The sequence below is a fragment of the Azospirillum brasilense genome (assembly GCF_003349955.1).
Taxonomy (GTDB): Bacteria; Pseudomonadota; Alphaproteobacteria; order Azospirillales; family Azospirillaceae; genus Azospirillum; species Azospirillum brasilense_B.
Window position 1 is genome coordinate 55,403 of the sequence record NZ_QLKQ01000017.1, and the last position, 41,504, is coordinate 96,906.

Annotated in this window: 38 protein-coding genes (1 of these 38 cut by a window edge); 13 read left to right on the forward strand and 25 right to left on the reverse strand. The window is 69.5% G+C overall.

The features are described from left to right. The 8 genes from ugpB to DXK32_RS10180 form a co-directional block, all read left to right on the forward strand. Positions 1–993 carry the 3' portion of a sn-glycerol-3-phosphate ABC transporter substrate-binding protein UgpB gene (ugpB, locus tag DXK32_RS10145; protein WP_114858394.1) on the forward strand. It extends 345 nt beyond the left edge of the window, so the window shows 993 of its 1,338 coding nt (coding positions 346–1,338); the start codon falls outside the window, past its left edge; the stop codon is at positions 991–993. Between the two features lie 200 nt (positions 994–1,193). Next, entirely contained in the window at positions 1,194–2,078 is an 885-nt protein-coding gene (ugpA, locus tag DXK32_RS10150; protein WP_114858395.1) for a sn-glycerol-3-phosphate ABC transporter permease UgpA, read from the forward strand. After that, the gene (ugpE, locus tag DXK32_RS10155) at positions 2,075–2,947 is read left to right on the forward strand and encodes a sn-glycerol-3-phosphate ABC transporter permease UgpE (RefSeq protein ID WP_114858396.1); all 873 of its coding nucleotides are present in this window, start codon (positions 2,075–2,077) and stop codon (positions 2,945–2,947) included. The genes ugpA and ugpE overlap by 4 nt, the downstream gene beginning before the upstream one ends. Before the next feature lie 16 nt (positions 2,948–2,963). Then, positions 2,964–4,037, forward strand: coding sequence for a sn-glycerol-3-phosphate import ATP-binding protein UgpC (locus DXK32_RS10160; protein ID WP_114858397.1), 1,074 nt, complete (start codon positions 2,964–2,966; stop codon positions 4,035–4,037). 80 nt (positions 4,038–4,117) lie between these two features. Continuing rightward, positions 4,118–4,723, forward strand: coding sequence for a glutathione transferase GstA (gstA, locus tag DXK32_RS10165; RefSeq protein WP_114858398.1), 606 nt, complete (start codon positions 4,118–4,120; stop codon positions 4,721–4,723). A gap of 91 nt (positions 4,724–4,814) precedes the next feature. Continuing rightward, positions 4,815–5,249, forward strand: coding sequence for a VOC family protein (locus DXK32_RS10170; protein WP_114858399.1), 435 nt, complete (start codon positions 4,815–4,817; stop codon positions 5,247–5,249). A 347-nt stretch (positions 5,250–5,596) separates the two neighbouring features. Then, positions 5,597–6,322, forward strand: coding sequence for a calcium-binding protein (locus DXK32_RS10175; RefSeq protein WP_162801133.1), 726 nt, complete (start codon positions 5,597–5,599; stop codon positions 6,320–6,322). Between the two features lie 267 nt (positions 6,323–6,589). Further along, positions 6,590–7,099 carry a hypothetical protein gene (locus tag DXK32_RS10180; protein WP_114858401.1) on the forward strand — a complete coding sequence of 170 codons (510 nt, stop codon included), beginning with the start codon at positions 6,590–6,592 and terminating at the stop codon, positions 7,097–7,099. A 40-nt stretch (positions 7,100–7,139) separates the two neighbouring features. Here the strand turns inward: DXK32_RS10180 and DXK32_RS10185 are convergent, their stop codons facing one another. Beyond that, entirely contained in the window at positions 7,140–8,576 is a 1,437-nt protein-coding gene (locus DXK32_RS10185; RefSeq protein WP_114858402.1) for a DEAD/DEAH box helicase, read from the reverse strand. Positions 8,577–9,041: 465 nt separating this feature from the next. Between DXK32_RS10185 and DXK32_RS10190 the strand changes: the two genes are divergently transcribed. Beyond that, complete coding sequence (locus DXK32_RS10190) at positions 9,042–9,512, forward strand: Fur family transcriptional regulator (protein ID WP_237904835.1); 471 nt, start codon at positions 9,042–9,044, stop codon at positions 9,510–9,512. Further along, positions 9,509–9,733, forward strand: coding sequence for a hypothetical protein (locus tag DXK32_RS10195; RefSeq protein ID WP_014241688.1), 225 nt, complete (start codon positions 9,509–9,511; stop codon positions 9,731–9,733). Before DXK32_RS10190 ends, DXK32_RS10195 begins: the two co-directional genes overlap by 4 nt. A 31-nt stretch (positions 9,734–9,764) precedes the next feature. Here DXK32_RS10195 and DXK32_RS10200 read toward each other — a convergent pair whose 3' ends face one another. The 3 genes from DXK32_RS10200 to DXK32_RS10210 form a co-directional block, all read right to left on the reverse strand. Further along, on the reverse strand, positions 9,765–11,105 hold the full coding sequence (locus DXK32_RS10200) for a DUF1329 domain-containing protein (RefSeq protein WP_114858403.1): 1,341 nt from the start codon (positions 11,103–11,105) through the stop codon (positions 9,765–9,767). 85 nt (positions 11,106–11,190) lie between these two features. Then, complete coding sequence (locus DXK32_RS10205) at positions 11,191–14,208, reverse strand: hybrid sensor histidine kinase/response regulator (protein ID WP_114858431.1); 3,018 nt, start codon at positions 14,206–14,208, stop codon at positions 11,191–11,193. A 10-nt stretch (positions 14,209–14,218) separates the two neighbouring features. Further along, entirely contained in the window at positions 14,219–16,552 is a 2,334-nt protein-coding gene (locus tag DXK32_RS10210) for a PAS-domain containing protein (protein WP_114858404.1), read from the reverse strand. Between the two features lie 235 nt (positions 16,553–16,787). Between DXK32_RS10210 and DXK32_RS10215 the strand changes: the two genes are divergently transcribed. From DXK32_RS10215 to DXK32_RS10225, 3 genes are read left to right on the forward strand one after another with little or no spacing between them, the layout of a single operon-like run. After that, the gene (locus DXK32_RS10215; RefSeq protein ID WP_114858405.1) at positions 16,788–17,093 is read left to right on the forward strand and encodes an STAS domain-containing protein; all 306 of its coding nucleotides are present in this window, start codon (positions 16,788–16,790) and stop codon (positions 17,091–17,093) included. 7 nt (positions 17,094–17,100) lie between these two features. Beyond that, complete coding sequence (locus DXK32_RS10220) at positions 17,101–17,883, forward strand: ATP-binding protein (protein ID WP_114858406.1); 783 nt, start codon at positions 17,101–17,103, stop codon at positions 17,881–17,883. Between the two features lie 19 nt (positions 17,884–17,902). Beyond that, positions 17,903–19,060, forward strand: coding sequence for a PP2C family protein-serine/threonine phosphatase (locus DXK32_RS10225; RefSeq protein ID WP_114858407.1), 1,158 nt, complete (start codon positions 17,903–17,905; stop codon positions 19,058–19,060). 92 nt (positions 19,061–19,152) lie between these two features. Here DXK32_RS10225 and DXK32_RS10230 read toward each other — a convergent pair whose 3' ends face one another. From DXK32_RS10230 to DXK32_RS10330, 21 genes are all read right to left on the reverse strand, one after another. Next, positions 19,153–19,728, reverse strand: a complete 576-nt coding sequence (locus tag DXK32_RS10230; protein WP_137104285.1) for a DedA family protein — start codon at positions 19,726–19,728, stop codon at positions 19,153–19,155. 255 nt (positions 19,729–19,983) lie between these two features. Beyond that, positions 19,984–20,415, reverse strand: coding sequence for a hypothetical protein (locus DXK32_RS10235; protein ID WP_114858409.1), 432 nt, complete (start codon positions 20,413–20,415; stop codon positions 19,984–19,986). Positions 20,416–20,547: 132 nt separating this feature from the next. Then, positions 20,548–21,003: a putative toxin-antitoxin system toxin component, PIN family gene (locus DXK32_RS10240; protein WP_114858410.1), complete on the reverse strand. Its 456-nt coding sequence runs from the start codon at positions 21,001–21,003 to the stop codon at positions 20,548–20,550. A gap of 24 nt (positions 21,004–21,027) precedes the next feature. Next, positions 21,028–22,224 carry a PP2C family protein-serine/threonine phosphatase gene (locus DXK32_RS10245; protein ID WP_114858411.1) on the reverse strand — a complete coding sequence of 399 codons (1,197 nt, stop codon included), beginning with the start codon at positions 22,222–22,224 and terminating at the stop codon, positions 21,028–21,030. Further along, positions 22,221–23,387, reverse strand: coding sequence for a response regulator (locus tag DXK32_RS10250; protein ID WP_114858412.1), 1,167 nt, complete (start codon positions 23,385–23,387; stop codon positions 22,221–22,223). Before DXK32_RS10250 ends, DXK32_RS10245 begins: the two co-directional genes overlap by 4 nt. Further along, positions 23,387–24,115 (reverse strand): ATP-binding protein, encoded by a 729-nt coding sequence (locus tag DXK32_RS10255; RefSeq protein WP_114858413.1) that lies wholly within the window; start codon positions 24,113–24,115, stop codon positions 23,387–23,389. The genes DXK32_RS10250 and DXK32_RS10255 overlap by 1 nt, the downstream gene beginning before the upstream one ends. Before the next feature lies 1 nt (position 24,116). Beyond that, a complete protein-coding gene (locus DXK32_RS10260) occupies positions 24,117–24,422 on the reverse strand; it encodes an STAS domain-containing protein (protein ID WP_114858414.1) in 306 nt (101 codons plus the stop codon). Between the two features lie 112 nt (positions 24,423–24,534). Continuing rightward, entirely contained in the window at positions 24,535–25,701 is a 1,167-nt protein-coding gene (locus DXK32_RS10265) for a methyl-accepting chemotaxis protein (protein WP_114858415.1), read from the reverse strand. 11 nt (positions 25,702–25,712) lie between these two features. Continuing rightward, a complete protein-coding gene (locus tag DXK32_RS10270; protein ID WP_114858416.1) occupies positions 25,713–26,777 on the reverse strand; it encodes a protein-glutamate methylesterase/protein-glutamine glutaminase in 1,065 nt (354 codons plus the stop codon). A 3-nt stretch (positions 26,778–26,780) separates the two neighbouring features. Then, positions 26,781–27,407 carry a chemotaxis protein gene (locus DXK32_RS10275; RefSeq protein WP_014241672.1) on the reverse strand — a complete coding sequence of 209 codons (627 nt, stop codon included), beginning with the start codon at positions 27,405–27,407 and terminating at the stop codon, positions 26,781–26,783. 3 nt (positions 27,408–27,410) lie between these two features. Next, complete coding sequence (locus DXK32_RS10280) at positions 27,411–28,331, reverse strand: CheR family methyltransferase (RefSeq protein WP_114858417.1); 921 nt, start codon at positions 28,329–28,331, stop codon at positions 27,411–27,413. Further along, positions 28,328–31,255 carry a methyl-accepting chemotaxis protein gene (locus DXK32_RS33440; protein WP_114858418.1) on the reverse strand — a complete coding sequence of 976 codons (2,928 nt, stop codon included), beginning with the start codon at positions 31,253–31,255 and terminating at the stop codon, positions 28,328–28,330. The genes DXK32_RS10280 and DXK32_RS33440 overlap by 4 nt, the downstream gene beginning before the upstream one ends. Before the next feature lie 293 nt (positions 31,256–31,548). Beyond that, positions 31,549–32,106, reverse strand: a complete 558-nt coding sequence (locus DXK32_RS10290; RefSeq protein ID WP_109072098.1) for a chemotaxis protein CheW — start codon at positions 32,104–32,106, stop codon at positions 31,549–31,551. A 10-nt stretch (positions 32,107–32,116) separates the two neighbouring features. Beyond that, positions 32,117–34,348, reverse strand: coding sequence for a chemotaxis protein CheA (locus tag DXK32_RS10295; protein WP_114858419.1), 2,232 nt, complete (start codon positions 34,346–34,348; stop codon positions 32,117–32,119). Positions 34,349–34,378: 30 nt separating this feature from the next. After that, positions 34,379–34,756, reverse strand: coding sequence for a response regulator (locus tag DXK32_RS10300; protein ID WP_014241666.1), 378 nt, complete (start codon positions 34,754–34,756; stop codon positions 34,379–34,381). After that, the gene (locus DXK32_RS10305; protein WP_114858420.1) at positions 34,741–35,052 is read right to left on the reverse strand and encodes an STAS domain-containing protein; all 312 of its coding nucleotides are present in this window, start codon (positions 35,050–35,052) and stop codon (positions 34,741–34,743) included. The genes DXK32_RS10300 and DXK32_RS10305 overlap by 16 nt, the downstream gene beginning before the upstream one ends. Positions 35,053–35,177: 125 nt before the next feature. Further along, on the reverse strand, positions 35,178–37,976 hold the full coding sequence (locus tag DXK32_RS10310) for a sensor histidine kinase (RefSeq protein ID WP_114858421.1): 2,799 nt from the start codon (positions 37,974–37,976) through the stop codon (positions 35,178–35,180). A gap of 1 nt (position 37,977) precedes the next feature. Then, positions 37,978–38,211, reverse strand: a complete 234-nt coding sequence (locus tag DXK32_RS10315; protein ID WP_114858422.1) for a hypothetical protein — start codon at positions 38,209–38,211, stop codon at positions 37,978–37,980. Next, entirely contained in the window at positions 38,208–40,415 is a 2,208-nt protein-coding gene (locus tag DXK32_RS10320) for a 3'-5' exonuclease (RefSeq protein ID WP_114858423.1), read from the reverse strand. The genes DXK32_RS10315 and DXK32_RS10320 overlap by 4 nt, the downstream gene beginning before the upstream one ends. After that, on the reverse strand, positions 40,412–40,816 hold the full coding sequence (locus tag DXK32_RS10325; RefSeq protein ID WP_114858424.1) for a response regulator transcription factor: 405 nt from the start codon (positions 40,814–40,816) through the stop codon (positions 40,412–40,414). The genes DXK32_RS10320 and DXK32_RS10325 overlap by 4 nt, the downstream gene beginning before the upstream one ends. Before the next feature lie 219 nt (positions 40,817–41,035). Further along, on the reverse strand, positions 41,036–41,504 hold a 469-nt coding region (locus DXK32_RS10330; protein WP_205215689.1), incomplete at its 5' end, for an SPOR domain-containing protein.

Sequence of the window (41,504 nt, forward strand, 5' to 3'; positions counted from 1 at the left end):
GAGACGGGGTCGGGCTTCGACGCCGCGGCCTACATCCCGGCGGTCCGGGGCTATTACAGCTCCAGGGACGGCAAGATGATGGCCCTGCCGTTCAACAGCTCCACCACCATCACCTTCTACAACAAGGACGCCTTCCAGAAGGCCGGGCTCGACCCCAACAAGCCGCCGGCGACCTGGCCTGAGGTGGTCGACGCGGCGCGCAAGCTGAAGGCGGCGGGCGTGACCTGCCCGATGACCTTCTCCTGGCCGACCTGGACGCAGTTCGAGCAGGTCGGCGCGCTGCACGACAAGCCCTTCGCGTCGGAGGCCAACGGCTTCGGCGGGCTGAACGCCACGCTGAAGATCAACGACCCGTTCTTCGTGAAGCATCTCCAGACGCTGATCGACCTGCAGAAGGAAGGCGCGCTGCGCTACGGCGGCCGCGACAACGCCGCCGACTCGCTGTTCCCGTCGGGCGAATGCGCGATGATCCAGGCCTCGTCCGGCCTGCGCGGGCGCATCGTCAAGGAGGCCAAGTTCAACTGGGGCGCCGCGCCGCTGCCCTACTGGCCGGACGCCATCTCCTCGCCGAAGAACTCGATCATCGGCGGCGCCGCCTTCTGGGTGATGACCTCGCCCAAGCGCACCGCCGACGAGTACAAGGCCGTCGCCGCCTTCTTCAGCCACCTCGCCCGTCCGGAGGTGGACGCCAAGTGGCACATGGACACCGGCTACGTCCCGGTGACGCTCCAGGGCTTCGAGCTGGCGAAGAAGGAAGGCTTCTACGACAAGAACCCCGGCGCCGAGGTGCCGGCGGAGCAGCTGACCCGCACCGCCACCACGGAGAACACCATGGGGCTGCGGCTGGGCAACCTGCCGGAAATCCGCAACATCATCCAGGAGGAGATGGAGAAGGCGTTCCAGGGCCAGCAGACCGCCCAGCAGGCGCTGGACAACGCGGTGAAGCGCGGCGACACGGTCCTGCGCAACTTCGAGCGCGCCAACAAGAACTGAGCGTAACTCCCTCTCCCCTCTGGGGAGAGGGTAGGGGTGAGGGGGTTGCGCGTCTGCCGGGCGTTCCGCGACGCGCAACCCCCTCACCGGCCCATCGGGCCACCCTCTCCCCGCTTTCGGCGGACCGAAGGTCCGCCTGTCGCGTCAGCGCAAACGTCGTTTGCGCGTGAGTGGAGGGGTAGAGGGTTGAAAGGGGTTCCATGCAACGTCGCGTGATTTTCGACAACAAGGCGCTGCCCTACCTGCTGCTGGCGCCGCAGGTGGCGGTGACGCTGATCTTCTTCATCTGGCCGGCGGCGCAGGCGCTGTGGCAGTCGGTGCATCTCCAGGACGCCTTCGGGCTGCGCAGCCAGTTCGTCGGGCTGGAGAATTTCGAGGCGGTGCTGAGCGACCCGAACTATCTGGAGACGGTGAAGACCACCATCGTCTTCAGCGTGTCGGTGACCGTCCTGTCCCTGGGCTCCGCGCTGGGGCTGGCGGTGCTGGCCGATTCGAAGATCCGGGCGGCCGCGGCCTACAAGACGCTGCTGATCTGGCCCTACGCGCTGGCCCCCGCGGTGGCGGCGGTGCTGTGGATGTTCATCTTCAACCCGGACATCGGCATCCTCGGCCGCGCGCTGAACAGCCTCGGCTACGCCTGGGACTACCGGCTGAACGACGGGCAGGCGATGACCATGGTCATCCTGGCGGCGAGCTGGAAGCAGGTCTCCTACAACTTCATCTTCTTCCTGGCCGGTCTCCAGGCCATCCCGCGCTCCGTCCTTGAGGCGGCGAGCATCGACGGGGCCGGGGCGGTGCGCCGCTTCTGGACGATCACCTTCCCGCTGCTGTCGCCGACGACCTTCTTCCTGCTGGTGGTCGACGTCGTCTACGCCTTCTTCGAGACCTTCGGCACCATCCACGCCCTGACCCACGGCGGGCCGGGCAAGGCCACGGAGACGCTGATCTTCCGCGTCTACCAGGACGGCGTGGTCAACCACGACCTCGGCGGCTCCTCGGCGCAGTCGGTGATCCTGATGGTCATCGTCATCGCGCTGACCGCCATCCAGTTCCGCTTCGTCGAGCGCAAGGTGCATTACTCATGACCCGCGACCGCGACACCCCGCGCTCCGGCGGGCGCCTGATGGACATGGTCCCGCACCTGATCCTGATGCTGGGCGTCCTGATCTTCGCCTTCCCGATCTACGTGACGATCATCGGCTCGACCTGGGACGCCGCCACCATCGGGCGCGGCAACCTGCCGCTGACGCCCGGCGGGGAGATGCTGAACAACTACGCCTCGGCCTGGAGCGAATCGCAGGGCGAGCGCGTCATGCACACGCCCGTGCGCATCATGATGTGGAACAGCCTGATCATGGCGCTGGTCATCGCGCTGGGCAAGATCGCCATCTCGATCATCTCGGCCTACGCGGTGGCCTTCTTCCGCTTCCCGCTGCGCATGGCCTTCTTCTGGATGATCTTCATCACGCTGATGCTGCCGGTCGAGGTGCGAATCATCCCGACCTACGAGGTGGTGGCCAACCTCGGGCTGATCGACAGCTACGCCGGGCTGACCATCCCGCTGATCGCCTCGGCCACGGCGACGCTGCTGTTCCGGCAGTTCTTCCTGACCATCCCCGACGAGCTGGTGGAGGCCGCGAAGATCGACGGGGCGGGGGCGCTGCGCTTCTTCCTGGACGTGGTGCTGCCCCTGTCGCGCACCAACATCGCGGCGCTGTTCGTCATCCTCTTCATCTACGGCTGGAACCAGTATCTGTGGCCGCTGCTGATCACCAACAGCGCGGAGATGGAGACGGTGGTCATCGGCATCACCAAGATGATCGGCAACGGCGAGGCCGCGACCGACTGGAACCTCATCATGGCGACGACGGTGCTGGCCATGCTGCCGCCGGTGGCGGTGGTGGTGCTGATGCAGCGCTGGTTCGTCAAAGGCCTTGTGGACAGCGAGAAATAAGAAAGAACCAATCGAGATGGCAACGGTCGATCTGAATCGGGTCCGCAAGTCCTACGGCGCCGTCGAGGCCATCAAGGGCATCGACATCAGCGTCGCGGACGGGGAGTTCCTCGTGCTGCTCGGCCCCTCGGGCTGCGGCAAGTCCACGCTGCTGCGCATGGTCGCCGGGCTGGAGAGCATCACCGGCGGCGAGATCGCCATCGGCGGGCGGGTGGTCAACGGGCTGGAGCCCAAGGACCGCGACATCGCCATGGTGTTCCAGAACTACGCGCTCTACCCGCACATGAGCGTGTTCGACAACATGGCCTACGGGCTGAAGATCCGCGGCCTGCCCAAGGCGGAGATCCAGGCGCGCGTGGCCAAGGCCGCGGAGATCCTGGAGCTTGGCCGCTTCCTCGACCGCCGGCCCAGCCAGCTGTCGGGCGGGCAGCGCCAGCGCGTCGCCATGGGCCGCGCCATCGTGCGCGAGCCCGCCGCCTTCCTGTTCGACGAGCCGCTGTCCAACCTGGACGCCAAGCTGCGCACCCAGATGCGCGTCGAGATCAAGCGGCTCCAGGACCGGCTGGGCATCACCAGCCTCTACGTGACGCACGACCAGGTGGAGGCGATGACGCTGGCCGACCGCATCCTGGTGATGAACCACGGGGTGGCCGAGCAGGTCGGCACGCCGCTGGAGGTCTACCAGCGCCCGGCCAGCCTGTTCGTGGCCGGCTTCATCGGGTCGCCGCCGATGAACATCCTGGACGCGCGCTTCGACGGTGCCGGTCAGGCGGTGGCGCTGCCCGGCGGCACTGCCTTCATCCTGCCGCGCCCGCGGCCCGACATGGCCGGGCGGCCGGTCAAGCTGGGGGTGCGGCCGGAACATCTCGCCGTCACTCCAGGAGACGGGCCGCTGATCGTCACGGTCGAGCTGGTGGAGGCGCTGGGCGCCGACACGGTGGTCTACGGCCGCCTGCCGGACGGCGAGGCGCTGGTGGTCCGGGTCGCCGGCCTGCCGTCCTGCCGAGAGGGCGAGACCCTGCGCGTCGGCGCGCCGCCCGACGCCCTGCACCTGTTCGACGCGGAGAGCGGGCGGCGCCTGCCGGATTGAACGGGCCGGTTGCATTCCCGACTGCCCATGCCCCACTCTCGATCCGTCATGTCCCGCCGGAAACAAGGATAAGAAACGCCATGAAGCTCTACCTGAAGCCGGGCGCCTGCTCGCTGTCGCCGCACATCGTCCTGCGCGAAAGCGGCTTGCCCTTCGACGTCGCGGCCGTCGACCTCGTCGCCAAGAAATTGGAGGACGGCGGCGACTTCCTGGCCGTCAACCCGAAGGGCCAAGTGCCGACTCTGGCGCTCGACGACGGCGCCATCCTGACCGAGGGCGCGGCGATCGTGCAGTATGTCGCCGACCGCGTGCCGGAGAGCGGTCTGCTGCCCGCCGTCGGGACGATGGAGCGCTACCGCGTGCTGGAGTGGCTGAACTTCATCGGCACGGAGCTGCACAAGACCTTCAGCCCGCTGTTCCGCCCGACCACGCCGGACGCCTTCAAGGAGATCGCCAAACAGACGCTGGCGGCCAAGTTCGCGGTCGTCGAGGCCGGGCTGGCCGGTAAGGACTACCTGACGGGCGACCGCTTCACGGTGGCCGACGCCTATGGCTTCACGGTGCTGCGCTGGGCGCCGCGGGTCGGGCTGCCGCTGGACGGCTGCCCGAACATCACCGCCTACATGGCCCGCGTCGCCGCGCGCCCGGCGGTGGCCGCGGCGCTGGCGGCCGAAGGGATCGCCTGACTCACCTGTTCGATCCCGGGACAGCCGGTGATTGCCCGAGTAGACTGGTCGGGCAATCACCGGCAGGGAGGGGGCGAAGGCCCCGACGAGCATGAGCGCAACCGACCGCAAACCCGTTCCGCCCTTTCACCTCGCCTTTCCCGTCCGCGACAAGGAGGAGGCGCGCGCCTTCTACGCCGGCCTGCTGGGTTGCGGGGTGGGGCGTGAGTCCGACCGCTGGATCGACTTCGACCTCTACGGCCATCAGGTGGTGGCGCATGTGACGGAGGATGCCGGGACCCGCGCCACCAACCCGGTCGATGGCGAGGACGTACCGGCCAGCCATTTCGGCGTGATCCTGGAGTGGGACGACTGGCACGCGCTGGCCGACCGGCTGAAGGCCGAAGGCGTGCGATTCCTCATCGAGCCGCAGATCCGCTTCAAGGGGCAGGCGGGCGAGCAGGCCACCATGTTCTTCCTCGACCCGAGCGGGAACGCCCTGGAATTCAAGAGCTTCCAGGACATGGGACAGATTTTCGCGCGGTGAAGGGCGCGTGAGGCTGATTTGTCTTTCAATGGAACGTTGGCCCTCCTCCCCACCGGGTGGAGGGCATTTTTCTGCCGACCCGCGGTCTCATCCTCATTCTGTTCGTGTAGCAATGGAAAAGCAGATAAAGGCCGCTGGTCAGAATGTATCCTTTGTCACCATCACTTTTATTTATTTGATTAGTTAGTTAAGTAATGAAAATAGTGCTTTTGTGTGTATTTTATTGTTGTTGACTGTTTGTTTTTCCCATGACAAATCTCGTTTTGAGAGCATTCCTGATGCTGTGTTCAACCACATGCTGTTGTGTGCATGAGCGAGCGCAGGTGAGGAGCCTCTGTTCGGAAAACATGATCGACCGGTCCGGTGAAAGCCGCACGGTTGGTCGAATAAGAAGACTTTCCGAACATTCACTCGACGATGCACAAAATGAGTGGGGATTCGACATGAGCGTCATCAATGGAACGCCTGCGTCCGAAGTGATCGATCTGCGGGGATTGGTCCCCGGGCCGTACGAGACCGGCAACGGCTCCGCGGCGGGCGCCGGCAACGACACCGTGTATGGCAGCAGCTATCCCGACGTGATCCAGGGCGGGAGCGGAAACGATCTTCTTTACGGCTTCAACGGAAACGACATTCTGGTCGGCGACGAAGGCAACGACACGCTGTACGGCGGCAACGGAAATGACAGCCTCTTGGCCAGCGCCGGGAACGATCACCTGCTGGGCGAAGCCGGTGACGACACGCTGTATGGCGGGGCGGGCAACGACGTCTATTATCACTCGGCGAACGGCGGCGTCGACCTCATCAACGACGACAAGTCGGAAGCCGGAATGCCGGGCTATGGCGGCGGCACGTCCGACGTCGTTTACTTCACCGATGTGACGATGGCCAATCTCGCCTTCTACCGCCCGACGGGAAGCAACGACCTGTGGATTTCCAGCATGGCCGACTTCAGCGACGGTTATCTGAACGACGGCGTGATCATCCAGGACTTCTACCTGGGTGGCAACAACACCGTCGAGTACCTGTACAGCTCCGACTCCTACGCGTTCAATCTGACGACGCTGCTCTGATCGGCCCATCGTCGCGACAAAGCAGAACCGCCGCGGCACCCGCGGCGGTTTTTCTTTAATGGGTGTTTTTCTTTGATGGGAAGAAAATGGTTCGACGCCATCGGCATTTCTTTCACCCCCGCTGGGAAAATCCGGCCCTCTCATCCGGTTCCCTTTTTCCCCTCCGCTTCGGCGAAGGCCTGCGGTCGGGCGCCGGCGGGAATGGCATGGAAACTGCTAAGGAGAAAGTTGCCGAAAGGATGTTGACGATCAACCAGGAGATGTTTCATGAGCAGCCTGTCCGTCTCCGCGCCGGGATATGGTCCGTCGGGCGCGTACACACTGAACGGCGGCACGGTCACCCGCTTTTCGGCGGCGACCAAGGCCACGCCGGAGATGATGGCGCGGGTCGGGGTCGGCGATTCCACCTTTCAGGAGCAGATGAGGATCGCCGGCGACCCGAACGCCGTGGACCCGGCCGTCGCGGCGCGCAGCCGCGCCGTGCAGGCCCACACCGTGTTCCGGCAGGGTGGTCAGGTCGTCGCCGCCGTTTGGCGGGATGGCCAGACGCAGATGAGCAATGGGCTTGCGTCGCGGCTCGACTGGACCGCGCTGGAGCGGCAGACGGCGGCCATGTCCGAAGCGCAGCGGCGGGACGTGATCGCCGCGGCCATCGCCAAACAGCTCGGGGGAAGCGTCCAGGTCCAGCGCTACGGCGACAGCGGCGCGGCGCCGACGCGTGGCTCGGTGATCGACGAGCAGGCCGCGGCGAACCGGGCGGTGCGCGGCGGGCGGTGATCCCGCCGCGCGGCCGGCAGCTTTCAGGCCACCCGGACTCTCAGGCCGCGGACCGCTTGTTGCCGCCCGGCTGGCTGCCGTGCGGGGCGGGGCGGCGGTTGTGGCGGTTCTGCTGGTTGGCCGACACCTTGGCCTTCAGCGGCTGGTCGCCGGTGGCGCCGGCGACCCGCGCGCCCTGCGGCGCCGGCGGCTTCGCACCCTGGGCCTTCGGCGCCTGAGGCTTCTGGCCCTGCGGCTTGTTGCCGCCGGCCTGCTGCTGCGGCTGACCGCGTCCCGGACGGGGCTGCTTGGGCGCCGGCTTCGGCGGCTTGGCGGAGGAGGCGTGGATCGCCGCCACCACCGACGCGTGGTAGGGGTGGTCGTGGTCCGCCGGGACCGGCTGGCGGATGGTCTTCTCGATGGCCTTCAGATAGGCCACCTCCTCGGCGTCGCAGAAGGACACCGCGCTGCCGTCGGTGCCGGCGCGGGCGGTGCGGCCGATGCGGTGGACGTAGCTTTCCGGCTCGTTCGGCAGGTCGAAGTTGATGACGTGCGTGATGCCGTCGATGTCGATGCCGCGCGCCGCGATGTCGGTCGCCACCAGCGCCTTAAGGTCGCCGCTGCGGAAGGATTCCAGCGCGCGCACGCGGGCCGACTGCGACTTGTCGCCGTGGATCGCGTCGGCCGGGACGCCGGCCTTCTTCAGATGGTCGGCGATGCGGTCGGCGCCGTGCTTGGTGCGGGCGAAGACGATCGTCCGCTCCATGGCACCTTCCTGGAGGAGGTCGGCGAGCAGGCGGCGCTTGTCGGCGCGGTCGACGAACAGCACGCGCTGGGCGATGCGCTCCACCGTGGTGGACTGCGGCGCCACTTCGATCCGCTCGGCGTCGGTCAGGATGCTGTGCGCCAGCTCGACCACGGCTTCCGGCATGGTGGCGGAGAACAGCAGGGTCTGGCGCTGCTTCGGCAGGACCGCGACCACCTTCCGCACGTCGCGGATGAAGCCCATGTCGAGCATGCGGTCGGCCTCGTCCAGGACGAAGATCTCGACCTGGTCGAGCACGCACTGCTTCTGGGCCATCAGGTCCAGCAGGCGGCCCGGAGTCGCCACCAGCACGTCGGTGCCGCGGGCGAGCGCCGCGACCTGCGGGCTCTGCCCGACGCCGCCGTGGATCACCGTGCGGCGGATCGGCAGGTGCCGGCCGTAGGTGCGGAAGCTCTCGCCGATCTGCAGAGCCAGCTCGCGCGTCGGCGTCAGGATCAGGGTGCGCGGCGCCTTGGCCTGCACGCGCTTCTTGTTCTGGAACAACCGCTGCAGGATCGGCAGGGTGAAGGCGGCGGTCTTGCCGGTGCCGGTCTGGGCGAGGCCGAGCACGTCGCGGCCTTCCAGAAGAACGGGGATGGCGCCGGCCTGGATCGGCGTGGCGGTCTGGTAACCCTCTTCGGCGACGGCGCGCAGAAGGGGCTCGATCAGGCCGAGGCCACTGAATTCGGTCATACGGGGAGGGTCCTGGTCACGTGAACAGAGGCTGCACCTGGGCCGTGCCCGGACTTTGCCGGGGGCGGCGTGGCTTGGGGCGCTCCGCCGCGGGAGTGCGCGGAGCCATCAATTCACCGTGGGAAGGCGCAAGCGGCGCCGGTACCGGGACGACGAGGAGCCGGCAGCCCCAAAGCAAAATCGACCGGACACACATAGGGGGTGGGGCGGCTTTTGGCAAGCAAACAAGGGCCTTGGCCGCGTTCCGGACCGGAAATGTCCCTATGTTGGCCGTCCTTGGCGGGAGACAGTGAGGGGAGGGTGGCGCCGTCGCACCGGACGTGCGGCCTTTTGCCGCGTCAATTCCCGGACAAAAAAACGGGGTATAAGATTGCGAATGAATTTCAGTATTATGATTGGCGCTGCAGCATGGCGCCCCGGATCGCGGGGGACGGCGCCGCAACGGATGGCAAAGGCGGTGGGGCAATGACGTCGCGTCTCGAATCCTTGTGCCTGGAAAAGGGACTGAAGATGACCGGCCAGCGCCGGGTCATCTCGCAGGTTCTGTCGGAGTCGGAGGACCATCCCGACGTGGAGGAGGTCCATCGCCGCGCCGTCCTGATCGACCCGCGCATCTCCATCGCCACGGTCTATCGCACCATGCGCCTCCTGGAAGACGCTCAGGTGATCGAGAAGGTGGACCTGGGCGACGGCCGTGCCCGCTATGAAGAGGCGTCCACCGACCATCACCACCACCTGATCGACACGCGCAGCGGGCGGATCATCGAATTCGCCAGCCCGGAGCTGGAGGCGCTGAAGGAGCGCATCGCGCGGGAACTGGGCTACCGCATCGTCGGTCACCGGCTGGAAATCTACGGCGTTCCGCTCGACAGCGTGTCTCTCGACGGCGGCGACGCGCTGGACGGCAACTCTGGGGAAGGTGGGGAGCGTCGATGAAGAGCATGCGCTGGCTGACGATCGATCCCTACCCGGCGGTGAGCCTGAATTGCCGCGACGCGGTCCAGCGCTGCTACGCCGGCCTGTGCGACTGCGGCCAGCCGGAGCGCTACGCGCTGGAGGCGGCGGTGACCGTCTTCCGCTACCACCATCCCGAAACCCCGCCCTTCCAGGCGGAAACCATCGTCAGCCAGTGGGTGGCCGGCCCGGTCCGGCACTGACCTCCCGCCGGCCGCCTCACCCCCAGCCGCCTCACCAACGCCGCCGCTTGCGCTCCAGAGTGTCGGGGGCGAAATCCTCGGGCCGCAGGGTTTTGGCGAAGTCCGGCGGGGCGAGCTGGTTGTCGAGGCCGTTCACCACATAGCGGTCGCCCGTGAGGTCGTAGGTGATCTCCAGCGCCGGGGCGAAGACGGGCACCTGGGGATAGGCGATGCCGTGCGCCTCCGCGTAGCGGACCAGATCGCCCTTGGCGTCGTAATGGTCGGCCATGACGATCTGCCAAGTGTCCTCGTCCAGATAGTAGGTGCGCTCCGGCAGGGCGTGGCGGAAGTTCGGCTTCACCCGCGCCTCGACGATCCACACCCGGTGCATCTCGTAGCGCAGGAACTGCGGGTTGGGGTGGCCCAGCCACAGGAAATCCACCGGCGCGAGGCCGGGCGTGTTCATCCGGCTGGCGTTGTAGGGCACATACATCTCCCGCCGCGTCACCAGCGCGAAGTCGAAACGGTCGAGCGGGCCGCTGAACATGTCCAGCATGTCGGCGGTGCGGATGCCGCCGCTGGCCGGGTCCGGCGTGTCGTAGACGAAGTCGGACGCGCGGACGGGCTTTCCCGTCTCCCCCTGGCGAAACCAGGCGGCGAAGCCGGCCTGGATCGGGTTCAGCGTGCCGTGCAGCAGCAGGGTGGTGCCGGCCTCCGCCTTGGGCATCAGGGTGGTGCGGCGGTAGTGGAAGGGGCGGCCGCCGTCGATCCCGGCGGCGTAGCTGGACTGCCAGTCCTCGCGGTAGACCGCCGCGGTGTGGATACCGCCGGCCTCCGGCAGGATGGTGGCGCCGGTGCGGCTGAAGAAGTTGCCGCGCCAGCGCAGGATGTGGTTCCACATCGCCTGCACGCCGTTGGCCGGAATGGGGAAGGGCACCCCCACCCGCGCCCCGTTCAGCGCCAGACCGTTCTCGCCCAGCCGGGCGCGCCTGGCGTTCTCGATCGATTCGTCGTAGACGCGCTGAGGGGCGGCGGCGCTGCGGCGGCTGGGGAAGACCGGGATCTCGAAGGACGGATACTTGGCCAGCATCTCCTGGAGGCCGGCGGACAGGCGGACCTTGTAGCGGTCGATGTCCGCCGGTCCCACGGTGAACCAGCGCCCATCCTCGTCGTAGGGATCGGGCATGGGCGCGCCCGGCTTCCAGCCGCCGGGGGTCTGGGTCAGCCCGCCCTTCCAGGCCGGAATGGCCCGCGTCCGGCTGGCGCCGCGCACCGCTCCGAAGGGGGTCAGCTCCTCGCCCAGGGCGGGAACCTTCTCCTGCGCGGCGATCGGGGCCGCGTAGGGAAGCACCGGCAGGGAGAGCAGCAGGCTGGAGAACTGGCGGCGGTTCATGCGCGTCTCGCGGCGTGGCGGGTTGCGGGGACAGTACCCCAATCGGACGCCGGTTCGAACGGACAAAGGGGGTTCGGCTGGCCGTTCAGGAGGGCGGTGCCGCCGTGATGAAGCGTTCGACCTCCCGCATCGCCCGGTCCAGCGTTGCGGCCAGCGCGCTCACCCGCTCCCAGGGGGCGTCCTGCATCACCGCCTGCTCCAGCGCCTGCGCCGCGTCCCCGAGGGGTGTCGCCCCGGCGTTGCGGGCGCATCCCTTCAGATTGTGGGCGCCGGCGCGGATCGCCGCTCCGTTCCGCGCGGCGGCCGCCGCGACGACCTCGTCGGTGATGTGGCGGCCAATGCCGACGAAATCGTTCAGCAACTCGTCCATCAGCGCCCGGTCGTCGTCGCAGAGCCGGCGCAGCACCTCGACGTTGACGGGGAGCGGCTCGACGGGGGCGGCGTCCGGTGGCTGGGAGGAAAGGGGTGGCGCTGCCGGGTCCGACACCGGGTCCACTGTCAGGTCCGATACGGGAGGCGGCAGGAAGCGGGACAGCGCCGCGTCGAGTTTCATCAGGTCCAGCGGCTTGCTCAGCGCCTCGTCCATGCCGGCCGCGCGGTAGCTCTCGATGTCCGCCGGGGCGGCGTTGGCGGTCAGGGCGACGATCGGCAGATGGGCGCCGGTCATGCGCTCCGACGCGCGGATGCGCCGGGTCAGCTCGAACCCGTCCACCTCGGGCATCTGGATGTCGGTCAGCAGCAGGGCGTAGCGCCGCCGCTCCAGCGCCTCCAGCGCCTCCGCCCCGCCGTTGGTCAGCTCCGCCGTGTGGCCCAGCGAGATGAGCTGCATCTGCAGGACCTTGCGGTTGATGGCGTTGTCCTCCGCCACCAGGATCAGCCGCCCGCGGGCTTCCGCCTCGGCGATGAGGCGCTCCGGACTCAGCGGAGCCGGGGCGCAGGGCGCGTCGGGCGGCGGCCCGCCGGCCGGTGCGGCGTCCGGCATGGTGCGCCCGGCGGCCTCCGCCACCGCGCGCACCAGCGGGGTGCGGCGGACCGGGCGGCTCACCGGGACCGATCCGTCGACGAGACGACCGCCAAGGGCCGCCGGGTCCTGCAGCAGCACCGTCGGCACCCGCGGTTCCCCGACGCGGCGGCCCAGAAGCTGCGGCGCCTGGGCGGCGGCGGGGGTGTGCAGCGCCTCGTCGACCACCACGACGTTCAGCGCGCCGCGGGCTTCGCTGGCCGCCCGGGCCTGTTCGGCCAGGGCGCCCGGCTCCCCGGCGGCCAGCACCCGTGCCCCGGCGGCCTCCAGATAGTCGGCGACGATCCGGCGCTCCACCGCCTCCGGCAGACCGACCAGGACGGTCAGGCCGGCAAGGTCCGGCTCCGCCATCGCCAGCGGGGCCGTCGCCGTCGGGGCGGCCGGCGAGGCGATGGCCGCCGCGCTGTCCAGCGTCAGCTCGACCCAGAAGATCGAGCCCGCCCCCGGCGCGCTGTCCACCCCGATCGCCCCACCCATCAGCGCGACCAGCCGCCGGCAGATCGACAGGCCCAGCCCGGTGCCGCCGAAGCGCCGGGCAGTCGAGCTTTCCGCCTGGGTGAAGGGCTGGAAGAGCTGGCGGCGCGCCGTTTCGGAAATGCCGATTCCGGTGTCCGCCACCTCGATGCGCAGCCGGGTGCCGCCCCACCGGTCGTCGCCCGTCGGCGCCGCCCGGGTGGCCTGCACGAGGATGCGCCCGCGCTCGGTGAACTTGATGGCGTTGCCGCACAGGTTGAACAGGATCTGGCGCAGCCGCACCGGATCGCCGATCAGCGCCGGCGGCAGCGCCGGGTCCACGTAGGTCAGCAGCGCCAGCCCCTTGGCCCGCGCCGCCGGGGCCAGCGTCTCGGCCACCCCTTCGACCAGGGCGGGGATGGAGACGGGCACCTGCTCCAGATCCATCTTGCCGGCCTCGATCTTCGAGAAGTCGAGGATGTCGTCGATGATCCGCAGCAGCGAGGTCGCCGATTCCCGCATGGTCGCCACGGTGTCGCGCTGCCCGCCGTCCAGCGGCGTGCGCTCCAGCAGCTCCAGCATGCCCAGCACGCCGTTCATGGGCGTGCGGATCTCGTGGCTCATGGTAGCGAGGAAGGCGGACTTGGCGGCGGTCGTCTGTTCCGCCTGCTCCTTGGCGCGTTCCATCTGGTGCTCGGCCAGCTTGCGCCGGGTGATGTCGTAGACCCAGGCGAGATGGACCGGGCGGCCGTCGAGCAGCGTTGGGTCCACCGACACCAGCGCCCAGAAGACGGAGCCGTCGGCCCGCCGCACCCGCACCTCGGCGTCGCGCAGCGAGCGGCGGAAGAAGGTCCAGTGCGTCTCGTGCGCCTCGGTGTTGTCCGGCTCGATGAACAGGTCGGCGATGGAGACGCCGACCAGCCGCTCCTTCGGCACGCCCAGCAGATGGACCAGCCGGTCGTTGCACGTCACCAGCACGCCGTCGTGGGTGTAGGCGCAGACGCCGACCGGGCTCGATTCCAGGATGACGCGCATCTGCTCGCGGCTCTGCCGCAGCTCCTGCGTGCGCTCGGCCACCTTGGTCTCGATGAAGCGGATGTGGTCGTAGGCGCGCAGCGCCGCGATCACCGCGGTGAACAGCCCCTCCGCCGACAGGTCGGCCTTCGATTTGTAGTCGTTGATGTCGCAGCCGACGATCACGTCGCGCTGCGGTGCCTGCCCCGGCTGGCCGGTGCGCAGGATGATGCGGACGTCCGGATTTCCCAGCGTGCCGCGGATCCAGCGCACCAGAGTCAGACCGGCGTCCTCCTCCTCCATCACCACGTCGAGCAGGATGACGGCGATGTCCCGCCGGTTGCGCAGCACGGCGCGGGCCTCGGCGGCGGAGCGGCAGCCGATCAGCTCCAGCCGGCGGCCCTGGAACGCGACATCGGCCAGCAGGAGGGCGGTCATGGCGTGGACGTCGTCCTCGTCGTCCACCACCAGGACGGGCCAGGGCTGGGCTCCGTCGCCGTCCCCGTCCTCCTCGTCGGCGAACAGGATGTCGTCGTCCGGGTTGGGGTCCTGGCTGGGGGCCGGGCTGGGGGCCGGGTTGGTGTCGGTGTCGGGCATGATCAGCTCGTCGGTCATGCTGCGTCCGTCATGCTGCATCGGTTGCCGGACCCTTCCCGGCGGCGCCGGCTGTCCGGGGGGCCGTTACGGGAATCCGCAGGAGGAAGCTGGTGCCTCCGCCAGGGGTGTCGGGGGTGGGCATGGCGGGGCGCGGGCTTTCCACCGAAATCCGGCCGCCCAGCGATTGCGTCACCAGGTTGAAGACGATGTGGAGGCCGAGCCCGCTGCCGCCGGTGCCGCGCTTGGTCGTGAAGAAGGGTTCGAAGACCTTGGGCAGATTGTCCGGGGCGATGCCGACCCCGTCGTCGGCGAAGCGGATGTCCAGCTCGCCGTCCGGCAACGCCTCCACGGTCAGCGCCATCGTCCCCTCCCGCCCATCGGGAAAGGCGTGGGTCAGCGCGTTGATGACCAGATTGGTGATGACCTGGCTGAGCGCGCCGGGATAGCCGTCCATGGTGATGCCGTCCGGGCAGGCCACGGTCATCCGGTGCGGGCTCTTGCGCAGGCGCGGACCCAGCGAGGTGATGATCTCGTCCAGATAGGAGCGCAGGTCGAAGCGGCGGCGTTCCTGGCTGGTCTGGTCGACGGCGACGCGCTTGAAGCTCTGGATCAGCTCCGCCGCGCGGGTCAGGTTCTGCTCGATCAGGCGGGAGGCCTCGCCCGCCGCCGCCACATAGCCGGTCAGGTCGGATTTCTTCAGGCTGCCCGTCGCGAAGGCCTCGGTGAGCGTCCGCGTCTTCGAGGCCAGATGGGTGGAGCAGCTGTAGGCGATGCCCACCGGCGTGTTGATCTCGTGCGCGACGCCGGCCACCAGCAGGGCGAGCGAGGCCATCTTCTCCGCCTGGACGAGGCTGTCCTGGGTCTCCTTGAGGTCGGCGTAGGCGGTCTCCAGCGCCTCCATGGCGTGGAACACCTCCTCGGCGGAGCGCGCCTCCACCGTCACGTCGGTGAAGGTGCGGACGAAGCCGCCCTCCGGCAGGGGGTTGGAGCGCACCTCGATGATCGTGCCGTCGGGCCGCCGCCGCTTGAAGGCGAAGGGCAGGTCGGGGACCACGGCGGTCTCGTCCAGTTCCAGGTCGGGATCGATGCTGAAATCCTCGAAGGCGCCCTGGGCGCGCTGGCGCTGGATGATCTCGGGGAACAGCGGGTTGCCGGCCAGGAAGGCCGCCGGCACGTCGAGAAGCTCCGCGGCGCGGCGGTTGGACATGACGACCCGCAGGTTGCGGTCCACCATGATGATGCCCTGGTCGGTGTTGTCGAGCGTGATCTGAAGGACGTTCCGTTCGCGCGCCAGATCCCGCTCGGCCTGCATGCGCTCCGTCACGTCGGACATGGTGCCGGTCAGGCGGACGGCCGTTCCCTCGCCGTCGCGCAGGGCGGTCGCCCGGTCCTCGATCCAGCTCCAGCCGCCGTCGCGGCGGCGCATGCGGTAGACGGTGGCGTAGGCGCTGTCCTTGTCGCGCACGCGGCTGCGGGATTCCGCGACGACGCGCCGCCGCTCCTCCGGGTGGATCAGCGACTCCCAGGTCCGCGCGGTCATCTCCAGCTCCGCCGGGCCGTAGCCGAGCAGGGCCGGAAACTCCTTCGACCACCAGTACTGGCCGGTCCGCAGATCGTAGTCCCAGACCGAGGAGCGGGTGGCGGTGATGGCCAGCCCCAGCCGCTCCTCGCTCTGGCGCAGGGCGGCCTCCTCCTCGTCCAGCCGGGTCAGCATGCCGTTGTAGGCGGCGATCACCCGCCCCAGCTCGTCGGCCGACGACCAGTGCACGGGCTGGCGCAGATGCTCCTGCTCCGCGGTGCGGATCGAGGCGATCAGCCGGCCCAGCGGCACGCCGATGGTCAGCCGGTGCGCGGTCAGGGCGGTGACCAGCGTGCCGATCAGCATCAGCAGCACGAGCCACAGCGTGTTGACCATCTCCTGCCGGATCTGCTCGTCCACCGGGGCGTAGCTGAAATGGAGGGTCAGCGTGCCGAGCCGGCGGTTTTGCACCTGGATCGGACGGTGCACCGTCTCGCGCCCGGCAAAGGAGCGGCAATCGGCCTCCGGCCAGGCGAAACGGCCGTCCGCCAACTCGTCCGCCACCTCGATGCACAGAAGTTCGCGGTTGACGGAAATCGCCTGGATGATGTTGCGGATGGCCGGCACGTCCACGGCCCACAGGCTGGAGGACAGGGCGACGGCGTTGATCTCCGCCACCGCCTCGATCCGGTCGCGCAGGGCGCCGCGCAGATCCTTGTACTTGCCGTAGAAGAAGATCGAGGAGAAGCCGAGCGTGGTCAGGATCAGAATGGGAATCAGGATCAACAGGAATTTCGCCGACACCGTCGGCACCGTCTTCCACGCCTGCTCGATCACCGTCATGAAGGGTTATCCCGCTGCGGGGGCGCAAGCCGGGCGGACCGGCGGCACGGTGCCGCCTTCACCGGCCATGCGGTTGTACTATCAACCGATGCCATCCGTCTATGGCGTGTGAAGCGTGAAAATTCTTCTCAGGGTCGATAAAATTGACCGAATGTATACTTGAAGCTTGAGAGGGGATGGGCCTTGCACTACTGTTCGCGGGAGCCGCTTGCGCGGTGCAACACAAGAGGATGTCATGAATTTCCAGGTGCACCGGTCCTCTGAAACCATTGAGGTGCTGTTGAGCGGCCGGTTGGAGTTCACCGACCATGACAGCCTTCCCGACCTCGTGGACCTGCTCAACAATGAGGGCACGCGCCGCTTCATCCTGGACATGGACGGGCTGACCTTCATCGACTCCGCGGGGATCGGCATGCTGCTGATCCTTCAGGACGAGGCGGAGCAGCGCAACATCAAGCTGATCCTTCGCAAGCTGCAGGGCGATGTGCTGCGCTCCATCGACCTCGCGCGGATCGGCGAAGTCGTCGCCATCGAGCGGTGAGCACGTGATGGACGGTTTCCCCGCCTGTTCTCTCCCCGGTCCGGCCGGCGCCTTGCGGCCCTTCAGCGTGGTGCGGGATCGCGTGCCGGCGGAGATCGCCGCGCGGGTCGCCGCGCGCTTCGGCGTGAGCGAGGCCGCTGCAGGCGTCGGAGACGCCCTTGATGTCCGGGCCGCCGCCGCGGTGCTGCTGGCCCAGGCCGACCGCGACATCCTGCGCGGCGCCTTCGGACTCAACCGCTTCCTGACGGTGGAACTGACGGAGCGGGAGGAGGGGACCGGCGCCATCGACGCGGACTGGCTGGGTGCCCCGCCGGTGGAGAGGGGATTCTACCTCTCGCTGACCACCGGCACGGCCTATGGCCTGCAATGCGCGGTTCTGGTCTGCGACGAGCTGACCCGGCGCGGCGTGCTGACGCCGGAACGGCGCGGCAACGTCGAGCTGTGCCTGCACGAGGCCATCGCCAACGCCATCGTCCACGGCAATCTGGGCATTCCCAGCGCGACCAAGGAGCAGCCGGAGGGCTACCGGCTGTTCAGCCGGCTGCTGCGCGAACGGCTGGGCGACGGCGCCGTGCGGCAGCGGCGGATCGACATCTTCGCGCGCTGGACCGCCGACAGCCTGTCCATCGCGGTGGTCGACCAGGGCAACGGGTTCGACGCCGCGGCCCTGCCGCAGGACACCGACAGCGGCGCCCATTCGGGCCGGGGCTTCGTGTTCATGCGGGCGCTGGCCCGGCGCATCCACGTGACCGACGGCGGGCGCTGCACCCTGCTGCAGTTCGACCTGTGACGGGCGGGCGGAGTCGCGCATGCCCATTTCCCTCGCCGCCAGCCGGGTCCTGATCGTCGACGACAACGAGTTCAACAGGAAGTCGCTGGCCCTGATGATCCGCCGCGCCGGGCTGACCCAGATCGAGGTCGCCGAGAATGGGGTGGAGGGGCTGCGCAAGGTGGAGAGCTTCCGCCCCGACCTCGTCCTCCTGGATGTCAGCATGCCGGTGATGGACGGGCTGGAGATGTGCCGGCGCCTGCGCGAGCGGCTGACCCACGAGGAATTGCCGATCCTGTTCCAGACCGCGCTGGACAGCGACGAGGAGCAGGTCCGCTGCTTCGAGGCCGGGGGCAGCGACTTCATTTCCAAGCCGATCAAGCCCGGCGAGTGCGTCGCCCGCGTCCGCCACCAGCTCGAAAAGCGCAAGCTGTTCACCGACCTCGCCAATTTCCGCGCGCGGGTGGAGCGGGAGCTGAAGCACGCCAAGGCGATGCAGCTGTCCCTGCTGCCCGAGCCGAGGGAACTGGAGGCGGTCGCCGAGCGGTACGAGCTGGTGCTGGACGCCCATTTCGAAACCTCGTCGGAGCTGGGTGGCGATTTCTGGAACGTCTACCCGCTGGACAGCCACCGCGTCGCCTTCCTGATGGTCGATTTCGCCGGGCACGGCATCACCGCCGCCATCAACACCTTCCGCCTGCACACGCTGATCGATCGCTTTCCCATGCAGCATGTGCCGCCCTCGGAATGGCTGGCCGGGCTGAACCAGGCGCTGAAGGAGGTGCTGCCGGTCGGGCAGTTCGCCACCGCCTTCTTCGGCATCCTCGACCTGCACACTGACACACTGACCTACGCCTCGGCCGGGGCGCCGAATCCGGTGGTGGGAATTGCGGGGGAGCTTCGGCTGCTCGATTCGGCGGGGCTGGTGCTGGGCGCGTCGCGCCGCGCCGTCTACGCCGACCGCAGCCTGCGCCTGCCGCGCGGGAGCTGCCTGTTCCTCTACAGCGACGCGCTGATCGAATGCAGCGGTCCGGACAACGAACCGATCGGCCAGGACGGGGTCCCCGGCCTGCTGCGCGGCGCCATGGCCGCCAACCGCGCCCGCCCGCTGGGGCCGTTGCTGGAGCGCTTCTACGCCCGCACCAGCCTGCCGCTGCGCGACGACCTGACCGCCGTGTGGATCGCCCGCCGGGCGTGAGGGCCGGAAACGGGAAAGGCCGCCGCGGGTGGTCCGCGGCGGCCTTTCTGTCTGAGTTCCGGTCTGCCGGCCTCTCGGGGGGAGGGGCGCCGTTACGCCTGCGTCTCGGAGGCGGCGTAGCGGCGGCGGACCCACATCACGCTCTTCACGGCGAAGATGGTGACGCCGATGCCCAGCGCGATGAGCAGGAGGATCTTCGGGCCGTTCTCGCCGATGGCGGCGGCGGCCTCGCCGAACAGATAGCCGGCCCCGGCGAAGCTCCAGGCCCAGATGCCCGCGGCGATGAAATTCCAGAACAGGAACTTGCGCCAGGGCATGCGGGATGTGCCGACGGCGACCGAGGCGATGTTGCGCACCCCGTAGAGGAAGCGGAAGGCCAGGATGAAGCCGACACCGTAGGTTTCCAGCCAGTACAGCACGCGGGACGCGCGGGCCTCCGCCGCCGGGAAACGGGCCAGCGCCTTGGCGCCCCATTTGCGGCCGATCCAGAAATAACACTGGTCGCCCATGAAGCTGCCGATCCAGACGGCGGCCACCAGCCAGTATAGGTTGATGATCCCCAGATGGGCGCCCATCCCGCCGAAAATCACGAAGGTCTCGCCTTCGAAAAAGGCCCATATGAAGGCCAGGGGATAGAAGGCATCGCCCCAATCCTGGAGCCAGGTCATCCAGTCCAAATCACCCTCCCCGCGGGTCGTTCCTTTTCGGCTCGGACCGCCGGCGATGCGCCAGGGAAACGCAGGCGCGGCCATTGGTCAGGCTACGGACACATCATTGCACATAAGTGCGTGTCTTGTCGCGCAATCATTCCCGAATCGGGGGGAGGAACCCGTACAAAGTTGGGGTAAGAAACGATCTATTGCGGCGGGATTATTTTGTTTCCGGACACGTATTCTGTGAATCGGTCAGTGTTCGTGACTTGGTCAGCCATCCTCGCCCGACAATTCGCCGACCGCCTGCCGGGCGGCGCGCAGCAGCAGGGGATTCGGTTCGGACGGGCCGTCCTCTCCCTCGTCCTCCTCCCAGGCGCCCGGCGCGGCGCGGCGCTTCAACTCGCGCGCGGTTTCGATCAGCAGATGGGCCAGCTTCTGGTCGGGCAACGCCTGCGCCAGCGCCCGCAGCTCCGCGTTGGTCAGGGCCGCCGGGTCGAAGTCGGCGCGCGGCGCCATCGGGACGGGCGGCGGCGGGACGAGAGCGAGGGTCATCGGTGGCGGCGCCGAGGGTGACGGAACATCCTCCCGCACCACGTCGACGGCCACCGGCGCCGCCACGGTGGTGGCACGGGACCGGCGCGCCGGCTTGCGCGCCCGCTCCGTCTCGGGCAGGCTGTCGAACAGGAGAGGTTGCGTGCTCATCCGGTCACCCGCGATCCGTTCACCGCTAGTTTGCGAAGTGTTCTCTTTTCATTCTAGAGAACGAAGGCCGGAAGTCGAGTGGAAACTTTTTGGGCAGACTTTTCAAACGCCGGTTCGGGCGACGACCCCGGGTCAGGCGATGGCGTCGAGGAACCGCTCGGGGCGCAGGATGCGCGTGCGGCCCACCCGGCGCACCGACAGAAGCTGCCGGTCCACCGTCACCAGCCAGTCGGCGTCGGCGGCCAGCGCCACGGCCAGGAACATGTCGTCGTCGGGATCGCGGCACAGCCGCTCCACCGGAGCGGGCTCGACCCATTGAGCCTCCGCGGCGAAGGCGGTCAGGAAGGCGGCGCGCTCCACAGCCGGGCGGTAGCGGTCGAAGTCCGGGCGCATCAGCACCTCGCGCAGCTCCGCCAGGGTGGCGTCGGAGACGAAGGCGGCTCCCCGCGCCCGCACCGCCTCGACGCTGCGCTGGATGGCCAGGCTGCGGCGGGGCACCTCGGCGCCGAGCAGGGCGTAGCCGACGAGGATGTTGGTGTCCAGAACGGCCCGGAAAGGCTGGGCGGCGTGGTCGGGGCTGGCGGTCATGCGCCCATCGGTTCCATGGCCCGCTCAGCCCTTGCGGGTCAGCAGCAGCGCGGTCAGGTCGTCGTCGATCGGGCCGATGGCGCGCAGGCGGTCCAGCAGCCCGTCCAGGAAGCGGCCGTCGTCGGTCTCGCCCATCCGCTCGGCGACCAGGGCGGCGAGGCCCGGTTCGTCCAGGACGTCGTTGCCGACCGGGATTTCGATGGCGCCGTCCGAATAGAGGAACAGACGCCCGCCGGGGGGCAGGGGGAGGGAGCGCTCCTCATACTCCGCCGAGGCGAGCAGGCCGAGCGGCAGGCCGGCGCTGTCGCCCAACAGCGGTTCGGCATCGCCCGGCGCCCAGACCATCGGGCGCGTCGATCCGGCGGAGGCGTAGACGAAGCGGTTCTCCGCCGGCTCGATCACCCCGGCCAGCATGGTGGCGAACTGCCCGTTGGGAAGCAGCGCGCACAGCCGCCGGTTGACGGTGGACAGGAACGCGCCCGGGGTCAGGCCGGACATGTCCATCTGCTGGCAGATCGCGTGCAGGCGGAAGGTGTTCAGCGCCGCCCCGACGCCATGGCCGGAGAAATCGACCATGTAGAGCATGGTCCGGCCCGGCCCCTGATCCTGCCCGCCCTCGACGGCGTCGTGGCGCAGGTCCCAGAAGTCGCCGCCCAGCTCCGACGAGGGGGCGAAATGGGCGGCGATGCCCACCCCGGCCGCGGTCTCGACCTCGGCCAGCCGCTCCGGCGAGGGCATCAGCCGCTCCTGCATCTTGCGGGCGAGCGACAGCTCGCTCTCCGTCCGCTCGCGGAAACATTGGAGGTCGTGGAGCAGGGCGCGGTTCTGCAGGTGGATGCGCACGCGGGCCAGCAGCTCGACCGCGTTGATCGGCTTGGTCACGTAATCGGTGGCGCCGGCCGCGAAGGCCTTGGCGCGATCCTCCGCCCGGTTCAGGCTGGATTGCACCAGGACCGGCAGATCCTTCCAGGCGGGAAGCGCGCGCAGGCGGCGGCACATCTCGAACCCGTCCAGGTTCGGCATCATCAGGTCGAGCAGGATCAGGTCGGGCCGGAAGGCGTCGAGCCGGGCCAGCGCGTCGTTGCCGTCCTCCGCCATCTCGATGCGGGTGACGCCGCCGCGCTCCAGAAGCGCCTGGAGCAGGTGGCGGTTCACGCGGTTGTCGTCCACCACCAGGACGCGGGCCGTGTCCAGCCCCGGAACCTCCGGCAGGTTGTTCATCGCGCACCCCCGCGGCCGATCCACACCAGCGTGTGGTCGTCGAGCGGCACGTCGCCCTGGGCCGCGGCGAGCGCGGCGGTCACCGCCGCGAAGGCCTCGCCGCCGGCCATGGCGTTCCGGACGGCGGCGCTCTCCAGCAGGGCCGCGAGGCCGCCGTTGCGCCCGCCCAGCGTGTCCAGCACGGCGGTCGAGTGCAGGACCAGCGCCGAGTCCGGCGGGAAGGGCAGGTCGTGGTCCTCGTAGCGGGCGCCGACCGCGACGCCCACCGGCTGGTCGGACCCTTGGCCGAAGATCAGCGGCGCGCCCTCGGGCGGCACCAGGACCGGCGGGGCGGCCGCGGCCGCGGCGTAGGTGAAGCGTTCCGCCACGCCGTCCACCACGCCGTAGATCACCGTGGCGTGCTGCCCCAGCTCCAGCAGGCAGACGGCCCGCTCGTTCAGTTCGGTCAGGAAGGCGCCGGGCCGCTCGCCGAGATGGGGCGCCAGCTCGTGGATCAGCGTGTGCATGCGGAAGGCGTTCAGCGCCGCCGACACGCCGCGCCCGGCCATATCCAGCAGGAACAGACCGAACCGCCCGCCGGCCAGCGGCAGAACCCCCCAGAGGTCGCCGCCCAGGTCGGAGGACAGCGCCGTGTGCGACCGCAGGGTCACCCCCGCGCTGTCCGTCAGCGCGGCGCACAGCGCCGGCGAGGGCAGGAGGTGGTCGTACATGGAGCGGGCCATCGCCAGCTCCCCCTCGACCCGCGCCCGGTAGGTCTGCAGGTCACGGATCAGCACGCGGTTCTGCAGATGGATGCGCACGCGGGCGACCAGCTCCGTGCGGTCCAGCGGCTTGGAGATCAGATCGGTGGTGCCGGCGGCGAAGGCGCGGTTGCGGTCGTCGCTGGACGACAGGGCGGTCTGCACCAGCACCGGCAGGTCCGCGTAGGCGTGGTCGGCGCGCAGGCGGCGGCACACCTCGAACCCGTCCATCCCCGGCATCATGATGTCGAGGATCAGCAGGTCCGGCGCCTCCGCGGCGATCTGGGCCAGCGCGTCGAAGCCGTCCTTGGCGTAGGCGACGTTCTGGAATCCGGCTTCGCCGAGCAAGGCGCCGATCAGGGTGCGGTTGAAGTCGGTGTCGTCCACCACCAGGATGCGGCAGGCGGCGATGGCGTCGTCCATCAGAGGGGAAACCTCATGCGGATGCGGCGCCCGCCGTCGAGAAGCTGAAGCTCTTCCACGATGGCGGCGATCAGGTCCAGCCCGCGGCCCGAGGCGCCGTAGTCGATGCGCTCCGGCCGGGCGAAGCCGGTTCCCTCGTCGGCCACCTCGACCACCGCGCTGGCGCTTTCCAGCCAGGCGGCGACCTCGATCCGGCGGTCGGCGAAGGCGGGGTCGGCCATGCGCGCCGCCAGATCGTGGGAGAAGCGCTCCAGCGCCTCCACGCTCAGCCCCTTCATGCCTTCGACCTGAAGGTTGCCGTGGACCACCGCGTTGCTGATGGCCTCGTGGAGCGCCAGCTCCATGTCGTCGCGCTGGGCCTCCGGCATGGGGTGCAGGGCCGCCAGCCCGTTCAGGACACGCCCGGCCAGATGCAGGCGGTTGGCGGTCACCGTCGTCACGCAGGCGAACAGGTCGGCGCGGGCGGCGCGATCCGCGGCCTCGACGATCCGGGCGTCGGACAGGCCGGCGACCTCGATCCAGGCGCCGAAGGGCCGCTGCCAGAACTCCGGCGCCTCGACGGCGCCGGCGTCGCCCACCAGAAGGAGAACGGAGGCGCCGAATTCCCCTCCCACCGGGGCGCCGGGCCGCCAGGAGGGAAGCCGGAGCGCCGCCGACAGCCGGGCCAGCCGGTCGGCCGGCACGCCCAGGCCATGCAGGGCGGCGACGTGGGTGGGGGACGGGACCAAGTCAGTCCTCGATCGTCACGATCTTGTTGAGCTGGGCCACGGTCAGCACGCGCTTGACCTGCCCGGCGGCGGAGCGCAGGACGAGCTGCTTGTCCGCGTTCGCCATTTCCTCCCGCGCGATCAGAAGCATGCCGATTCCCGCCGAATCGACGAATTCCAGCGTGGAGAGGTCGAGCACCTGACGTCTGGCCTTGTTCTGCAGCATCTCCCGGATCAGGGCGCGCAGCTTGGCGTGGTCGTTGAAGGTCAGACGACCGCGCAACCGAACCAGGGTCTCCTGCTCCTTGTCCTCAATTCCGTAGTCCATCGGTCCGGTGTTCCTGAAGGGTGTTCCTGAAGGGGCATTGGGGCGGGTGGCCTTTGCGGACCACGCCAGAATGGAGCAAGACAGGCCGGGGATTCCAGAGAATCCCTCGGCCTCAGAAAAGTTCGATGTCGCCGCCGGAACTGTCGTCCTGGCCGGCATCGACGTCAAGGACGCCATGCTCGTCCAGGGCCGTCCCCTCCAGCAGCAGACGGCGCACGAAGCGCTGGCGCATCTCGCTCAGCTTGAAGCGGCCCAGCAGCTCGTCGAGCCATTCCTGCGGAACCTGCGGCCCCAAGGAAGCGGGCATTTCGACGCGGGTGCGGTTTTCCAGCTCGTTCAGCCCTTCCGCCATGATGGCGAGGCTGTCGTTGATGGCCTCCAGCCGCTGCTTGGTCAGGTCCTGGAACTGCATTCCGGTGACCATGCGGCTGATGGTGGACGACATGTCCGACGACACGTTCGCCGCGGTTTCCAGCACCGCCTGGAAGTGGTTGGTCTGGTCGACCAGGCTGTCCATGGTCTTGTCCACCCGCTCCTTGGCGAGCATCTGGGGGGACATGTCGGTGTCGGCGATCTGGCGCAGGATGTCGTGGCCGTTGCGCACGCCCTTGACCACCGCGGTGACCTTGGAGCGCATGCGGTCGGCCAGCGCCCCGGTGTTGCGGGAGAGGTGGCGCACCTCCTGGGCGACCACGGCGAAGGTGCGTCCGGCCTCGCCGGCGCGGCTCGCCTCGATGGTGGCGTTCAGCGCCAGGAAGTTGGTCTGGCGGTTGATGGCGTCGATGTCGCCGATCGACTTCTCCAGCTCCGCCACGTCCTTCTGCACGTCGTCGAGCAGATAGACCATGCTCATGGCGTGGCGGGACAGCATGACGATGTTGGAGATCATGTCCGCGATCATCTGCTGCATGCCGGTGACCAGCTGGTCCATCGGCACCCGCTCCCCGTCGATGGAGATGGAGCCGGCCATGCCGACGATCTGCTCCACCCGCTCCGACTGCTGCATGGCCTTCTCGGCCAGCTCGCGGAAGCGGTGGGAGAGGTCCAGCGTGGCGTCCTCGACCGTCGAGGAGGTGCGGGTCAGCTCGTTCTGCACCGCCTCCAGCGTGCGGCGCTGGATGTCGGCGTAGCCCATCCAGGTCGCCAGAAGCTCGCCGGTCACCGGAATCTTCGCGCCGATCTCGGGCAGGCTGTGCACGGGAGCGCCATCGTCGGGAAGGTCCGGCTTCTCCGGTTCCGGTCCGGCTTCCAGGCGGGGCGCGCGGCCGTAGAAAGACATGGTGCTGCTCCTCAGTTCGCGCGCGTGCGGTGTTCGCCGATGGCGTCGAACGCGCGCAGCATCTCGGCCGGTATCTGCGCCAGCGGCAGTTCGACGGCGACCGCCCCGGCGTCCCGGGCGGCGCGCGGCATGCCGTAGACGACGCAGCTCGATTCCTGTTCGCCGATGGTATAGGCCCCCGCGTCGCGCATCGCCAGCATGCCCGACGCTCCGTCGCGGCCCATGCCGGACAGGATCACCCCCACCGCGTTCGCCCCCGCCGCCTTGGCGACGGACGAGAACAGCACGTCCACCGACGGGCGGTGGCCGCTGACCGCCGGCCCGTCCTGGATGTGGCAGGAATAGCCCTGGGCGTCGCGGATGATGACCAGATGCCGGTCGCCGGGGGCGATGTAGACCTTGCCCTGGACCAGCCGGGCGCCCTGGGTGGCGACCTCCACCGAGGGCGGCGAGATGCGGTCGAGCCGGGCGGCGAAGCTGGGGACGTAGCTGGGTCCCATATGCTGGGTGATGACGATGGGCGGGCAGTCGGCGGGCATGACCGCCAGCACGTCGCGGATGCGCTCCACCCCGCCGGTCGAGGCGCCGATGGCGATGAAGCGGGTGCCCGACCCGGCGCGGCGCGGCGTCTGGAGGGGCGAGGTCGCGGGCTTGGGCCGCCGCATTGACAGGCGGGCGGTGGCGGCGATGCGGATCTTGCCGACCAGCTCGTGGGCCATCGCCTCGAAGCCGTGGCCCTCCGAGCCGTCGGGCTTGGCCACGCAGTCCACCGCGCCGATCTCCAGCGCGCGGATCGTCGCCTCCGACCCCTCCTGGGTCAGGGAGGAGACCATGACGACCGGCGTCGGGCGCAGCGTCATGATCTTCTCCAGGAAGGACAGCCCGTCCATCCGCGGCATCTCGACGTCCAGCGTGACGACGTCCGGGTTGGTCCGCTTGATGACGTCCCGCGCTTCGTAGGGGTCGCGGGCGACGCCGACGACCTCGATGCCGGGCTCGTCCGAGATGACGGCCTTCAGCATCTCCCGCATCAGGCTGCTGTCGTCCACGATCACGACGCGGATGGAGCGTGTCATGGCTCAGTCCTCCCCGAACAGTTCCACGTCGCCCTCGATCGGCTGGTGCCGCAGGCTGGAGCGGAAATGCAGTTCCTGGTTCGCCGTCTCCGACAGGGCCTCCGGCCGCAGCATCTTGCGCATGGCCTTGCCGGTGTGGGGAAAATAGTGGATGCGCCGGGCCGACGCGCCGCCCAGGTCCTGGCCCATCAGCTTCAGCCCCTCCCGCCGCACGTAGTCGAGCGCGAAGGCGGCGTTGCGCTGGCCGACGTCGAAGCTGGAATCGATGACGCGGGCGCCGCCGAACAGCTTGACCTCAAGCCGCCCGCGCTGGGCGCCGCGCGCCAGCAGGTCGTTGATCAGCCGCTCCATGGCGACCGAGCCGTAGCGTGCCGCCGCCCCGGTGCCGGCGTCCTCGGACTCCGGCACCTCGGGCAGCAGGAAATGGTTCATGCCGCCGATCGCCGTCGCCGGGTCGTGGACGCAGGCGGCCACACAGGAGCCCAGCGTCGTCACCATCATCACATCCGAGCGGTCGCTGACCAGATGGTGGCCGAGGAAGACCTTCATCGTGTGGGCGCGGAACTGCGGGTGGAAGTAGCCGCCGGTCTGCCGGGCCTCCGCCGCACGGCGGCTTGCGAATGCGGTCATGCGTCACAGCCTCCGGTAGATGGTGGGGCCGGTCTGGCGGAAGCGGTCCGACACGCCGTAGAGGCTCTCCGAGTGGCCGAGGAACAGATAGCCGCCGGGCTCCAGCAGGCGGGCGAAGTTGCCGATGACCTGGGTCCGCCCGACGCGGTCGAAATAGATCAGCACGTTGCGGCAGAAGATCGCGTCGAACGGCCCCTTCATGGGCCAGTGCTCCAGCAGGTTCAGCGGCTTGAAGGTGATCAGCCGCTTCAGCTCCTCTTCCATCGCCACCATCGGCTCGCCGCCCTCGCGCTGGCGCCGGGTGAAGCGGTCGCGCAGGGGGGCCGGGATGCTGTTCGCCAGTTCGGCGGGATAGACGCCGCGCCGGGCGGTGTCGACCATGTGGGTGTCGATGTCGGTCGCCAGGATCTTCGCGTCCCAGCGCCGCAGCTCCGGCCCGAAGCTGGAGGCCAGGACCATGGCGATGGTGTAGGGCTCCTGCCCGGAGGAGCAGCCCGCCGACCAGATGCGCAGCCGTGGATGGGAGGATTCCCCGGCGTGGCGGGCGCGCATTTCCGGCACCGCCGTCTTCGCCAGGAAGTCGAAATGGTGCGATTCGCGGAAGAAGCTGGTCAGGTTGGTGGTCAGGGCGTTGACCAGGAAGCCGACCTCGTTCGCCCCCTCCTCGCTCTCCAGCAGGGCGCAGTAGGTGTCGAAGTCCGGCAGGCGCAGGTCGCGCAGCCGCCGGGCGAGGCGAGAATAGACCATCTCGATCTTGTGCGGGGCCAGCGCGATCCCGGCGAGCTGGTAGAGCATGCGGGCGATGAAGTCGAAGTGCCGCCGCTCGAACGGGAACTCCCGCCGGCCCGACGTCGCCGGGGGGATGGCGCCGCGGTCGGCCGCGTCCGAGGCCAGGGCCGGGGAAGGGCTGGGGCTTGTGGTCATGCCGCCCGCCCACGGGCCTGGGCCCGCGCTTCGCCGGCCAGCTTGTCCAGCAGGCCGAGCACGATGCCCGACAGCCGGTCGAGATCGGCCAGGGCCTGCGCCTCGGCGGCGTCGTCTCCCTGCTCATGGGCGCGCAGGGCGCGCTTGCCGGCCTCGTGGAAGCGGGCGTGCGGCTCGGCGATCCGGTCGAAGGACGGGCAGGAGCGCACGGCGGCGTCGCTCACCGTGTCGTACCATTTGCCCAGGCGGCAGCCGTGATGGTCGGCCAGCCGGTCCGCGGTGGCCTCGCCGTGGCCCTGGACGGTCTTCAGCACGGTGTCGCGGAAGGTCACATGGTCGATCTTGGTGTTCTCGATGAGCTGGATGTGGCGGGCCAGCTCAGATCCGCCGCGGGCGTGGCCGGCATCCAGCGAGAAGAAGGCCATCTGCTGGCGCAGCTGACCGGCCTGCTCCTCCAGCGAGCGGGCGGCGGCGGTGCTTTCCTCGACCAGCGCCGCGTTCTTCTGGGTCATCTCGTCCATCTGGGCGACGGCGGTGTTGACCTCGTCCAGGCCGGACGCCTGTTCGGCGGTGGCGCGGGCGATCTCCGACACGAGGTCGGCGACCCGCGCGATGCCCGCCACGATGTCGGTCAGCGAGGAGCCGGCGGAGCGGACCAGCTCCACCCCGTCCTTGACCTGCGCCCCGCTGTCGAGGATCAGCGTCTTGATCTCCTTGGACGCCTGGGCGGAGCGCTGGGCGAGGTTGCGCACCTCCTGGGCCACCACGGCGAAGCCGCGCCCGGCGTCGCCGGCCCGCGCCGCCTCGACCGCCGCGTTCAGCGCCAGCAGGTTGGTCTGGAAAGCGATCTCGTCGATCACCCCGATGATGTCGGAAATCTTCTGCGACGAGCGCTCGATCCCGCGCATCGCCTCGACGGCGCTGGCGGCGACCTGACCACCCTTCTCGGCGGCGCGGCGGGCGTCGTTGGCGAAGCTGTTGACCTGCTGGGCGTTGTCGGCGTTGGAGCGGACGGTGGCCGCCAACTCCTCCATGCTCGCCGCCGTCTCCTCGAGGGACGACGCCTGCTGCTCCGTCCGCTCGGACAGGTCGAGACTGCCGTCGGCGATCTCGCGGCTGGCCGCGGCGATGGATTCGGCGGCGCCGTTGATGCGGCGGACGATTTCCGACAGCTTTTCCGCCGTGCCGTTGAAATCGTCCTTCAGGCGCAGGAACACGCCCTCGTACGGCTTGTCGATGCGCCGCGACAGGTCGCCCTGCGACAGCGACTCCAGCATGGCGGCCAGATCCTCGGTCACGCCGGAGACGTTGGCGGCCAGCCGGTTCATGCCCTCGCTGACCAGCCGGAAGAAGCCGGTCTTGCCGTCGAGCGCGATCCGCTGCGCAAAGTCGCCGCGCACGGCGCTGTCGACCATGCCGGCGATCTCCGCCTCGATGGACAGCTCGGCGGTCAGGTCGCGCCATTCGACGACGAGGCCCAGCTTCTCGCCGTGGCGCCCGGCGACCGGGCTGGCGGTGATCTCGAAGCTGCGGCGGCCCGCCTTGATCATGCCCTTGTGGGGGCTGGCGAGGCCGGTCAGGCTGTTGCGCAGGCGCGGGGCCTCGGTGTCCAGCGCGTCGAGGGTCTGTCCGATCAGCCCGGCGGCGTCGAAGGCGGGCAGGGCCTTGCGCAGGTCGCTCTCGGCGGCCTTGAACATCGCGAGCGCGGCGGCGTTGCAGTAGGTGACGGTCCCGTCCTCGCCCACCGTCATGATGCAGGACGACACGCGGTCGAGCGCGATCCCCGCCCGCACGGCGGTCACCGCGTCCTCCTTGAAGGCGGCGACGGCGCGGGCCATCGCGCCCAGCTCGTCGCGCCCGTCGGTGTGGGGGACGGTGACCGACAGATGGCCGTCGCTGAGGTCGGTCATCACCTTGCGGATGCCCTGGACCGGGCCGGTGATCGAGCGGGCGATGACCTGCGCGGCGCCGATTCCCAGCAGCAGCGACAGGCCGCCCAGCACCAGGGCCAGCAGGACGCTGTTCTCCACCTCGGTCTCGGCGCGGGCCTCGATTCCCTTCTGCTCGGCGTGGATGGCGGTGGCGATGGAGTCGAGCGTCGCGGTCAGGGCGGTGACGATCTTGGCGACGATCTCGGCGCGCAGGCGGTCGATCTCCTTGTCGGCGGCGACGGCGTCGCGGAAGGCGGCGCGGTAGCCCGGCGCCCGTTCCGCCACTTCGCGCAGCAGCGCCGCCACGCGGGGTTCGGTCAGCAGGGCCTGCGCCTCGCGCACATGCTCCAGCATCTCGTCCAGGTTCTTTTCCATCGGCGCCGCGGCGGCCGCGTCGCGCATGCCGAGCGCGCGGTTGGCGAAGAGGCGGCTCAGCACCCAGTGCTTCTCCATCTCCTCGCCGACCAGGGCGGCGTCCTTGTCGCCGGTTGCCTGGGCGCCCTCGACGACGCGCTCCAGCGTCTCGGTGATCTGGGTGCCCAGCGGGTCCATGGTCTGGCGGATGGCCGCGTCGTAGCGGTCGCGGACGACGCGGATCGCCTCGAACTGGGTGTGGTACTCGCTGTGCAGCCGCGCCAGCTCGGCGAAGGCCGCCGCCTGGCTGGAGCGCTGAATGGCGCCCTCGTGGGCGGCGAGCGCCTGATCGAACTCGGTGCGCAACGCGCGCTGGCGGTTGAGCGCGGCGGGGTCGCCGGAGACCAGATAGTCGCGCCCGTGGATGCGCTGGTTGGCGAGGCGGGCCGAGAGGTCCTTGGCGAAGGTGGCGAGTTCGCCGCCGGTGAGCACCGCGTCGACGCTGCCGTTCAGGCTGCGGATGCTCAGCAGGCTGGCGGCGACCTGGGCGGCCAGCAGGGCGAGCAGGAGCGCGAAGGCCAGCCACAGCCGCTTCGAGATGCCCATCGACCCAACGAACGAACCGACCCCTTTCGCCATGCCATCCCCCTTGCCCGCCGCGTCGTCCCGGCGTTAGCCCTTATTTGAAACAAACCCGTGTGAAAAGCCGCGACATGACGCACCCACCGTGTCGCTGCTTTTGATGTCCCCTCTCCCCTCTGGGGAGAGGGTTAGGGTGAGGGGGGTGTGCGTGGCGCCACGTCCGGCACAAGCGCGACCCCCTCACCGGCCCTTCGGGCCACCCTCTCCCCGCTTTCGGCGGACCGAAGGTCCGCCTGTCGCGTCAGCGCAAACGAAGTTTGCGCGTGAGCGGAGGGGAAAGGGCTATCCAATCAGGACGCCCGCTCCAGCGCCGGCAAGGCCTTGGTCGCCGAGTCCAGCTCGCTGTTCTCCACCGAGAACAGCTTCTCGACGCTCAGCAGAGTGACCATGCGGTCGTCGGCGGTGTAGAGGCCGCTGAGATACTCGGCGTCGACCATGCCGCCGTCCACGTCGGGTGGCGGCTTGATGGCGTCGTGGCCGATCGCCAGGATGTCGGAGATGGCGTCGACCAGGATGCCGCGGGTGCGTTCCCCCACCTGGATCACCACCACGACGTGGCGCTTGGTGACCGACGTGGCGCCACCGCCGAAGCGGGCGCGCAGGTCGAAGATGGGGATGATGATGCCGCGCAGATTGATGACGCCGCGCACATAGTCCGGCAGGTTCGGCAGGCGGCTTTCCGGCGTCCAGCCGCGGATCTCGCGGACCGACAGGATGTTGACGCCGTACTCCTCGCTGCCGACGGTGAAGGTGACGTACTGCTCCTCGGCGGCGTTGACCGCCATGACGTCGTTTCGCGCGTCGGTGCGGGTACCGCCGACGGTGGCGAGCGCGGTGGAACTGCTCATCGCTGTGGCCTCAGACCGGTTCGAGTGCGGGTGCGGGCAGCGCGGCCACCGGCGGACGCGGCGCCCTGGAATCCATGTGCCGGCTCATCTCGCGCAGGCCGGCGACGTCCAGGATCAGGGCAACGCGCCCGTCGCCCAGGATGGTCGCGGCGGCCACGCCGTCGAGGCGGCGGAAGTTCGCTTCCAGGCTCTTGATGACGACCTGCTGCTGGCCCAGCACCTCGTCCACGACGAGGCCGAGGCGGGAGCCGTCCTCCGTCTCCACCAGCACGACCAGCGCGCCGGTGGGGTCGGCGACGGCGCCGGGGATGCCGAACAGCTGGTGCAGGTAGACCAGCCGCACATACTCGCCGCGGGCCATCATCACGTCGCACTTGCCGACCAGCCCGTGCAGGTCCGCCGCCTTGGGGCGCAGGCTCTCCACGATGTTGGTCAGCGGCAGGACGAAGCGCTCCTCGCCGACCGAGATGACCATGCCGTCGAGCACGGCCAGGGTCAGCGGCAGCGACAGCACGAAGCGCGAGCCCTCGCCCGGCGTCGAATAGACGCCGATGCGCCCGCCGAGCGAGGTGATGTTCCGCCGCACCACGTCCATGCCGACGCCGCGTCCCGACAGGTTGGACACCTGGTCGACGGTGGAGAAGCCGGGCAGGAAGATCAGGTTGTCGATGTCCTCGTCCGACAGGGTGGCACCCGGCGGAACGAGCCCCTTCTCGATGGCCTTGGACAGCACCTTGGGCCGGTTGATGCCGCGCCCGTCGTCGGTGATCTCGATGACGATGCGGCCCGAGCGGTGCTGCGCCGACAGATGCACGGTGCCGGCGCGCGGCTTGCCGACGCGCTCCCGCTCCTCCGGGCCTTCCAGCCCGTGGTCGATGGAGTTGCGGATCATATGGGTCAGCGGATCGACGAGGTTCTCCACCACCGTCTTGTCCACCTCGGTCGTCTCGCCGCTGGTGACGAGCTGGACCTCCTTGCCGGTGGTGGCGGCGCACTCGCGGACCAGCCGCGGCATGCGGGAGAAGACGCTCGACACCGGCTGGGCGCGGATCGACATCACGCTTTCGCGCAGCTCGCGGGTGTGCTGGGCCAGCTGCTCCAGCCCTTCCAGAAGCTCCTGGAACTCGCCGGGGGGCAGCTCGCGCACATGCTCGGCGATCATCGCCTGGGTGATGACCATCTCGCCGACCATGTTGACCAGCCGGTCGATCTTGTCGAGATCGACGCGGATGGTGTGGCTGGTCAGCCCGGCGTGCTCCGCGCCGCCGCCGTTGGGGCGCGGACGGGCAGCCTCGGCCTTCGGGGGCTCGGCTTTTGGCGCTTCGGGGGTCGCGGCGACCACCGCCGGCGGGGCGGCCGTCGCGACGGGCACCGGATCGGTGACGGGGGGCGGTGCTTCGGCGGCGGGCGGCGGGGCCTCCGCGGTGATGCGGATGTCGCAGTCGTCGGCGACGAACTCGAAGACGTCGTTGATCTTGTCCAGATCGACGTCCGCGTCGGCGATCAGCGTGACCGTCCAGGAGAGGTGGAGAAGCTCCGCCTCCAGGTTCTGGAGGGTGGGCAGGGCGTCGGTGTGGCATTCGACGGTGGCGTCGCCCAGCCGGCGCAGTGCGCGCAGCATGAAGGCCGGCTCGTTGCCCGACATCAGCAGGTCGGACCGCGGCCGGAAGACGATGGTCCAGCGCAGCTTGCCGGGGGGAACCGGGTCCTCCTCCGCGCGGGCGGCGGCGATGGCGGCCATGGCGTCGCCGAACAGCCCGGCCTCGTCGTCCTCGTCGTCGGCGTAGACAGCGGCAGGAACGGGCGCGGGTGCCGGTGCGGCTGGAGCGGCCGCCGGAGCCTGGGCCGGCTGAGCACCGCCCGACAGGTGGCGGCGCAGGGCGGCCACGGTGCCGTCGGTGGTCCCCGCCGGAGCGGAATCGCCCTCGCGCGCGTAGGCCAGCATCTGGCCCAGCAGGTCGTTGGCGCGGATCAGCGTGTCCACCAACTCGGTCGTGACGGGGATGGTGTTGTTGCGCACCCCGTCCATCACCGTCTCGAACTCGTGCGCGAAGGCGACGAGGTCGGTGAAGCCGAAGGCGCCGCCGCCGCCCTTGATCGAATGGACGGCGCGGAAGATGGCGTTGACCTCGTCGGAATCGACCTCGCCCGGCGTCAGCCGCAGCAGGCCGGATTCGGCGACCTCCAGCAGCTCCGCGCTTTCGTCGAAATAGGTTTGCTTGAACCGGCTCAGGTCTTCCACGGGCGCCCCCTCACAAGCCAGGACGCGGCGTCAGCCGCAGACCTTCTGAACGACGGAGATCAGCTTTTCCGGGTTGAAGGGCTTCACGATCCAGCCGGTCGCCCCCACCGCCCGGCCTTCGGACTTCTTCTTCTCGTCGGCCTCGGTGGTCAGCATCAGGATGGGCAGCGTGCGGTGCGCCGGGGTGGCGCGCAGGCGGCGGATCAGGGTCAGCCCGTCCATCACCGGCATGTTCAGGTCGGTGATGACGAGGTCCACCTTGTTGGCGCCGATGACGCCCAGCGCCTGCTGGCCGTCGGCGGCCTCGACCACGTCGTAGCCGGCGCCCTTCAGCGTGAAGGAGACCATGTCCCGCATGGTCCGCGAATCGTCGACGGTGAGTACCTTCTTCTTCACGCTTGGCTCCATTGCTTCAACCAGCCGTCCAGCCCCAGATCCTCGCAGGCTTCCGCCAGGACCTCGGACGGCTGGGCGATGGCGAACGTACGGTTCTGTTCGGCGGCGTGCCGGGAGGCGACCAGGAGCGCCTGGACGCAGGCGGTGCTGACCCGCTCCACGGCCGCGGCCTCGGCGATGATGGTCCGGGACGCGGCGAAGCCGGCGCGCAGGCTGTCCAGCAGGGGCTGCGCCATGGCGAGGTCGAGGTCGCTGGGCAGGCCCAGCCGCACCGTCCCACCTTCGTCGCTCCACTTGATCAAAGTCACCGCCCGTCTCCTTGCAACCCGACCGGGCAACGCCCCGTCCGGGAGACTGTTCATGTCCGGCATTTGGTAAAAAACCTGCCTGAAACACGTATAAGGATTCGTTAAGGCAACTGGACTGACCTGTGTCAACCGGAGCGCGTTCCGGCTGTGCGGTCCGGTTCTTTCGCGGTTTGATCGTTTTGTGACACGGCCGTTCCCTCTGTTGCCGCTGTCGCCAAAGGAACGGTGAAGGCGAAGGTGGCGCCCTTGCCGGGGGCGCTGTCGACCCGGATGCGGCCGCCGAGATGCTCGACGATGCGCTTGCTGATGGCCAGCCCCAGCCCGGTGCCCTGCGGCTTGTCGGTCATCGTGTCGCCGACCTGCCGGAAGCGGTCGAAGACGATGGCCTGATGCTCCGCGGCGATGCCGGGGCCGCTGTCGGTGACGGACACGCGCAGATGGTCGTCCTCCACCGCGACGGACAGCGCGGCCCGGCCGCCCGCCGGGGTGAATTTCGCGGCGTTGGACAGCAGGTTCACCGCCACCTGGACCAGCCGGTCATGGTCGCCGCGCACCGGCGGCAGGCCGTGCGGGATGGTGACCGCCAGCGCGATGCCGCGCTCGTGGAACAGCCGGGCGGTGGCCGCCGCCGCTTGCTCCAGCGCGGCGCCGAGGTCCATCGGGCGGACCTGCCAGTCGATCTCCCCGGCCTCGATCTTGGCCATGTCGAGGACCTGGTTGATGAGGCGGGTCAGCCGCTCGCTCTCGGTGATGACGAGGCCGAGGAACTCCTGCCGCTGCTCCAACTCGATGTCGGGATTGTCGTGCAGCACCTCGGTCAGGGCGCGGATGGAGGTCAGGGGCGTGCGCAGCTCGTGCGTCACGGTGGACAGGAACTCGTCCTTCAGCCGGTCCAGCTCCGTCAGCCGTTCGTTGGCGGCGCGCAGCGCGGCCGAGGCGCGCTGCAGCTCCGCCGTCCTGTGTTCGAGTTGGCGGCTGTATTCGATGACGTGGCTGGTCTCGTCGAGCATCCGCATCAGCTCGGGGTAGCTGACCTCGCCGCCCTCCACCGCGGAGGCCAGCGCCACCCGCGCTGAGGCGGCGCCGATCGCCCCGGCGAGCAGCCGCTCGGCGAAGCGCACCAGCTCCGCCCCGGCCCGGCGGTCCGGCTCCTGCGGGCCATGGCGGCGGATATGCTGGGCGAAGGCCGCCTCCGCCCGCTGCGGACCGAGGAAGCGCGCGACGATCCGTTGCAGGTCGCCGACCGTGGCGGTGCCGCGCCACGCGCCCGCGGGCAGGGGGGTGTCGCGGTGCTGGAACACCTCGACGAAGGCGGTGGCCTGCGCCCGCTCGCCCAGGCCGGGCCGGTCGAGCAGGGAGACCACGACGTAGAGCCCGATGTTGAGCAGCATGCTCCAGAACAGGGCGTGGGTCAGCGGGTCCATGCCGTCCAGCCCGAACAGGGCGTAGGGCCGCAGCAGGGCGACGCCCCATGGCCCCTGGTCGATGAAGGAGGCGGGCAGCCAGCCGGAGCGCGCGAAGCTGGGCAGCAGCAGCGTGTAGGCCCAGGTCAGGATGCCGGCGCCGAGGCCGGCCAGCGCGCCGCGCCGGGTCGCCCCCGCCCAGTAGACGCCGCCGATCAGCGCCGGGGCGAACTGCGCCACCGCCGTGAAGGAGATCAGGCCGATGGCGCTCAGCGCGTAGGCCGAGCCGGCGATGCGGAAATACAGGTAGCCGAGCAGCAGGATCGCTACGATGGCGGCGCGCCGGATGGTCAGCAGCAGCGGCGACAGGTCGTGCAGCCGCTCCAGCCGGGCGCTGCGGGCGCGCAGCAGAAGCGGCATCACGATGTCGTTGCACACCATGGTGGACAGCGCGATGGCCTCGACCACGATCATGCCGGTGGCCGCCGACAACCCGCCGATGAAGGCCAGAAGCGCCAGCCACTCGCTCCCGGCGGCCAGCGGCAGCGCCACCACGAACATGTCCGGGTCCACCGCCTGTTCCGGGAAGCGGATCAGCCCCGCCACCGCCACCGGCAGGACGAACAGGTTGATCAGCAGCATGTAGAGCGGGAACAGCCACAGGGCGCGGGTCAGGTGCCGCTCGTCCACATTCTCGATCACCGTCACCTGGAACTGGCGGGGCAGGCAGAGCACCGCCGCCATCGACAGCAGCGTCATGGTCAGCCACGAGCCGTCGGCCAGCGCCGGGGCGGAGGTGAACAGGTCGCGGATCGCCGGATGCTCGGCGGCCGTGGCGAACAGCTCGGTCGGGCCGTCGTGGAGCCCCCAGACCACCGCGGCGCCGACCGCCAGGAATGCGACCAGCTTGACCACCGATTCGAAGGCGATGGCCGCCACCATGCCCTCGTGATGCTCCGCCGCGTCGATGTGCCGCGTGCCGAAGATGATGGCGAAGGCCGCCATGACCACCGCCACGTAGAAGGCGTTGTCCAGCACGACGGGCAGGGACAGCCCGCCGGTGGCGCCGGACGGGTCGGTGCCCCACAGCACGTCGAAGCTGACCGCCACCGCCTTGAGCTGCAGGGCGATGTAGGGCGTCACCCCGATCACCGCGGTCAGCGCCACCAGCCCGCCCAGCCCCTGGCTGCGCCCGTAGCGCGATGCGATGAAGTCGGCGATGGAGGTGATGCGCTGCGCCTTGGCGATGCGCAGGATCTTGCGCAGGACCAGCGGCCCCAGCAGCATCAGCAGGGTCGGGCCGAGATAGATCGGCAGGAAGCCGATGCCCAGCGACGCCGCACGCCCGACCGAGCCGTAGAAGGTCCAGGTCGTGCAGTAGACCGCCAGCGAGAGCGCGTACACGTACGGCGAGGCGATGACGCTGCGCCCGCCGTCGGCCCGCCGGTCCGCCCACCAGGCGATGGCGAAGAGGAGGAGCAGGTAGGCGAAGCTGGCGGCAACGATCGCGGGCCAGGGCATGTCAGCGCCCCCTGCGTTCCAGAAGCACCGCCGACAGCGCGATCACCCCGCCCCACACCCCCAACGCGTACACGTACAGCAGGGGCAGGCCGAACAGCGTGTCCCCGGCGCCGAAGACGCGCAGCAGCGGCGGGTTGAAGGCGACCACGCCGAACAGGAACAGCGCGATCAGGCGGTCGGCGCCCGCCCGGCGCGGTGGAGGGGGTGCGGGGTGCGGGGCGGACCCGTTGGTCAAAAGGCGCGCTCCCGCGCCGCCAGCTCGACGATGATGTTGGCGCCGCGGATGGCGTCGTCGAGCGTGCGGACGTCGCGTTCCTTGAGCATCTCGACCATGCGCAGGAAGACCGCGGCGGTGACGAGGCTGTCGCCCAGCGCCGTGTGGCGGTCCACCACCTCGATCCCCAGCCGCTCGGCGATGCCGTCCAGCGTGTGGTCGCCGCCCTCGCCGAGCAGCATCCGCGACAGCAGCATGGTGTCGAGCACCGGGCTGTCGAAACGCACGCCCGAGACCCGTTCCTTCATCTTCAGGAATTTCAGGTCGAAGGCGGCGTTGTGGGCGATCAGCACCGCGCCCGACACGAAGCCGCGGAACTGCGGCAGCACCTTGTCGATGGTCGGCTTGTCGGTGACCATGGCGTCGGTGATGCCGTGGAAGGGGATCGATTCCGCCGGGATGCTCCGCTTCGGGTTGACCAGCGTGTTGAAGGTCTCGCCGGTCAGGATGCGCCCGCCGACGACGCGCACGGCGGCGATCTGGATGATCTCGTCGCCGGTGCTGGGTGACAGGCCCGTCGTCTCGGTGTCGAAGACCACGTAATGGAGTTGGTCGAGCGGGGTGCGGCCAAGCTCGCTGGTGGCCAGCGGCTGGTGCAGCAGGTTGAAGTCGAAGAATTCCGGCCGCGCCCCGCCGCGCGCCGCGATGTGGGCCGAGGGCGGCTTCAGCGCCGGCGGCAGCGGCACGCGCAGGCGCGACAGCAACTCGCCCTCCGCCCCCGGCCCCTTCACCGGCTCGCTCCACATCGTGCTCTTGTGGTGCTGGAGCACGTCCCCGACGGTCAGCCCGCCCAGCGCGTCGGGCAGCGGGTGGTCGAGCCAACTGTCCACGATGCCGCTGGGCACCGACGGGCCGCGCCAGGTGATGTCGAGATAGACCCAGCTGTCCCCCGGCTCCACCGACAGGTCGTAGGCGGGAACCCCGGTCAGCGCGTAGACGTACTCGATCAGATAGCCGAACAGGATGACGAGGCTGTAGCTGTCGCCGTGCACCCACTGCGGCAGCCCGGTCAGCGTCACGCCGTACTGGGCGTCCGGCCCGACCCGGTGGCGGATCAGGTTGATCAGGTTGGTGGAGTGGATGTCGCTCATCGGCCAGGAGCCGGTGACGACGCTGCGGTATTCGTTGGTGACGCGGGCCAGCCGCTCCGACAGGGTGTTGGACGACTCCATCAGCGCGGCCTGGAAGGCGGCGCGCTCCTCCGGACCCAGTTCCGGCGTGTCGTCCAGCGTCTCCAGCACGGCGCGCAGATTGGCGATGGGCGCGCAGAAACCCTCCGTCGCCTCGCGCAGCAGGGCGTCGCGCTGGCCGAGCGCGGCCAACTCGCTGGTGGCGTCCGACAGGGTGATGACATAGCCGGTGATGGTCGGCGGCTCGTCCGAGCCCTCCGGCGGGTCCTGCAGGATAGCGCTCATGCGCCCGGCCAGCAGGATGTGCCCATCGGTGGTGGCGCCGACGAACTGGGCGGTGGTGCCATGCTCGTGGTTGACGTGCCGCCCCTCGCGCACGCGGAGCGTCAGCCGCTCCAGCGTGTGGATGACCGGCTCCGCCACCACGAAATGCAGCAGGGAGCGGCCCAGCCCGAGGTCGCCGGCCAGATGCAGGATGTCCAGCGCCGTCTGGTTGTAGAGCAGGATCTGGTGCTTGAGGTTGCAGACCAGCACGCCTTCGTGCAGATCGCGCAGGACGGCGGCCAGCCGCGTCTTCTGCTCCTCCGCCTTGGCGGTGGACTCCGCGACGGCGCGGGCGGTGTCGCGGCGGGCGGCGGCCAGCTTGTCCGACAGCTCGTTGACCGCCTTGGCCACCGGGGCGAGGTCGCCGTAGCGGGCCAGCGGGATGCGCGCGCCGGTCTTGCCGTCCGCCGCTCCATGGGCGATCAGCCCGGCCTCGCGGCTCAGCGTTTCCGAGGCGCGCAGCAGACGCCGGTCAACCAGCCCCCACAGGCCCCAGACCGCGGCGGTGACGACGGCGGTCATGGTGACCGCATAGGTGACGAAGGCGTTCGGGTCGTTGTTCGCGCTGAAGCCGACCGCGGCCCCGACTGACAGCAGGGGCAGGCCGACGCCGGCGGCGCGGAAGGCCAGCGGGATGATCCGGCGCGGCTCCGCCGGGCTGATCGCCGGAGCGGCGGTCCCGGCGCTTCCGGTGGTCGCCGGGGCGCTCATGGCTGAGGCTCCGCGTTTCCGCCCGCGCTCGCTTCGGGGTCCAGGTACTTGCGGACGGTGGTGACGAGGTCGCGGGTCGAGAAAGGCTTGGTGATGTAGTCGGTGGCGCCCAGCGCCATGCCCTTCTGCCGCTCCACGTCGCGGCTCTTGGCCGTCAGCATGATGATGGGCAGCGACTGGTAGGCGGGGTCGGCGCGCAGCGACTGGCAGACGTCGAACCCGTCGCGCCGCGGCATCATGGCGTCCAGCAGGATCAGGTCGGGCGTGCTTTCCGCAACCGATTCAAGGGCTTCCTCGCCGTTGCGGGCGATGCGCACGGCAAAGCCCGCCTTCTGCAGCAGGACCTGCAGGGAGAGGACGATGCTGGGCTCATCGTCGGCGACCAGGATCGTCGGCTTCATACCAGGGTTTCCTCCGGTTCGCCGGTCTGATGCGCCGGCTTCTTGCGGCTGCGCTTGTTCTAATATGCGTGCCTGTTCAATCCCATGTTAGCGGCAAGGAGAAGGACAGATCAAGACGAAGCCCGCCCGCAATACCGAAATTGCGGACGGGCTTTTGCAAAGGAAAGAAGCGGAATAGAGAGGGGCGACAGTTTGTCGCGGCGGCGCCGTTGCCTGCGCTCAGCGCGTCGAGACGACGATGGGCTGCGCTTCGACCTTGCCCTTCAGCGATGCGGCGGCCTGACGGGCGGCGGCGGTGTCGGCATAGCCGCCGACGCGGACGACGTGCCAGGACCGTTGCTCGGCGTCGGTCCAGTCCAGCGCGTAGGCGTTGAAGCCGAGACCGCGCAGGCGGCGGACCAGCCCCTCCGCGTTGTCGGCCTGCTGGAAGGATCCGACCTGCACGGTGTAGCGCCCGTCCGGAACGCCGGCGGGCGCCGGCGGGGTCAGCACGCCCGAGGACGGCGCCGTGGCGGGCGGAGTGGACGCGGGCGGGGTGGAGGCCGTCTTGGGCGCCGGCCTGGCGGGCTGCGGCGCCGGGCGCGCCACGGCGGCCGGACGCTGGGCCGCGGCCGGTGGGGGCGGGGCCGACAGCATGGCCTGAAGCTCGGCCGTTTCCGTGGTCTTCACGGGGGCCGGCGCCTTGGCG

Bases quoted from the DNA above. Each gene is read 5' to 3' on its own strand.
- DXK32_RS10185 (WP_114858402.1), bottom strand. From the start codon at position 8,576: ATGACCGAATTCAGTGGCCTCGGCCTGATCGAGCCCCTTCTGCGCGCC.
- DXK32_RS10275 (WP_014241672.1), bottom strand. From the start codon at position 27,407: ATGACCGCATTCGCAAGCCGCCGTGCGGCGGAGGCCCGGCAGACCGGC.
- DXK32_RS10170 (WP_114858399.1), top strand. From the start codon at position 4,815: ATGAGCGCAACCGACCGCAAACCCGTTCCGCCCTTTCACCTCGCCTTT.
- DXK32_RS10245 (WP_114858411.1), bottom strand. From the start codon at position 22,224: ATGAACAACCTGCCGGAGGTTCCGGGGCTGGACACGGCCCGCGTCCTG.
- DXK32_RS10220 (WP_114858406.1), top strand. From the start codon at position 17,101: ATGGACGGTTTCCCCGCCTGTTCTCTCCCCGGTCCGGCCGGCGCCTTG.
- DXK32_RS10325 (WP_114858424.1), bottom strand. From the start codon at position 40,816: ATGAAGCCGACGATCCTGGTCGCCGACGATGAGCCCAGCATCGTCCTC.
- DXK32_RS10265 (WP_114858415.1), bottom strand. From the start codon at position 25,701: ATGTCTTTCTACGGCCGCGCGCCCCGCCTGGAAGCCGGACCGGAACCG.
- ugpE (WP_114858396.1), top strand. From the start codon at position 2,075: ATGACCCGCGACCGCGACACCCCGCGCTCCGGCGGGCGCCTGATGGAC.
- DXK32_RS10205 (WP_114858431.1), bottom strand. From the start codon at position 14,208: ATGACCGACGAGCTGATCATGCCCGACACCGACACCAACCCGGCCCCC.
- DXK32_RS10240 (WP_114858410.1), bottom strand. From the start codon at position 21,003: ATGACCGCCAGCCCCGACCACGCCGCCCAGCCTTTCCGGGCCGTTCTG.
- DXK32_RS10215 (WP_114858405.1), top strand. From the start codon at position 16,788: ATGAATTTCCAGGTGCACCGGTCCTCTGAAACCATTGAGGTGCTGTTG.
- DXK32_RS10160 (WP_114858397.1), top strand. From the start codon at position 2,964: ATGGCAACGGTCGATCTGAATCGGGTCCGCAAGTCCTACGGCGCCGTC.
- DXK32_RS10270 (WP_114858416.1), bottom strand. From the start codon at position 26,777: ATGACACGCTCCATCCGCGTCGTGATCGTGGACGACAGCAGCCTGATG.
- DXK32_RS10200 (WP_114858403.1), bottom strand. From the start codon at position 11,105: ATGAACCGCCGCCAGTTCTCCAGCCTGCTGCTCTCCCTGCCGGTGCTT.
- DXK32_RS10195 (WP_014241688.1), top strand. From the start codon at position 9,509: ATGAAGAGCATGCGCTGGCTGACGATCGATCCCTACCCGGCGGTGAGC.
- DXK32_RS10230 (WP_137104285.1), bottom strand. From the start codon at position 19,728: ATGACCTGGCTCCAGGATTGGGGCGATGCCTTCTATCCCCTGGCCTTC.
- DXK32_RS10190 (WP_237904835.1), top strand. From the start codon at position 9,042: ATGACGTCGCGTCTCGAATCCTTGTGCCTGGAAAAGGGACTGAAGATG.
- DXK32_RS10310 (WP_114858421.1), bottom strand. From the start codon at position 37,976: ATGCCCTGGCCCGCGATCGTTGCCGCCAGCTTCGCCTACCTGCTCCTC.
- DXK32_RS10280 (WP_114858417.1), bottom strand. From the start codon at position 28,331: ATGACCACAAGCCCCAGCCCTTCCCCGGCCCTGGCCTCGGACGCGGCC.
- DXK32_RS10225 (WP_114858407.1), top strand. From the start codon at position 17,903: ATGCCCATTTCCCTCGCCGCCAGCCGGGTCCTGATCGTCGACGACAAC.
- DXK32_RS33440 (WP_114858418.1), bottom strand. From the start codon at position 31,255: ATGGCGAAAGGGGTCGGTTCGTTCGTTGGGTCGATGGGCATCTCGAAG.
- gstA (WP_114858398.1), top strand. From the start codon at position 4,118: ATGAAGCTCTACCTGAAGCCGGGCGCCTGCTCGCTGTCGCCGCACATC.
- DXK32_RS10320 (WP_114858423.1), bottom strand. From the start codon at position 40,415: ATGAGCGCCCCGGCGACCACCGGAAGCGCCGGGACCGCCGCTCCGGCG.
- DXK32_RS10260 (WP_114858414.1), bottom strand. From the start codon at position 24,422: ATGGACTACGGAATTGAGGACAAGGAGCAGGAGACCCTGGTTCGGTTG.
- DXK32_RS10300 (WP_014241666.1), bottom strand. From the start codon at position 34,756: ATGGAGCCAAGCGTGAAGAAGAAGGTACTCACCGTCGACGATTCGCGG.
- DXK32_RS10250 (WP_114858412.1), bottom strand. From the start codon at position 23,387: ATGGACGACGCCATCGCCGCCTGCCGCATCCTGGTGGTGGACGACACC.
- DXK32_RS10235 (WP_114858409.1), bottom strand. From the start codon at position 20,415: ATGAGCACGCAACCTCTCCTGTTCGACAGCCTGCCCGAGACGGAGCGG.
- DXK32_RS10210 (WP_114858404.1), bottom strand. From the start codon at position 16,552: ATGACGGTGATCGAGCAGGCGTGGAAGACGGTGCCGACGGTGTCGGCG.
- ugpA (WP_114858395.1), top strand. From the start codon at position 1,194: ATGCAACGTCGCGTGATTTTCGACAACAAGGCGCTGCCCTACCTGCTG.
- DXK32_RS10290 (WP_109072098.1), bottom strand. From the start codon at position 32,106: ATGAGCAGTTCCACCGCGCTCGCCACCGTCGGCGGTACCCGCACCGAC.
- DXK32_RS10175 (WP_162801133.1), top strand. From the start codon at position 5,597: ATGATCGACCGGTCCGGTGAAAGCCGCACGGTTGGTCGAATAAGAAGA.
- DXK32_RS10180 (WP_114858401.1), top strand. From the start codon at position 6,590: ATGAGCAGCCTGTCCGTCTCCGCGCCGGGATATGGTCCGTCGGGCGCG.